Genomic DNA, 57,671 nt, shown 5'->3' with positions numbered 1-57,671 from the left:
TTCGCCGAGCTCGTGGAGCGGGTGGAGGAGGTCAAGGGCAAGGCCGGGCAGAACCTGCGCGACCACCTGGAGGCGGTGAAGCTCAACCGCCGGCTGACCGAGATGGTCCGCGACGTCGAGCTGTCCACCGGCCCCGTGGGCCTGCTGCGCGCGGCGTACGACCGGCCGGCGCTGGTGGCGTTCCTGGAGCGGCTGGAGATCCGCAACGTCGGCCTGCGCGACCGGCTGCTGGCCGCCGACCCGGGCGGGGAGTCCGCCGAGGAGGCGGCCCCGGAGGCGGGTGCCGAGGTCGACGGTGTGGTGCTGGGCACGGGTGAGCTGGCGCCGTGGCTGGCCGAGCACGGCGGCGCCCCGCTGGGTGTGGCCGTGGTCGACAGCTGGTCGCGGGGCAGCGGCCGGGTCGCCGAGATCGCCCTGGCGACGGGCGAGGGCCCGGCGGTGTGGTTCGACCCCACCGAGCTGGACGAGGCCGACGAGCGGGCGTTCGCCGCGTGGAGCGCGGACGCCTCCCGGCCCAAGGTGATGCACGACGCGAAGGCCGCCATGCGGGTCTTCGCCGAGCACGGCTGGTCGGTCGCGGGCGTGGGCATGGACACCGCCCTGGCCGCCTACCTGGTGAAGCCCGGCCGGCGTTCCTTCGCCCTCGACGCGCTGTCGGTGGAGTACCTGGGCCGTGAGCTGGCGACGGCGGCCGCGGGCGACGGCCAGCTGGCCTTCGGCGCGGACGAGCAGGCGGAGGCGGACGCCCTCATGGGCCGTGCCCGCACGGTGCTGGATCTGGGCGGTGCGTTCGCCGGCCGGCTCAAGGACGTCGGTGCCGCCGGGCTGCTGACCGACGTGGAGCTGCCGACCAGCGCGATGCTGGCGGGCCTGGAGCGGGCCGGCATCGCCGCCGACCGCGGCTGGCTGGAGCGCATGGAGCAGCAGTTCGCGGCCGCCGTGCAGCAGGCGGTGCAGGAGGCGCACGCGGCGGCGGGCCGCGAGTTCAACCTGGGCTCGCCCAAGCAGCTGCAGGAGGTGCTCTTCGGGGAGCTGGGCCTGCCGAAGACGAAGAAGACCAAGACCGGGTACACCACGGACGCCGACGCCCTGGCCTGGCTCGCCGCGCAGACGGAGAACGAGCTCCCGGTGATCATGCTGCGGCACCGTGAGCAGTCCAAGCTGCGCTCCACGGTCGAGGGCCTGATCAAGGCCATCGCCCCCGACGGCCGGATCCACACCACCTTCAACCAGACGGTGGCCGCCACGGGCCGGCTGTCCTCCACCGACCCGAACCTGCAGAACATCCCGGTGCGCACCGACGAGGGCCGGGCCATCCGCCGCGGCTTCGTCGTCGGTGAGGGCTTCGAGAGCCTGATGACCGCCGACTACAGCCAGATCGAGCTGCGCGTCATGGCCCACCTCTCCGAGGACGAGGGGTTGATCGAGGCGTTCGCCTCCGGTGAGGACCTGCACACGACCGTCGCCTCCCAGGTGTTCGGCGTCGCCAAGAGCGACGTCGACCCGGAGATGCGCCGCAAGATCAAGGCCATGTCGTACGGCCTGGCGTACGGCCTGTCGGCGTTCGGTCTCTCCCAGCAGCTGAACATCGCCCCCGACGAGGCGCGCCGTCTGATGGACACGTTCTTCGAGCGGTTCGGCGGGGTGCGCGACTATCTGCAGCGCGTCGTGGAGGAGGCCCGGGCCACGGGCTACACCGAGACGATGCTGGGCCGCCGCCGTTACCTGCCGGACCTCAACAGCGACAACCGCCAGCGCCGCGAGATGGCCGAGCGGATGGCGCTGAACGCCCCGATCCAGGGCACCGCCGCCGACATCGTCAAGGTCGCGATGCTGCGGGTCGCCGAGGCCCTGGCGGCCGAGACGCTCGGCTCCCGGATGCTGCTGCAGGTGCACGACGAAATCGTGCTGGAGATCGCGCCGGGCGAGCGGGAGAAGGTCGAGGCGCTGGTCCGCCGCGAAATGGCCGGTGCCGTCTCGCTGCGCGCCCCGCTGGACGTCTCGGTCGGCGTCGGCCGGGACTGGGAGTCCGCTGCCCACTGACCCGCGGCGCGGCACCGGTCACTGCGGCCCTTCTCCCCGCCGGACGGCGGGGAGAAGGGCCGCGCCGCGTGGTTCTCATCCGTGGCGGGCGTTGCTACCGTGCCCACCTCTGACGCCTTGTCAGGTACGGGGAACCTCGCCAGGAGGCTTCGCATGCGCGCACTGGCCGCCGCGGCCATCGGACTGGCCGCGGCCCTCGCCCTCGTCCTCACCCTCACGGCCGTCGGCCCGCCCGAGGGCGAGACCTCGCCCGAGCCCCTGCTGTCCTCCGTCCCCGCCCACCCGTAGGCGGGCCCGGCCGTGCGCCGCAGAGCAAGCCTGGTCCTGCTGGCCCTCGCGGTGTTCTGCACCGCCCTGTCACCGCTGCTGCGCTGGTATGCCTTCCCCCAGCTGGCCAAGGTCCCGGCCGGGCAGTACCAGACGGCCGTCCTGGAGGCGAAGGACGCCACCCTCATCGACTACGCCACGCTCCAGCCCCGGCAGGTCCCGAAGATCACCATGGTGCAGACCCTCAAGGGCAACGTCGAACAGGCCAGGAAGGTCAAGGACACCACCGGCCGCGACGTCGTCGTCTGGGACACCCTCTCCTACGTCGCCGGACCCGACGGCGCGATGGTCTCGCGGATCCCCGAGCGCTACGTCTTCGACGCCCACACCCAGCAGCCCGTCCACGCCGGCGGCGAACACGTCGACGGCACGCCGGTGCGCCGCGACGGCATCCAGTACAAGTGGCCCTTCCTCGTCGAAAAACGCGACTACCGCTACTTCGACCCGATGACCCGTACCTCCGCACCCATCCACTACCGGGGCACCCGCACCTTCCACGGCCTGAAGGTCTACTACTTCGAGCAGACGATCCCCTGGACGAAGGTCCCCCTGCCCCGGCAGCTCCCGCTCGGTATCACCCCCGACGCCGTCCGGCAGCTCGGCCTGGAGCGCTGGTACGCCACCCGACGCATGTTCTGGGTCGACCCCACCACCGGGGCGCCCGTCAACGGCGAGGAGATCCACCGCGAGGAGATGCGCTGGACCGGCCACCCGGAGAAGCAACCCATCCCCGCCTTCTCCGGCCACGTGAAGATGCGCACCGACTACGTCGACAGCACCGTCGCCCTGGTGACCTCCCAGCGCCGGCTCGTCCTCCTGCTCACCAGCTACCTGCCGTGGGGCTTCTTCACCCTCGGCGGGTGCCTGCTCGCCCTCTCCCTGCTCCTGGAGGCACGAGATCGTCGTGCGCCCGCCGTGGATGTGGCACACGATGGAGGGAAACCCGAACGGCCGACCCCCAGCGCGGGGTCGCTGAGCAGAGGAGGCTCGCCGTGAAGGAGAGTCCCACGGACGCGTCCACCACGTCCGGGCCGCGCCGGCTGTACACCGGCAGCGAGCGGCCCTTCGACCCCGAGGACCTGGTCATGGCGTCCGGGCGCGACGTCACACCCGAACGCGTCGAGGCCGCCAGGCGCCTCATCGAGGAGAAGGGGGCCGCAGCGGTCGAGCGCTACCTCCCCTGACGCCACCTCCCGGCACCCTCTCCCGGACACGGTCTCCCGTACGTCCGGCAGAGGGCCCGGACGTCACGGCCGGCGCGCGTTGGTGCGGCGCGTCGCCACGGCCGCCGACGGGTCCTCCGGCCACGGATGCCGGGGATAACGGCCGCGCAGCTCCGCCCGGACCGCGCGGTAGCCGTCCCGCCAGAACGACGCCAGGTCCGCGGTGACCGCCGCGGGCCGCCCCGCAGGCGACAGCAGGTGCACGAGCACCGGCACGCGCCCGCCCGCCAGCCGCGGCGTCTCCTGCAGGCCGAAGAGCTCCTGCAGCTTCACGGCCAGTACGGGCTGCCCGGCGCCGTAGTCCACCCGGATCCGGGAACCGCTGGGCACCTCGATGCGCTCCGGCGCCAGCTCCGCCAGACGCGCGGCATCGCCGGTCGCCCACGGCAGCAGCCGCTCCAGCGCCTGGCCCGCGTCCACGCGCTCCAGGTCGGCGCGCCGCCGCGCCCGGCCCAGCTCCACCCCCAGCCACTCGTCCGTACGCTCCAGCAGCGCCTCGTCCGACACGTCCGGCCAGGGCTCGCCCAGCTCACGGCGGAGGAACGCCAGCCGCTGCCGCAGAGCGGTCGCCTCCGGTCCCCACCGGAGCAGCCCGAGCCCCTCGCACCGCAGCCCCTCCAGCAGGGCCGCCCGCACCCGCTCGGGGGCCGGCGCGCCGAGCACGGCCGCCGACAGCTCCACCGCGCCCAGCCGCGTCACGCGCCGCGCCACCACGTCGCGCCGCTCGTGCGACCAGTGCACCTCCTCGCCCTCGGCGAACAGCGCTCCGGCCGCCGCCCGGGCCGTGCCCTCGTCGATCACCGCGCCCAGCCGCACCCGCGCCGACGCGGCCGCCACGGGCCGGTCCGCAACGGCCACCGCGAGCCAGGGGGCACTGCGCAGCTGCGAGCCCTCGCCCAGCTCGGCGCCGGTGCCGGACACCATCAGGTAGGAGCGCTCGCCGCGCGCCCGCGCCACCCGCTCGGGAAAGGCCAGCGCGGCGACGAGCCCCGCCACGGCGTCGTCGGTGGGCGCGCTCGCGGCGCGGGACCCTTCCGGCCGGTCCCCGTCGTCCGTGACGGTCCGCAGCGAGCCCTCCAGCCGACGGGCCTCGGCCCGCCAGCGACCGGCGTACGCGTCGCCACCACGCCGGGCCGTGCGCCAGGCCGCCGCCAGATCGTCGCCGTACTCCCGGGGCGGCTCCTCGCTCAACAGCGCCACGACCTCCGCCGCCCGGCGCGCACCGACCTCCTGCGCGCCGTCCAGCAGGGCGCGCGCGAGCCGTGGATGCACCCCGAGCCGGGCCATGCGCCGCCCCCGGTCCGTCGGACGCCCCCCGGCGTCCACCGCACCCGTGGCCGTCAGCACGGCCCGCGCCGCCGCCAGCGCACCGGCCGGCGGCGCGTCGAGGAGTGCGAGCCCGGACGCGTCCGGATCACCCCAGCAGGCCGCCTGCAGCGCGAACGCCGTCAGGTCGGCGACCGTGATCTCCGCGGCCGGGAACGCCGGCAGCCGGATCTCGTCCGCCTCGGCCCAGCAGCGGTACACCGTTCCCGGCGCCTCGCGCCCCGCCCGGCCGGCACGCTGCCGGGCCGCGGCCCGGGACGCCCGTACGGTCGTCAGCGCGCTCAGCCCCCGGGCGTGGTCGGTACGCGGCTCGCGGGCCAGCCCGGCGTCCACCACAATCCGTACGCCCGGCACCGTCAGGCTCGACTCGGCCACCGAGGTCGCCAGGACGACCCGCCGCCTCCCCGAGCCGCCCGCCAGCACCGCGTCCTGCACGGCGGCCGGGGCCCGCCCGTGCACCTGCAGCACCTCCGCACCGCCCGGTGCCCGCTCCCCGCCCAGCAGACCCGCCACCCGGGCGATCTCCCCCACGCCCGGAAGAAAGCACAGCACGTCGCCCTCCCGCTCGCGCAGCGCCCGCCGCACCACGGCCGCCACGTGCTCCAGCAGGGCCGGGTCCACGCGCATCCCGTGCGGCGGCCGCACCGCCCGCTCCGGCGGCGCCCACACCACCTCCACCGGATGCGAGACCCCCTGCGCCTCGACGACGGGCGCGTCGCCGAGCAGCCGCGCCCAGCCCTCCGCGTCCGTCGTGGCGGAGGCCGCCACCAGCTGCAGCTCCGGCCGCAGGGTGGCCCGTACGTCCAGGAGGAACGCCGCGGCGGTGTCGGCGTCCAGATGCCGTTCGTGACACTCGTCGAGCACCACGACGTCCACGCCGGACAGCTCCGGATCGCGCTGCAGGCGCTGCAGCAGCACACCGGTCGTGACCACCTCGACCACCGTCGCGGGCCCGGCCCGCCGCTCCCCGCGCACGGTGAAGCCCACCCGCCCCGTCGCGCCCCCGGCCTCCTCGCCCAGCAGCCACGCCATGCGGCGGGCGGCGGCCCGCGCGGCGATGCGGCGCGGCTCGGCGACGACGACGCGGCGCACCGGCGCGGCGGCCCCCGCCGCGGGCACGAGGCCGGCCAGGACCAGCGGGACCAGCGTCGTCTTGCCCGTGCCGGGCGGCGCGCACAGGACCGCCGCGCCGTGCCCGTCCAGCGCGCGGGCGAGCGCGGGCAGCGCGGTCCGTACGGGCAGTCGTTCGAGGGCGTCGTCAGGGATCACGGGACCAAGTCTCGCCGAGGCCCGGACGGGACCGCCCGGGAGGCCGCTGCCGGCTGATCCCGCCGGCCCGGCCGGTCCCGGTCGAACACCGCCGGACAGGTCCTAGTCCCGCTCGCAGACGAAGATCGCGGTTCCGGGGATGAGGTGGCCGCGCAGCGGGGACCAGCCGCCCCACTCCTGGTGGTTCCAGTCCGGCCATTCCGGCTCCACCAGGTCGATCAGCCGGAAGCCGGCCTTCACCACCTCGCGCACCCGGTCGCCGAGCGTCCGGTGGTGCTCCACATAGACGGCCCGGCCCGACTCGTCCTGCTCGACGTAAGGGGTGCGGTCGAAGTACGAGGCGGCCACGGAGAGCCCCTCCGGCCCCGGCTCGTCGGGGAACGCCCAGCGGATGGGGTGGGTGACGCTGAAGACCCAGCGGCCGCCGGGCCGCAGCACCCTGCGCACCTCGCGCATCACCTGCACCGGGTCGGCGACGAAGGGGATCGCCCCGTAGGCGGAACAGGCCAGATCGAAGGAGCCGTCGGCGAAGGGCAGGGCGCCGGCGTCCGCCTCGACCAGCGGGAAGTCACCGCCGATCCGCAGGGCGTGCTGCAGCTGCCGGTGGGAGAGGTCCAGGGCCACCGGCCGGGCGCCCCGGGCGGCCAGCCAGCGCGAGCACTGGGCCGCGCCCGCACCGATCTCCAGGACGTCGAGGCCGCGCAGGCCGCTCGCCGGGCCGAGCAGCCCGGCCTCCGCCTCGTCCAGGCCCTCCGGGCCCCAGACGAAGCGGTCGTCGCCGAGGAAGCCGCCGTGCTCGTTCTGGTACTCGTCGGCGTTGCGGTCCCACCAGCCGCGGCTGGCCCTGCTGCTCTCCGCCTCGCCGCTGGGGCGGCGGGTGGCTTCCGGCTCGTGCTGTTGGGTCATGTCGACGGTCGCGCCCTTGGCCTCGGCAGTGATACGGCGGTAATAAGTGATACGGCGGTCATACTCGAACGAGCGGCGCCCTCGCGTGCCGGTGCGTTCCGGTCGCTCACGCGCTGTCACCGCGGCGCGCGGCGGAAGGCGCCACGCGCGGCTCTTGATCTTCGCAGGCGGTCGCCGGAGGGCGACGCTGTGGGGTGTTGCGGGGCGCTCGTGGCCTCGCACAACCCGAGTTGTGCCGGATTTCGGGTGTTTCGTCCCGGGTGTGCGCCTTCGCGCATTGACCGTGTCCGGCTGCCCCCGTATGCTACAAGTTGCGCTGCGGGCCTGCGCGCCTCAGACGGAGCAGGCCGCGCTCGCACTTGTTGTATGTCCCCTCGGTTGTCGAGGTGCATTCCGTTTCCGTTCGGGCCTTCGGGCTCCTCACGGAAGCCGCACCTCCAAGGCTGTCCGGCTTCGGCAGTGCGATACGGGCTCTCGGCGTAGCAGTACCTACGACTTCAATGTCCGTACCGGAGCCCTTTCCCACATGACGAGCAGCACCGAGACCACCGCCACCACCCCGCAGGTTGCGGTCAACGACATCGGTAACGAGGAAGCCTTCCTCGCCGCGATCGACGAGACGATCAAGTACTTCAACGACGGCGACATCGTCGACGGCGTCATCGTGAAGGTCGACCGGGACGAGGTCCTGCTCGACATCGGTTACAAGACCGAGGGTGTCATCCCCTCCCGCGAGCTCTCGATCAAGCACGACGTCGACCCGAACGAGGTCGTCAAGGTCGGCGACGAGATCGAGGCCCTTGTTCTCCAGAAGGAGGACAAGGAAGGCCGCCTGATCCTCTCGAAGAAGCGCGCCCAGTACGAGCGTGCCTGGGGCACCATCGAGAAGATCAAGGAAGAGGACGGCATCGTCACCGGTACCGTCATCGAGGTCGTCAAGGGTGGTCTCATCCTCGACATCGGCCTCCGTGGCTTCCTGCCGGCCTCCCTGGTCGAGATGCGTCGCGTCCGCGACCTCCAGCCCTACGTGGGCAAGGAGCTCGAGGCCAAGATCATCGAGCTGGACAAGAACCGCAACAACGTGGTCCTGTCCCGCCGCGCCTGGCTGGAGCAGACCCAGAGCGAGGTCCGCCAGACCTTCCTCACCACCCTCCAGAAGGGTCAGGTGCGCTCCGGCGTCGTCTCCTCCATCGTCAACTTCGGTGCCTTCGTGGACCTGGGTGGCGTCGACGGTCTCGTCCACGTCTCCGAGCTGTCCTGGAAGCACATCGACCACCCGTCCGAGGTTGTCGAGGTCGGCCAGGAGGTCACCGTCGAGGTTCTCGACGTGGACATGGACCGCGAGCGCGTCTCCCTGTCGCTCAAGGCCACCCAGGAAGACCCGTGGCAGCAGTTCGCCCGGACCCACCAGATCGGTCAGGTCGTCCCGGGTAAGGTCACCAAGCTCGTTCCGTTCGGTGCGTTCGTCCGCGTCGACGAGGGCATCGAGGGCCTGGTCCACATCTCCGAGCTGGCCGAGCGCCACGTGGAGATCCCGGAGCAGGTCGTCCAGGTCAACGACGAGATCTTCGTCAAGGTCATCGACATCGACCTCGAGCGTCGTCGCATCAGCCTCTCGCTGAAGCAGGCCAACGAGTCCTTCGGTGCCGACCCGTCCGTGGTCGAGTTCGACCCGACCCTGTACGGCATGGCCGCGTCCTACGACGACCAGGGCAACTACATCTACCCCGAGGGCTTCGACCCCGAGGCCAACGACTGGCTCGAGGGCTACGAGAAGCAGCGCGAGGAGTGGGAGCGCCAGTACGCCGAGGCGCAGCAGCGCTTCGAGCAGCACCAGGCGCAGGTCATCAAGTCCCGCGAGGCCGACGAGCAGGCCGCTGCCGAGGGCGCTGCCGCTCCGGCCGCCGCCTCGGGTGCCGGCAACGTGTCCGGCGGTTCGTACTCCTCGGAGTCGGCCGACAACTCCGGCGCCCTGGCGTCGGACGAGGCGCTCGCCGCGCTCCGCGAGAAGCTCGCCGGCGGCCAGAGCTGAGGCTCTGACCGGCAGCAGCTGACAGCTGACTGAAGTAAGGCCCGCTCTCCTCGGAGAGCGGGCCTTACTCATGCCCGCGTGCCCGCGCGCTTCTCTTCGCACGCCTCGTCCTCGTACGGCCCGGCTGCCGCCCGGGCCGCCTCCCTCTCGTGCGGATCACCCCCGGCGGCGGGAATGACCATGCCCTTCAAGGGCGTTCTCCCCTACGGAACATGAGGAGGAGCGGTCACTGTGTTGGATCCGCAGGGTTTGTACGAATGGGAGCCCAAGGGGCTCGCCGTGGCCGACCTGGCTCTGGCCCAGGACACGGCCGGTCTGGTCATGCTCTACCACTTCGAGGGCTACATCGACGCCGGTGAAACGGGCGAGCAGATCGTCAAGCGGCTGCTGGACGACCTGCCGTACCAGGTCGTGGCCCGCTTCGACCACGACAGGCTCATCGACTACCGGGCCCGGCGCCCTCTGCTGACCTTCGAACGCGACCGGTGGAGCGCGTACGAGACCCCGAAGATCGAGCTGTGCCTGGTGCAGGACGCGACCGGCGCCCCCTTCCTGCTGCTCACCGGCCCGGAGCCGGACGTGGAGTGGGAGCGCTTCGCGGCCGCCGTGGGCGAGCTCGTGGAGCGTCTCGGAGTGCGCCTGGCCGTCAACTTCCATGGCATCCCCATGGGCGTCCCCCACACCCGCCCCGTCGGCATCACCCCGCACGGCAACCGCACGGACCTCATGCCGAGGCACCGCAGCTACTTCGACGAGGCCCAGGTGCCCGGCAGCGCCGAAGCGCTCGTCGAGTACCGCCTGGCCGAAGCCGGCCACGACGTCCTCGGCGTCGCCGCGCACGTCCCCCACTACGTCGCCCGCTCGCCCTACCCGGACGCCGCGCTGACGGCCCTGGAGGCGATCACCGCGGCCACCGGGCTCGTTCTGCCGAACACCGCGCACGCGCTGCGCAGCGCGGCCCTGCGCGCCCAGGAAGAGATCGAGCGCCAGATCGCGGAGGGCGACGAGGAGCTGGTCGCGCTCGTCCGCGGGCTTGAGCACCAGTACGACGCGGTGGCCGGGGCCGAGACCCGGGGCAGCCTCGTCGCCGAGCGCGTCGACCTTCCGTCGGCCGACGAACTGGGCGCGGAATTCGAGCGATTCCTCGCCGACAGGGCCGACCGGGAGGGCGACGGCGGCCGCTGACCGGCCGCCCGATAGCGTGGGCCCATGCTGAAGGTGGGCCTCACGGGCGGAATCGGCGCGGGCAAGAGCGAGGTGTCGCGGCTCCTCGACGCGTACGGAGCGGTGATCGTCGACTCCGACAAGATCGCGCGCGAAGTGGTGGAGCCGGGTACGCCCGGACTGGCGGCCGTGGTGGCCGAGTTCGGCCCGGGCGTCCTCACCCCGGAGGGCGCGCTGGACCGCCCCGGGCTGGGCGCGATCGTCTTCGCGGACCCGGAGCGCCTCGCCGCCCTCAACGCCATCGTGCACCCCCTCGTCCGGGCTCGTTCCGCCGAGCTGGAGTCCGGGGCCGGCCCGGACGCCGTCGTCGTCCACGACGTCCCCCTCCTCGCCGAGAACGGGCTGGCGCCGCTCTACGACCTGGTCGTGGTCGTCGACGCCTCCACGGACACCCGCCTGGACCGTCTGGTCCGGCTGCGCGGCATGACCGCCGACGAGGCCCACGCCCGCATGGCGGCCCAGGCCACCCGCGAGCAGCGGCTGGCCGTGGCCGACCTGGTCATCGACAACGACGGTCCCCTGGAGGAGCTGGAGCCCCGGGTCCGGGCGGTGTGGGAGGAGCTCCGCCGGCGCAGCGGCGGCCGGTGACCTGAGCCGTTCACCGTGCTGTGCCGCACGGGTTCGTCCGATCGGGTGAGACCCGGCCGGGGGAGCACCGGCTCCGTCGGCCTGCGGAGAAACGTTGCGGACAGGCGGTTCCCGGCGCAGGCCGGGACCGGCGCCCCCGGCCCGGCCCGTCGGCGTGCCCTGCCGTCGCTCGCCTGTGCCTAGCGTGGCTGCTCGATCTTTACGTCGAGCTGCCATCAGGAGACCGCACATGGCGATGCCGGAACTTCTCGGCGTGGGCCCCAGCTGCTTCGCGCCCCCGCCCGGACCGCGCTACAAGGAGAGAACCCTGGGCGTGGTCTGGGTGTGCGTCGGCCTGTTATGCGCGTACGTCTTCGTCACCGAGGCGGACAAGGCCGTGGGGAACGTGGCCCACAAGGGAACCCTGACGGTGGAACACTGCTCGGTCAGTGCCGGTTTGGGGCGCGGGTCGCATGAACAGACCGAGTGCACCGGCGCGTTCAGGCCGGACGGCGGCCACGGGGTGGTGCGGGACGAAGCGGTCCTCGACGGCGCCTACGTGCCGGGCGAGCGCGTGCGCGTCCATCGCGAGGGCGGCGACTACGAGGTGATCGGCTGGCGCGCGTTCTGGGGCTGGCTCGCCCTCTTCTTCGCCGGGGCGCTCGGCGTCTGCCGTGGCCTGACGATCCTCATGACCGGCATTCACGCGACGACCGTCGAGGAAATCACAGCTGTCCGGTCCTTGATGCACATGAAACCGGCGTCGGCCTATGTCACGGCGCTGCGCTGGTCGGCGCTCGCGGGCCTGGTGCTCTGCGCTCTGCTGATGCTCGTCTGGCCGTGACGGGCCGGGCGTTTCCCACGAGCCGATTCCCGCAGGCCGATCCACAAGGAGAAGTGAATGGATCTTCGTGTTGACCCCGCTCGGCTGGAGGGCTTCTCCCGGCAGATGCGCAGAGGCACTGATGACGCACGGGAAGTGCTCCACTACGCCCGGAAGTTCACGGATGTCTCCGACGCGCAGGGAGGACTCTTCGGAATGGCGTACGAGGCCCACATCGGGTTACGCGGGAGGGTCCTGGGCGCTCTGAGCCACCTTTCCGACATCCTGGCCGGCTCGTCGGAGGAATTGCGCAACGCCGCTGCCTACTACCGCGGAACGGATCGCTCCGTGGCGGCACAGCTCGACGCGGCCTATCGGCGAGAGGGGAAGTGACCGTTCATGGACTTTCCCGATGCGGCGGAGCCCACGGCGTTCCTGGCGCGGCCGAAAGTGCCGGAGGAGTTCTTCGATCCCCTGATCGCGATCACTGCTGCAGGTGATGTCTTCAGCCCCGGTGGATGGTTCCTCAAACTGGCGGAGCTCATGCTGCCGACGGACCCCGTGGAATGGGCACAGGAACAACTGGTGGGGGACTGGAAGGCATACGCGGCCTGTTCCCAGGCGTGGCGGAACGCGGGGCGGGCGTGCGGGGCCATCGCCCGGAACGTCGAAGCCGGCAGCAAACGCATCGACGCGACCTGGGACGGACACGCCGCCGAGGCGGCCATCGACTATTTCGAGGCCCTGCGGAAGAACCTCGACGACGTCCAGGGCGCGCTGGACACGATGGCCGAGGAATACCGCGTGGTCACGGAGTCCATCGCGCGGACCGGCCAGGCGATCGGCGGCTGCATCAGTGCGATCATCGACGCCCTGGTGAGCATCTCCGTCACGACGGCTGCTTCCACGGCCCTCGGCTGGACGGGAGGCGCCGCTGCCCTGGGCTACGCCCTCGGGGCGATGGAGGTGCAGGTCATCCTGAAGGAGTGGGAGCGGATGAGCCTCCTCGTGAACGCCGCCCAGCTGGCCATGAACACGAGCTACTCGGTCATGGGGCGGACCGGGGGCGAGATCCTGGCGAGGGTGCACGCCCTTCCCGTGCCGCGGGCGAGCTACGACCACCCGGCCGTCTGAGAGGGGGAGACGTGTCCGAACGAGAAGTGGGGTACGAGGAGTTCCTGGCTCCCGGCCGGGACCGGGAACAGGCCCGGGTCGTTCACCAGGCCCTGCAGCACCTGGCGAAGGGTGGTGCAGGGGCCGTGCTGCAGGAAATGGCGCGCGAGGTGCTCTCCGGCCGTGTCGGGCTCCGTGAGGCGGTCCGCGTGGGCGCCTACTCCGACGCACTGGGTGAGCACGCCCACCTCGCGCGCAGGGCCTGGGAGGACATGCCCGAGGAGGAACGCGAGCGCCGCCGGGCGGAGGCCCGCAGTGCGCTCGATGCGGAGGGATACGGAGGCGCCGGTACCGGGCAGCGGTGAGCCCGGACGGGCGCTAGGGCCGGGGCTTGCGCTCCTTGACCGGCTCGTACGGCGGGACGTCGCGCCCCGGCTGGTAGTGCGGCCCCTGCCGTATGTGCCGTATGACCACGACCAGGTCGACGAGGGCCACCAGGGCCAGCACCCCGCACGCGATCGCCCAGCCGGGGTGCCCCGCGGCGGCGAAGAGCCAGGCCCCGCCCGTCGCCCAGACCAGGCCGAAGGCGGCCAGTCCGCACCGGAGCCGCAGGGGGCTCCGCGCGGTGATCGGTTCGTTGCCCGTACGCATGGCGCACCATCTCCCGCTTCCAGGGTCCACCCTGTGGGGCGGTGCGTCACAGCAGGCGCTGGATCTCGCCGCGGACGCGGTAGAAGCCGGAGGCGGCGGGGGAGAGGGCCTCGACGACGTAGCGGGCGCCGGCCTGGCGTATGTGGCGGGGGAACTGCACGTTCCAGCTGGGCTCGTAGCCCTCGGAGACCACGTGGACGCGGAGGCGGCCGGACTCCTGCACGCACTCCACGACGATGCCCGAGGCGGGCGGGGCCGTGACCGTGCGGACGGTGGTGGCCGGGGCGTAGGTGGGCAGGGCGGCGGCGGACTTCACGTCCAGCGGCACGGGGACCGTGCCGGACTGGGCGGCGGCGATGGCGGCCTCCGACGCGTCGACGCACACCAGGGAACCTTCCGTGGTGACCATGTACAGCTTCTCGTCGAGGTACTGCATGGACAGGGCGGAGCCGCTGCCGGTGCCCAGCTTCCACAGGCGGGTGCCGTCGGCGGTGAAGCAGTAGACGGAGGAAGCGCAGTCACCGGCGAAGACGTACCGTCCGCCGGGGGCGGTGGCACAGGAGTAGACCGCCGCGTCGCACCTGTAGGTCGCCTCGACGGCCCCGTCGGTCTTGGACAGGCGCTGGACGACGTGGCGGTTGGTCCCGGCGTAGACGGAGTGGTCCTCCTGCCAGCCGAAGAGCACCGATCCGGTGGTCGCGGTGTGCCACAGCTCGCCGCCGCCGTCCTGGGCGTACGCCGTCACGCCGGCGCCGTGCCCGTGGTAGACGGCGCGGTCGTCCCGTCGCACCATCCAGGCGTGCGATCCGGTGCTCTTGCGCGACCACTGGTACTCGTCCTCGTGGTCGATGACCGTCAGGCCGCCGTTGCGGTCGGCGACGTTCAGGACGCCCTCGTGGATGTCGAGCCAGAAGATGTCGACGTCCGAGGCGATCTCGTAGGCGGCGAACGGGAGCTTGGCGGACAGGTCGTAGACGGTGCCGTCGTCGCAGCCGGCGTAGATCCAGAAGTCGTCGGCCACCAGGCACTTCACGCCGTCGGGCAGCTGGTAGCGGGCGAGGACCTCGCCGTCGTGGCCGAGGGTGTAGACGTCGCCGGCTTCGTTGCCGACCCAGCAGCGGTCCTCGCTGATGTGGATGCCGAACGCCGCAGCTCCCGTCCGGAAGCGCCACAGCACGGGGGCCACGGCGCGGGCCGTCGACGGTGCGGACGTCACCTGGCGGCGCGTCACGGGCCGGGCCGCCCGACCGCCCCGCACGGCGGGGGCGTATCCCTTGCGGACCTTCTCGCCGACCTTCCGGGCCGCCGCGGCGCGCGCCTTCTCCACCGTGGGGAACGCCGATGTCTGCACCTGGCCCGCCGCGCCGATCCGGCCGTAGCGCACCGTCACGTTCAGGCCGTCGACGGTGACTTCGTAGAACTTGTGCGCCCCGCCGCCGTCCTGCGACAGCTCCAGGTACGTGGTGTTTCCGGACATGGCGAACCCCTCTCCCCGCCGGCCGCGACGACCGGTCTTCGATGAGAGGAACGCTAGGGCCGGGCACTGACAATCGGCCGCGGACGAGACGTCAGGCGGGCGCGGCCGTCAGAACAGCGGTTGCGGAAGTATCCCTTCGAGGGCCAGGAGGGTCCGTTTGGCCTCCAGGCCGGGGCCGAAGCCACCGAGGCCGCCGTTGCTCTCGACGACGCGGTGACACGGCACCACGACCGGAAGCGGATTGCTGCCCATGGCCACCCCCACGGCACGGGCGGCGCCGGGCTCCCCGACGCGGTCGGCCAGGTCCTGGTAGGCGACGACGGTGCCGTAGGGGACGTGGTCGAGCAGTTCGTGCAGGGTGCGGCGGTTGAAGCCGGAGGTGAGGGACCAGTCCAGGGGGAGCGAGAAGACGCGCAGGCGGGCGTCGAAGTAGGCGCGCAGCTGCGCAGACGCCTCGGCCAGCAGCTCGTGGCAGGCGGAGGGCTCGGTGCCGGGCGCGGAGCCCAGGTGGCGCGTCAGGAGGTCGACGGTGCGGGCGGCCGTCCGGTCGTCGGCGTGGAAGACCACGTTGACCAGGCCGGACGAGGTCGCGGCCAGGCCAAGGGGGCCGACCGGCGTGCCGACGGTCGTCCAGGCCCACGTCCGGGGGCCGGCCGGCAGGGGGCGTTCGCTGTCCGTCACGCGACCAGCGTAAGCGCCCCCTGCCCCTGCCGGGGCCCGGGCCGGGCATGAGTCCGGTCAGAGGGCGGAGTCCAGGGCGGCGGTGGTTCCGGACAGGCGGGCGAAGCCGGACAGGTCCGAGGGGTCCGACAGGAACGACGCGTCATCGGCGTCCTCCGCCAGGGCGTCGGCGATCACGTGCGGGGCGTTGCTGATGATGCCGTCCACCCCCATGCGGGCGAGGGAGACGGCCCGGTCGCCGTCGTCCACGGTCCACGCCGACACTTCCAGCCGCCGCCCGTGCGGGCCCTTGAGCGCGTGGACGGAACGGACCCAGGCGGCGGTGACGCTCTTGTGGCTGGGGTTGATCTGATCGGCGAACTCGGCGTACGAGCGGAGCTCGGCGGCCTTCGGCGCGCCCAGGAAGCCCTTCTTGATGTCCGGGCGGAGCCGGTGCAGCGCCTTCAGGGACGTCGCGTTGAAGCTCTGGACGACCAGCCTGCTCCTGACGTGCCGGCCGTCCAGCCAGCCGGCCCGCCGCAGCTCCGTCACCATCTGCCGTTCGATGCCCGGGTACAGCTCCGGCGCCTTCACCTCCAGCAGCAGCTTCTGGCCGTTGTGGTCGACCCGCTGCAGGTAGCGGCTCAGGGTCGGCACCCGCTCGCCGGCGAAGCGGCGGCCGTACCAGCTGCCCGCGTCCAGCTTCCCGATCTCGGCGAGCGTGAAGTCCGCGACCTTCCAGGGCGCGCGGTGCGGATAGCGCCGCTTCACGTCGGTCGTGCGCTCCAGGGTGGTGTCGTGCATGACGATCAGGGCGCCGTCCTTGGTGCGCTGGACGTCGTTCTCCACCCACTCGACCCCCAGCTTGGCCGCTCTGTCGATCGACGCCAGGGTGTTCTCCGGGGCCTGGGCCGGCACCCCCCGGTGGCCGATGGCGACCGGCACGGGGCCGTCGCCGGTGGCGTGCGCGGGCGTGGCGGCCAGGCCGACGGTGGAGACGGAGGCCAGCGCCGTGAGGGACAGACCGAGAAGTGCGCTGGTGACGGCGGAGACGGTGCGGATGCGCATGAAAGCTCCTCGCGGCGTCCGGGCCCGGGCGGCCGTCGCCGGCGGGCCTCGTGTACGGAACGTCGTACGGCGTGTACGCAAAGTCGTACACGACACACGTACGCGACCGCGACGGCCGGAGCACCCGGAGCGGGCAGCCTTTGCCGACTTTTCGCCGGCCGTTCGCCCGGAAAACAGGGGCGGAACCCGGGGGACGAGGCTGTTGTCAGTGGTGGGCCGTACGGTGGTTCCATGCGGCCCGTATCGAAGATCGAACGCAAGGTGGCGCCTTTCGAGGTCGTCAGCTCCTTCCAGCCCAGCGGTGACCAGCCCACGGCCATCGCCGAGCTGGAGCAGCGCATCCGCGCAGGTGAGAAGGACGTCGTCCTCCTCGGTGCGACCGGCACCGGAAAGTCGGCCACCACGGCGTGGATGATCGAGAAGCTGCAGCGGCCGACGCTCGTCATGGCGCCCAACAAGACCCTCGCGGCTCAGCTCGCCAACGAATTCCGCGAGCTCCTGCCCCACAACGCCGTCGAGTACTTCGTCTCGTACTACGACTACTACCAGCCCGAGGCGTACGTCCCCCAGTCGGACACGTACATCGAGAAGGACTCCTCGATCAACGAGGAGGTCGAGCGGCTGCGCCACTCGGCGACGAACTCGCTGCTCACCCGGCGTGACGTCGTCGTGGTGGCGTCCGTGTCCTGCATCTACGGCCTGGGCACCCCGCAGGAGTACGTGGACCGCATGGTGCCGCTGAAGGTCGGTCAGGAGATCGACCGGGACCAGCTCCTGCGCCGCTTCGTGGAGATCCAGTACGCGCGCAACGACCTGGCCTTCACCCGGGGCACCTTCCGGGTGCGCGGGGACACCATCGAGATCTTCCCGGTCTACGAGGAGCTCGCCGTCCGCATCGAGATGTTCGGCGACGAGATCGAGGCCCTCTCCACGCTCCACCCGCTCACCGGCGAGGTCATCTCCGACGACCAGGAGCTGTACGTCTTCCCCGCCAGCCACTACATCGCCGGCGCCGAGCGGATGGAGAAGGCCATCGCGGGCATCGAGGCCGAGCTGGAGGAGACCCTCGCCCGCATGGAGAAGCAGGGCAAGCTGCTGGAGGCCCAGCGGCTGCGCATGCGCACCACCTACGACATCGAGATGATGCGCCAGGTCGGCTCCTGCTCCGGCATCGAGAACTACTCCCTCCACATGGACGACCGCGAGCCGGGATCCCCGCCGAACACCCTGCTGGACTACTTCCCCGAGGACTTCCTCCTCGTCATCGACGAGTCGCACGTCACCGTCCCGCAGATCGGCGCCATGTACGAGGGCGACGCCTCCCGCAAGCGCACGCTCGTCGAGCACGGCTTCCGCCTGCCGTCGGCCATGGACAACCGCCCCCTGAAGTGGGAGGAGTTCACCGAGCGCATCGGCCAGACCGTCTACCTCTCGGCCACCCCCGGGAAGTACGAGCTCTCGCGCGGCGACGGCTTCGTCGAGCAGATCATCCGGCCCACCGGCCTCGTCGACCCCGAGGTCGTCGTCAAGCCGACCGAGGGACAGATCGACGACCTGGTGCACGAGATCCGTACGCGCACCGAGCGCGACGAGCGCGTCCTGGTCACCACCCTCACCAAGAAGATGGCCGAGGACCTCACGGAGTACTTCCTGGAGCTGGGCATCCAGGTGCGCTACCTGCACAGCGACGTCGACACGCTGCGCCGCGTCGAGCTGCTGCGCGAGCTGCGGGCCGGCGAGTTCGACGTCCTGGTGGGCATCAACCTGCTCCGCGAGGGCCTCGACCTGCCCGAGGTCTCCCTGGTGGCCATCCTCGACGCCGACAAGGAGGGCTTCCTGCGCTCCGGGACGTCCCTCATCCAGACCATCGGCCGTGCGGCGCGCAACGTCTCCGGCCAGGTGCACATGTACGCCGACAAGATCACTCCTGCGATGGAGAAGGCCATCGAGGAGACCAACCGTCGCCGCGAGAAGCAGATCGCGTACAACAAGGAGCGGGGGATCGACCCCCAGCCGCTGCGCAAGAAGATCGGTGACATCGTCGCCACGCTCGCCCGCGAGGAGATCGACACCCAGGAGCTCCTGGGATCGGGCTACCGCCAGACCGGCAAGGAGAAGGGCAAGGCTCCGGTGCCCACCGGCGCCGGGGCGGGCGCCAAGGGCAAGGCCAAGGGCAGGGGCAAGGCGAAGGAAGCGGTGCCCACGGACCGGCCCGCGACGGAACTCGCCCAGGACATCGAGGAGCTGACCGACCGCATGCGGGCCGCCGCCGCGGAGCTGCAGTTCGAGGTCGCGGCACGGCTGCGCGACGAGGTGAGCGAGCTGAAGAAGGAACTGCGGCAGATGCGGGAGGCGGGCCTGGCCTGACGGCCGCAGCGGGGCTGCCCTGCCGCAGGGTGCGCGGTGGGGCAGAATACGCGAGACCGGACGGGGGATGTTGCAAGACCGCCACAAACCCCCCTCGGGTGAATACGCCCTCCTCAGCAGTGCATAGGGTCGTTCAGGAAGGCCGCGCGCACGCGCGGCCGCGGGGACGAATGAACGAGAGAGGGACTGCGCGTGACGGTCAATTTGTCCAAGGGCCAGGGCATCAGCCTGCAGAAGGCCGACGGGGGCACCCTGACCGCGGTGCGGATGGGGCTGGGCTGGCAGGCGGCCCCTCGCCGCGGGCTGTTCGGAACGCGGACGAAGGAGATCGACCTCGACGCCTCGGCGGTGCTCTTCGCCGACAAGCAGCCGGTCGACGTCGCCTTCTTCCAGCAGCTGGTGAGCAAGGACGGCTCGGTGCGCCACACCGGCGACAACCTGGTCGGCGGCGCCGGCCAGGGCGGTGACGACGAGTCGATCCTGGTCGACCTGCAGCGCGTCCCCGTGCACGTCAACCAGATCGTCTTCACGGTGAACTCCTTCACCGGCCAGACCTTCGCCGAGGTGCGCAACGCCTTCTGCCGCCTGGTCGACGAGTCCACCGGCCAGGAGCTGGCGCGCTACACCCTGGACGGCGGTGGCCCGTACACCGCGCAGATCATGGCGAAGGTGCACCGGGTGGGCAACGGCTGGCAGATGACGGCGATCGGCACCCCGGCCAACGGCCGGACGTTCCAGGACCTGCTGGCGGAGATCCAGGCCGTCCTCTGAGCACGGCCTTCTGAGCACGGCGCGGGCCGGTCCGGCAGTGGTACGGACGGGCCCGTCGGCGCACCCGCCGGGTGCGCCTCGGCAGTACGGGGCCCGTGGCGGTACGGGCCGGGCCCGGTGGAGCGGCATCCGCCGGGCCCGCTGCACGGTGAGCACGACACAACAAGGGGGAAGCGGCGATGACGGCCGAGCTGGTGCGGGGGCAGAACCACCCGCTGTCCGTGGCCCGACTGGAGATCCGGGTCTCGGCGAGCCACCCGGTGGTGGCCGGGGCGACGCTCGCGGACGCGGACGGAAGGATCCCCGGCGCCGAGTGGGTCGCCCACCCCGCCTCGCCGCGGGTGCCGGGCCTGGAGGTGTCCCGGCAGGCCGCCGCAGGCCACCGGCTGGCCGTCGACCTGGACGCCCTCCCGGAGGCCGTCCACCGGGTCAACGTGCTGCTGGCCCTGCCCTCCGGCGGGAGCGGCCCGGCCTGCTTCGGCGCGATGGCCGCACCCTTCCTGGCGGTCACCGGCACCGACGGCGCGGAGATCGCCAGCTACACCGTGACCGACCTGGACGCCGAGTCGGCGGTCGTCGCCCTGGAGCTGTACCGCAGGCAGGGCGCGTGGAAGGTGCGCGCGGTCGGCCAGGGGTACGCGGGCGGCCTGACGGCGATGCTGCACGACCAGGGGCTTTCCGGGGCCGCCGAGCTGGCGGCGAACATCGACGAGGCGGTGGCCCAGGGCGTCGCCCGGGCGGTCTCCGCGCCGCCCGCGCAGCGCGCCGGAGGCGGAACGGGCACCCTGCGGACCGCCCCGGCGGGCGGCGCCGCGACGGACGGCCGGGACACCGCAGCCGCAGCCCCCGCAGGCCCGGCCGCCGGGCAGGGGCCCGGAACGGGCGCCTCCGGGGCGGGTGCGGCCGCGTCGCAGCCGCCGGCCGGCAGCGGCCCGATCAGCTACCGCCACCCCGGTCGCAGCACCTCCACACCGCCCGACCCCGCTCCGGCCGCCCCGCCCGCCGAGCCCGGACAGCCGTCCCGCCCGGTCGCCGGCGACGCCACCGGCTGGAGCATGGAGGAGCGGCTCTACAACCAGGTCTGGGGCATGTTCGAGGACCTGGCCCGCACGACCGCCGCGTACCGCAGCGCGGTCGACTTCGCGGAGTCGCGCCTGGAGCAGGAGCTGGACCGGGTGCTCTCCGACCCCCGCACCCGGGTCGGCCCGGCCGCCGACGCGGCCCGGGAGGAGGCGCGCGCCAAGCAGGCGCAGCTCGTCGAGCAGGCACGGGCGGTGCTCGACCGCGACCTGACCCAGCTGGTCGCCGAGGCCGAGGTCGTCGAACACGCCCTGCCGGCGGCCTTCGCGCGCTGGGACAGCCCCGTCTGGCAGGGCTACCAGGTGCCGCTGGAGCGCCCCCTGGCGCTGCGGCTGGGCGACCTGTACCTGCCCGAGCGCAGGGACCTGCGCATCCCGATGCTGGTGCGGCTGCCGCTGCAGCGGGGGCTGTGGGTGGACAGCGGCCGGGCGCAGGGCGGTCCCGAGGCCGGCCTGCTGGATTCGGCGGAAATGCGCCGCCTCGCCGTGGACTGCGCGGTCGCCCACGCGGTGCGGCTCCTGGCCGTCCATCCCGTCGGCGACTATGCGGTGCACGTCATCGACCCTGCGGGGGCCGCCGGGGCCGCGCTGGCCCCGTTGCTGGAGCAGGGAGCGCTGCGGGAGCCTCCGGCGGCCGGGGCGCAGGGGGTGTCGGACGTGCTGGCGCGGCTGACGCGCCGCGTCGACCTGGTGCAGATGGCGGTGCGCAGCGGCGCCGTGGAGTCGCTGCCGCCGGACCTGGACACCGGTGAGCACCTGCTGATCGTCAACGACTTCCCGCACGGCTTCGACGACCGTGCCGTCACCCAGCTGCGCTACCTCGCGGACGAGGGGCCGTCCGTGGGCGTGCATCTGATGATGGTCGCCGACCGGGAGGACGCCCGGGCGTACGGGCCGGTCCTGGACCCGCTGTGGCGCTCGCTGCTGAGGATCACGCCGGTGCCGGACGATCACCTCGCCGATCCATGGGTGGGGCACGCCTGGACGTACGAGCCCTCTCTGGTGCCGGTGGGCAGCGATGTGATGCGGCAGGTGTTGTGGCAGGTCGGCCAGGCGAGGAAGGCGTACGGCATCTGACGGAGCGACGCCTGGCCTGAACAGGCATTTTGGGTTTCTCTTTACTATTCCTTGGGTCTTCCTGTACCGTCGTGGGAAGTGCCGTACATCCGTACGACGTGCCGGAGGAACAGTGGACGTCTCCCTGACCCTGTGGGTGCTGACCATTCTTGGTCTGTGCGCCCTCATCGCAGCCGACTTCTTCATAGGGGGCCGCAAGCCGCACGAGGTCTCCCTCAAGGAGGCCGGCGTCTGGACGGTCGTCTGGGTCGCCCTGGCCGGGCTCTTCGGGCTGGGGCTCCTGGTCTTCGGCGGCGGGCAGCCCGCCGGCGAGTTCTTCGCGGGCTTCATCACGGAGAAGTCGCTCAGCGTCGACAACCTCTTCGTGTTCGTCCTGATCATGGCGAAGTTCGCGGTGCCGTCGGTGTACCAGCAGCGGGTGCTCATGGTCGGCGTGCTCATAGCCCTGGTCCTGCGGGCCGGCTTCATCGGTGCGGGCGCGGCGATCATCGCCAACTTCTCCTGGGTCTTCTACGTCTTCGGCGCCTTCCTCATCTGGACGGCGTGGAAGCTCATCCAGGAGGCGCGGGGCGACGAGGAGGACGAGGAGTTCGAGGAGAACCGCTTTCTCAAGCTCGTGGAGCGGCGCTTCCCCTCGACCGACCGGTACCACGGCACCAAGCTGTTCGTCGTCGAGAACGGCAAGCGGCTGATGACCCCGATGCTGATCGTCATGCTGGCGATCGGTACGACGGACGTGCTGTTCGCGCTCGACTCCATACCGGCGATCTTCGGCCTCACCCAGGACCCGTACATCGTCTTCACCGCCAACGCCTTCGCCCTCATGGGCCTGCGGCAGCTGTACTTCCTGATAGGCGGCCTGCTGAAGAAGCTGGTCCACCTCTCGTACGGCCTGTCGGTCATCCTCGGCTTCATCGGCGTCAAGCTGGTGCTGCACGCCCTGCACGAGAACGGCGTCGCGGTCCCGGAGATCAGCATCCCGGTCTCGCTCGGCGTCATCTGTGCGGTGCTGGTCGTCACCACCGTCACCAGCCTGCGGGCCTCCGCCCGGCAGGCGCGGGCCGAGGAGGCCGAGGCGGCGGTCGCGGCCGGCGACGAGGCGGAGGCCGGTACGGCCCGGGAGAGCGTCCGCGCCTGACGGCCGGACGCCCGCGGGCCGCGGTCAGGCGGGGGCCGGATCGGCCGCAGCGCCCGTGGCGGGTGCTGGGCGGGTCTCGGGGAGCATCAGGAAGCAGCCCAGGCTGAGCAGGGCGATGCCGGTCAGGTAGACGGCCACGCCCCAGGGCGGGCCGTCGCCCCGGGCCGCCGCGGTCGCCACCAGCGGGGTGGTGGCACCGCCCAGCACCCCGGCCAGGTTGTACCCGACGGCCGCGCCCGTGCAGCGCACCCTGGCGTCGTACAGCTCGGGAAGGTACGCGCCGACGACGCCGAAGGCGGTGGTGAAGGCGAGCATGGCGATGACGAAGCCCAGCAGCATCAGCGGGGGGCGGCCGGTGCGCAGCAGGCCGACCAGCGGGAACATCCACAGCGCGACGGCGGTGCAGCCGAACAGGCACAGGGGGCGGCGCCCGTAACGGTCGCCGAAGAGGGCGATGAAGGGGGTGGCGAGGCCCGAGGCGGCGACCGAGGCCATGATGCAGCCGAGCATCACCGTGCGGTCGACGCCCAGGCGCTCGGTGCCGTAGGACAGGGACCAGGTGGTGACCGTGTAGAAGACGGCGTAACCGATGGACAGCCCGCCGGCGGTGAGCAGGACCAGCCGCCAGTGTCCGCGGACGACCTCGGCGAACGGCTGTGCGGCGCGGGTGCGGCTGGTGGTCAGCTCACGGAAGTCCGGGGTCTCGGTGAGCTGGGCGCGCAGCAGCAGGCCCACGGCGGCCAGGACGCCGGCCGCCCAGAAGGGCACGCGCCAGCCCCAGGAGAGGAACTGGGCGTCGCTGAGGAGGGCCGACAGGGTCAGGGTGATGCCGTTGGCCAGCAGGAAGCCCACGGAGGGGCCGGCCTGGGGGAAGCTCGACCACAGCACGCGGCGGTGGGCGGGGGCGTGCTCGGCGGTCAGCAGGACGGCGCCGCCCCATTCCCCGCCGAGCCCCAGGCCCTGCAGGAAGCGCAGGGCGAGCAGCAGGACGGGCGCGGCGATGCCGATGTCGCGGTAGGTGGGCGCGAAGCCGACCGCGACGGTCGCGAGGCCCGTCAGCAGCAGGGAGGAGATGAGCACCGGACGGCGGCCCAGGCGGTCGCCGATGTGGCCGAAGAGCACGGACCCCACGGGCCGGGCGATGAAGCCGATGCCGAACGTGCCGAAGGCGGCGAGGGTGGCGACGAGGGGGGAGACGGTGGGGAAGAACAGCGGGCCCAGGACGAGGGCGGCCGCGGTGCCGTAGGCGAAGAAGTCGTAGAACTCGATGGCGGTGCCGGCCATGGAGGCGGCCGCCAGGCGGAGCATGGCCGGGGGCGCCGGGGAGCGGTCGCGGTGCATGTACTGCCCAACTTCCCTGCCGGGTGCAGGAAACGGGGCGTGCGGAAGTGTTCCCGGGGGCGCGTGGGGAGGGCGCCGTCCGCCCGCTGTGCGGACGGCGCGCTCCCCCTGGCGCCCCGGGGGGACTCACCAGCCGCGCTCGCGCCACTCCGCGAGGTGCGGGCGCTCGGTGCCCAGGGTGGTGTCGTTGCCGTGGCCCGGGTAGACCCAGGTCTCGTCGGAGAGCTCGCCGAAGATCTTGGTCTCGACGTCGTCGATGAGGCTGGCGAACGCCTTGGGGTCGTCGTGCGTGTTGCCCACGCCGCCGGGGAAGAGGCAGTCGCCGGTGAACACGTGGGCGTGGCCGTGCGGGTCGTCGTAGACCAGCGCGATGCTGCCCGGGGTGTGGCCGACCAGGTGGCGGGCCGTCAGCTCCACCCGGCCGACGCGGATGGTGTCGCCGTCGTCGACGAGCACGTCGGTGGGCACCGGAATGCCCTCGGCGTCCTCGCGGCCCGCGTAGGTGCGGGCGCCGGTGGCGTCCACCACCTCGCGCAGCGCGCCCCAGTGGTCGGCGTGCTGATGGGTCGTCACGACCGAGGTGATGCCGCTGTCGCCGATCAGGGCGAGCAGCGTGTGGGGCTCGGCGGCGGCGTCGATCAGCAGCTGCTCGTCCGTTGCGCGGCAACGCAGCAGATAGGCATTGTTGTTCATCGGCCCGACCGCGACCTTGGAGATCATCAGATCGGCCAACTCGTGTACGTCCGCAGGTCCGCCGACCTCTACTGCTCCGCTGTACGTCATGGGGGCAGCCTATAGCGGAGGCAGAACGGGGAGCGGAGCGCCACCTGCTTCGGGTGCGGGGGCCGTGTCGTCCCGGCGCCCGGCGAGCCAGCACATCAGGGCGGGGGCCGTGCCGGTCACGGTGAGTGGCTCGCCCTCCGCACGGCCGGTGCGCCATGCTCCCCCGTCGGCCGCCTCCAGCCGGAGGGCGGGGACGTCGGGGTGGCCCGTGAAGCGCTCGGCGAGGAAGGCGATCTCCCGGGCGGTGAATTCGGCGGGCAGGTCGGCCGGTTCGTAGCCGATGCCGAGGTCGACGTGGTGCAGCTCGACCTCGATGAGGCGGCGGAAGGGGACGCGGGCGGCGGAGTCGGTCACGCCGTTGCGCAGGGTGACCGTGCGGCCCCAGTCGGCGGGGGCGTCGGTGGTGCGCCGGAAGCGGGCCGCGCTCTCGCGCAGGTCGGCGAGGTGGGTGGCCGCCGGCCGGGCGGCGTCGCGCTCGATGTCGGCGTCGCGCGCCTCGGCGCTCGCGTACATGGGGCGGCCCTCCAGAACGTTCACGAGGGCGTCGGCGTTGCGGGCGAGGTGGGCCAGGACGTGGCCACGGCTCCAGCCGGGAAGCCGTGACGGCCCCGCCACCGCCGCGTTGTCCAGGGTGCCGACCGCGGAGAGCAGCCGGTCGGTCGCTTCGCGTACGGCGTTCAGGTCGTGCACGTGATCGATCATGCGGCCGACGATAGTCCGGTGACCCCTTCGGGTGAAGGAGGTGGATCCCGCCCGTAAATCGAATGCGCGTGCTATATGGTCGGGAGAGGCATTGCTTACGGCATCCGAGTGAACCGAGCTTTGTCAGAGGCCCCCCGTACTCTGGATCGAAGGGGCACGGCGCACCCCGCAGCTCCCCCCAGAGCCGACTCTCAAGAAAGGTGCCGACCGGCGTGGCAGACCGTCTCATCGTCCGTGGCGCTCGCGAGCACAACCTCAAGAACGTCTCGCTCGACCTCCCGCGTGACTCCCTCATCGTGTTCACCGGGCTCTCCGGGTCGGGCAAGTCCTCCCTCGCGTTCGACACGATCTTCGCCGAGGGGCAGCGCCGCTACGTCGAGTCGCTCTCCTCCTACGCACGGCAGTTCCTCGGGCAGATGGACAAGCCCGACGTGGACTTCATCGAGGGCCTGTCCCCGGCCGTCTCCATCGACCAGAAGTCGACCTCGCGCAACCCGCGCTCGACGGTCGGCACCATCACGGAGGTCTACGACTACCTCCGCCTCCTCTTCGCCCGCATCGGCAAGCCGCACTGCCCCGAGTGCGCGCGCCCGATCTCCCGGCAGTCGCCGCAGGCGATCGTCGACCGCGTGCTGGAGCTGCCCGAGGGCAGCCGCTTCCAGGTGCTCTCCCCGCTGGTGCGCGAGCGCAAGGGCGAGTTCGTCGATCTCTTCTCCGACCTGCAGACCAAGGGCTACAGCCGGGCCCGGGTCGACGGCGAGACGATCCAGCTCTCCGACCCGCCCAAGCTGAAGAAGCAGGAGAAGCACACCATCGAGGTGGTCGTCGACCGCCTCACCGTCAAGGACAGCGCCAAGCGCCGGCTGACCGACTCGGTCGAGACCGCGCTGGGCCTGTCCGGCGGCATGGTCATCCTCGACTTCGTCGACCTCGCCGAGGACGACCCCGAGCGCGAGCGGATGTTCTCCGAGCACCTCTACTGCCCGTACGACGACCTCTCCTTCGAGGAGCTGGAGCCGCGCTCCTTCTCCTTCAACTCGCCCTTCGGCGCCTGCCCCGACTGCACCGGCATCGGCACGCGCATGGAGGTCGACCCCGAGCTGATCGTCCCCGACCCGGACAAGAGCCTCGACGAGGGCGCCATCAGCCCCTGGTCGCACGGCCACACCAAGGACTACTTCAGCCGTCTGGTCGGCGCCCTCGCCGGCGAGCTGGGCTTCCGCACGGACATCCCCTGGGCCGGCCTGCCGCAGCGCGCCAAGAAGGCGCTCCTGAACGGCCACCGCACGCAGATCGAGGTCCGCTACCGCAACCGCTACGGGCGCGAGCGCGCGTACACCACGGCCTTCGAGGGCGCGGTCCCGTTCGTCAAGCGGCGCCACTCCGAGGCCGAGAGCGACGCGAGCCGCGAGCGCTTCGAGGGGTACATGCGCGAGGTGCACTGCCCGACCTGTGAGGGCACGCGGCTCAAGCCGATCGTCCTCGCGGTCACCGTGCAGGGCCGCTCCATCGCGGAGGTCTCCGCGATGTCGATCAGCGACTGTGCCGACTTCCTGCGCGACATGAAGCTCACCGGCCGCGAGAAGAAGATCGCCGAGCGGGTGCTCAAGGAGGTCAACGAGCGGCTGAAGTTCCTCGTCGACGTCGGCCTGGACTACCTCTCGCTCAACCGCGCCGCGGGCACCCTCTCCGGCGGCGAGGCGCAGCGCATCCGGCTCGCCACGCAGATCGGCTCCGGGCTGGTGGGCGTGCTCTACGTCCTGGACGAGCCCTCCATCGGCCTGCACCAGCGGGACAACCACCGCCTCATCGAGACCCTCGTCCGCCTGCGCGACATGGGCAACACCCTCATCGTCGTCGAGCACGACGAGGACACCATCAAGGTCGCCGACTGGGTCGTCGACATCGGCCCGGGCGCCGGCGAGCACGGCGGCAAGGTCGTCCACAGCGGTCCCCTCAAGGAGCTGCTGAGCAGCGAGGCGTCGATGACCGGGCAGTACCTGTCCGGCAAGCGGTCGATCCCCACCCCGGACATCCGCCGGCCCGTCGACGGCTCGCGGCGGCTGACGGTGCGCGGCGCGCGCGAGAACAACCTGCGCGACATCGACGTGTCCTTCCCGCTCGGGGTGCTCACGGCCGTCACCGGCGTCTCCGGTTCCGGTAAGTCGACGCTGGTCAACGACATCCTGTACACCCACCTGGCGCGCGAGCTCCAGGGCGCCCGGGCGGTCCCCGGCCGGCACACGCGCGTGGACGGCGACGACCTGGTCGACAAGGTCGTGCACGTCGACCAGTCGCCCATCGGCCGGACGCCCCGCTCCAACCCGGCGACGTACACCGGCGTCTTCGACCACGTCCGCAAGCTGTTCGCCGAGACGATGGAGGCGAAGGTGCGCGGCTACCTGCCGGGCCGCTTCTCCTTCAACGTCAAGGGCGGCCGCTGCGAGAACTGCTCCGGCGACGGCACGATCAAGATCGAGATGAACTTCCTGCCGGACGTGTACGTGCCGTGCGAGGTCTGCCACGGGGCGCGCTACAACCGGGAGACCCTGGAGGTCCACTACAAGGGCAAGTCCATCGCCGAGGTGCTGGACATGCCGATCGAGGAGGCGCTGAGCTTCTTCGAGGCCGTGCCGACCATCGCCCGGCACCTGCGCACCCTCCACGACGTGGGCCTGGGCTACGTACGACTGGGCCAGTCCGCGCCGACGCTCTCCGGCGGCGAGGCACAGCGCGTGAAGCTCGCGAGCGAGCTGCAGAAGCGGTCGACGGGGCGGACGGTGTACGTCCTGGACGAGCCGACCACCGGTCTGCACTTCGAGGACATCAGCAAGCTGATCTCCGTGCTGTCCGGTCTCGTCGACAAGGGCAACACCGTGATCGTCATCGAGCACAACCTCGATGTGATCAAGACGGCCGACTGGGTCGTCGACATGGGCCCGGAGGGCGGTGCGGGCGGCGGCCTCGTGGTCGCGGAGGGCACGCCGGAGGAGGTCGCCGCGATCCCGGCCAGCCACACCGGAAAGTTCCTGCGGGAGATGCTCGGCGACCGCGTCAGCGACGCGTCCTCGTCCCCGGCGCCGGCGAAGAAGGCCGCTGCGAAGCGGGCGCCGGCGAAGAAGACGGTGGCGGCGAAGGCCGGTACGGCGAAGAAGACGGTCTCGGCGCGGACCACGGCCGCGCAGAAGGCCACGGCCGCGAAGAAGACGGTCGCCGCGAAGAAGGCGCCCGCCGCCAAGAAGGCGACGACGCGGTCCCGCAAGGCGTAGCGGACCGTCGCCCGGCCGCGCCCGGCCCGGCAACTACCGGGCCCCCGCCGCCGGGCCCCGGCCACTGGCCCCGGACCTCGCGGGCGCCGGCGCCACCGGGCCGGCCGCTGCGGTGGCCGCGGACGCGTGACGCCGTACCAGTGGCCGGCCGGGGATTGTCCCGGCCGGCCGCAGACGCGTTTCGGACCGCGGCCGCCGGCGGCGCCCTGACGCGCCTGCGTCGGTGGCCGGTCCTGTCCGGCCGCGGCGGTGCTGCTCGTGCCGGTGGGCGGTCCGCTACCGCAGTCGTGGCGTCCTGGCGCGCCTGCGGCATGTGGCTGCTCCCCGTCGGCCGCGGCAGTGCTGTTCGCCCCGGTGGGCGGTCCGCTACCGTCGTGGCGCCCTGGCGCGCCTGCGGCTGTGGCTGCCCCGTCGGCCGCGGTCCCCGTCGGCCGCGGCGGTGCTGCTCGCGCCGACGGGCTTACCGGCCCCCGTCACCCAGTTCCGTCGCGTACGGAGGTTCCGCCCCCGCCCGTGAGCAGGTGACGGCGGCCGCCCGGGCGGCGAAGTCCAGGACCGCCTGCCAGGTGGCTCCGTCCAGGGTGGCGAGGGCCTCGGGGGAGAGGGCGCTCAGGCCCGCCAGCCGGTGCAGCAGCGCCGCGTTCACGGTGTCGCCCGCGCTGATCGTGTCCGCGACGTCCACCCGGTGCGCCGGGACCTCGTACGCGCCGCCCGACCGCGTGTGGACGCTCACGCCCTCACCGCCCCGCGTCACCACCACCGCCGCAGGCCCCGCAGCGAGCCAGCCGGTGACGTCCCCGCCCAGCCACGCCGCGTCCTCCGCCGACACCTTCAGCAGGGACACGTACGGCAGCCACGAGTGGAAGCGGGCGCGGTAGGCGTCGGCGTCCGGGATGAGGCCGGCGCGGATGTTGGGGTCGAGCAGGGTGAACACCCCGCGCCGGGACTCGCGCCGCAGCAGCGCCTCGTACGCGCTCGCCCCGGGCTCCAGGACCAGCGAGCACGTTCCCAGGCACAGCGCCCGCGTTCCGTCGGGGAGCGCGTCGGGCAGGGCGAAGAGCCGGTCCGCGGTGCCGTCGGCGTAGAAGCCGTAGCCCGCCGAGCCGTCCGCGCCGACGGCCGCCACCGCCAGCGTCGTCGGCTCCGGGCCGCGCTGGACCAGCGACAGGTCGACGCCCGCCACCCGCAGCCCGCCCAGCAGCGCCTCGCCGAAGGCGTCCACCGACACCCGTGAGCAGAAGGCGGTGGCCGTGCCCAGCCGGCCCAGGGCGAGGGCGGTGTTGTACGGGCCGCCGCCGCACCGCGGCAGCAGGGCCGGCAGGCCACCGTCGCCCCCGGGACCGTCCGGCACGAGGTCGATCAGGGCTTCTCCGGCGACGACGATCACGGGGCTGGTCCTCTCGGTAAGCGGAGCAACTTCTGCCGGTATTGTCGCTACGTCGTATCGCCGCATCACCGTTTCCCCGTTGGAGCTCCCATGTCCGGCCCCTCTGCTTCCTCGGCGTCCCGCCGCACCGTGCTCCGCGGAGCCGCTCTGGCCGGCGCTGCCGGGCTCGGGGCCGCGGCCTGCTCCGGCGCCGCGGGCGGCACCCGGGGACCCGCCGTGCCCACCGCGCCGGTGGACCTGGGGGCGGCGGGCGAGGTGCCCGTGGGCGGGGCCCGGCTCTTCCGCGAGCAGAAGCTGGTCGTCTCGCAGCCCGCCGCGGGGGAGTACAAGGCGTTCAGCGCCGTGTGCACGCACGCCGGCTGCGTCGTGGACAAGGTCGAGGACGGCAAGGTCAGCTGCCCCTGCCACGGCAGCACGTTCGACGCCACCACCGGCAAGGTGCTCCAGGGCCCCGCCGGCGCACCCCTGCCCACCGTCCCCGTCAAGGCGGACGGCGGCAAGCTCATCGCGGGCCCGGACGCCTGACCGCGCGGAACGGGGCGGCTACGACCAGTCCCAGGCGATCCCCAGGATGCCCGGCCGCACGCCCTGTTCCACCAGGTGCACCCCCCGGTGCCGCCCCGTGAGCGTCAGCTCCTGCTGCCCGCAGCGCGGCGCCCCCGCCGAGGTCTGGCTGAAGCGGCGGCAGCGCACCGGCAGGGCCGCGTCGTCGAAGCGCACCTGCAGGACGTACTGTCCGCCCGCGAAGCTGAACCCGCGGACGTACTCGCTGCTCGCACCGCCTGTGCCGTCCTCGAAGCCGTAGCCGAAGACATGGGTGTCACCGGCCCGCAGCCGGGTGTCGAAGAGCAGCTCGGCGACGAGCACTCCGGTCGCCTCGTCCCAGCGGAGGCGGCCCACCCGGCAGTTCTCGGTGGCCCGCACGGCCACCCGCCCCGGATCGCAGCCCTCGTCGCCGTGGTGGATGGCCACGTAGCGGTCCACGCCGTCGCGGTGCGCCCGCACCACGTGCTGCGACGTACGGCTGCGCAGCTCGCGCCGCGCACCGACGAGCACCCGCTCCAGCTGGCAGACGGTGTGCAGCCCGCCGTCCTCCGGCGACTCCAGGTCCGTCAGCAACCGGTGCACGGTCCGGGACTCCTCCACCAGCGAGCGGTAGGAGCGGGCCGCCGGCCGTTCCGCGGCGGGCCGCCCGGCGGGCTCCAGCAGCAGCCGGGTCAGGGCCTGCGCGGGCAGTTCCAGCACCTCCTCCAGCATCCGCACGGCCCGCAGGGATTCGGGGCGGCGGGGCCGGCGGGCACCCTGCTGCCAGTAACTCAGGCTCGTCACGCCGACCTTCACGCCGCGCTGCGCCAGCCGGTGCTGGACGCGGTGCAGGGCGAGCCCGCGCGCCGACAGCGCCGTGCGCAGGGCCAGGTGGAACGGGCCCGTGCGCAGCGCCTGCGCCAGTTCGGCCTCGGCAGCGCGTGTGCCGCTGGGTGCCATTCGCTCGCTCCTTCGTGAGGCTTCGTGGCGAAGCTCCTCCGCTGCGGACGCCGCGGCACGTGCCGCACGGCCCTTTTATGCAACGGTCCTCTGTAAATCCCCCTGTAAAGCCCCGTGTTGCCCGTGAATGTTCACGAACGGCGAGATGGACGCCGGGGGCCGGGAGCGTTGCATTCCTCCTGGGCGGGCATCGGCCGTTCACATGCACGCCGCCCCGTTCACACCACGTCCCTGCGCGGTATTGAAGCCGGTTGACCAGTCCCCGACAACACCCGATGCTCCTCACACGCGTCCGGACGCGCTCCTCCACCACAACCCCCCGCCACGGGAGGAACGCACATGACCCGTGCCCCGGCATCGGCGAACGAAGGAAAGACCCGCATACGCGGCAGACGGCTGTCCCTGGCGGCTCTCGTCGCCTCCGCCCTGCTCGTCGTCCCCACAACGGCGACCGCGGCGGCCGGCGAACAGCACGCCCTGCACGCGGCCAACAGACTCAACATCTCGATGCAGGCGCAGCAGCAGACGAACTGGTGCTGGGCCGCGTCCGGCAACACCATCACCACCTGGATGGGCCGCACCTACAGCCAGAACCAGTTCTGCAACGCCGCGTTCAACCGCACCCAGGGCACGACGTGCCCCAACAACCAGGCCACCCTCGGCAACGTCCAGAACGCCCTCGCCTGGGCCGGCATCAACCGGGGCTCGTACGTCAGCGGCTGGCTGCGCTACGCGACCGTGAAGGCGGAGATCGACGCGGGCCGCCCCGTCGAGACCCGCATCGGATGGCAGTCCGGCGGCGGCCACATGCACGTCCTCTACGGGTATGACGACGCGGGCAGCCTCGTCTACTGGGGCGACCCCTGGCCCTCCAGCAACCGCTACAACTGGGCGTCCCACGACTGGTACGTCAGCAACAGCCAGTTCGCCTGGACCCACTCCCTCTACCGGATCGGGGCGTGAGGACCATGACGAACCGCGACCACTCCCGGCGCAACGCGGCCCGTGCGGCGGCCGCAGGCGCCCTGACCGCCGCGCTGCTCGGCCTCGCCCCCCTGGCGCACGCCGCGCCGCCGTCCACCCCCGCCCCGCCCCCGGCCGCAGGACTCGCCGAGGCCCACGACGCGGCGGCGGCACCCGCGAACCTGGAGACCCTCTCGCGCTTCTTCGCCCGCGACGGTGCCATCGCCCCGGGCCGGGCGAAGCCGCGGATCGAGGGCGCGACGGTGCCCGTGTACACGCTCGCGCCGGAGTTCGTGGCCGGCCGGGACGGGGCCGCCATCGCCTCGCTCGACTTCCTCGCCAGCACGGCGGTGGCGGCCGACGGGCAGCGGGCCTCGGTGTGGACCGTCCGTACCGGGGGCGGCTGGAAGGTCGTCAACATCGCCACCGGTGACGACGAGACACGCTACGCAGCCGAGGGCGCCCGCAGGCTCGGCGGCGGCACCGTCTTCCGCGAGCCCCAGATCAACGCCTGGTACGTGCAGCGCGGCGACCGCGTCCTGCCGCTCGACGAGGACGCCGTCCGCGCGATCGGCGACGGGGGCACCACCGTCGAGGCGTACCGGGCCCGCGTGCACGAGCAGTACGGCGACAAGCTGCCCGGCTCCGCCTATGCGAAGAAGGGCGTGGCCGGCGGCTTCGAGGAGCACGCCGGAAGCACCGAGAACACGAAGAAGTCCGTCGCATCGGTGGCCGATGCGGACCGGCCGGCGACCGCGGCGCCCCAGGGCGACGACGGACCGCCGGCCGCGGCCACCCTCGCGGCGGCCGGAGGGGCGGCGGCCCTGGCCCTCGGCCTGGGAACCGTCGCGGTGCGCAGGTTCCGGCGCCGCTGACGGGCCCGGACCCCCCAGGGCCCCCGCGGCCCCTGAGGGCCACCCCCGCCCCGTCCCCCGCTCCGGCCCCGGCAGCCACCACTGCCGGGGCCGGAGCAGCTCCGTCCGCGGCCCCGCCCCCGGCCGCCCACGGGGCGACGGATTGTCACTGCCCGCAAGTAGGGTGTGTGACATGGCCGACCCCAGCAGCTACCGACCCAAGCCGGGACAGATCCCCGACTCGCCCGGGGTCTACAGATTCCGCGACGAGCACGGGCGCGTGATCTACGTCGGGAAGGCGAAGAGCCTGCGCCAGAGGCTCTCCTCGTACTTCCAGGACCTCGCCGGCCTGCACCCGCGCACCCGCACCATGGTCACCACGGCCGCCTCCGTGGAGTGGACCGTGGTCTCCACCGAGGTCGAGGCGCTCCAGCTCGAATACTCCTGGATCAAGGAGTACGACCCGCGGTTCAACGTGAAGTACCGCGACGACAAGAGCTACCCCTCCCTCGCGGTCACCATGGGCGAGGAGTTCCCCCGCGTCCAGGTCATGCGCGGCCCCAAGAAGAAGGGTGTGCGCTACTTCGGCCCGTACGCCCACGCCTGGGCCATCCGCGAGACCGTCGACCTGATGCTGCGCGTCTTCCCCGTACGCACCTGCTCGGCGGGGGTGTTCAAGCGCTCCGCCCAGATCGGCCGCCCCTGTCTGCTCGGCTACATCGGCAAGTGCTCGGCCCCCTGCGTCGGCCGCGTCACCGCCGAGGAGCACCGCGAACTGGCCGAGGAGTTCTGCGACTTCATGGCCGGCCGTACGGGCGCGTACATCCGTCGTTTGGAACGGCAGATGCAGGATGCCGCCGAGGAGATGGAGTACGAGAAGGCGGCCCGGCTGCGGGACGACATAGAGGCGCTCCGCCGCGCCCTGGAGAAGAACGCCGTCGTCCTGGCCGACGCCACCGACGCCGACCTGATCGCGGTCGCCGAGGACGAACTCGAAGCCGCCGTGCAGATCTTCCACGTCCGCGGCGGCCGGGTGCGTGGCCAGCGCGGCTGGGTCACCGACAAGGTCGAGGCCGTCGACACCGCCGGGCTCGTCGAGCACGCCCTGCAGCAGCTCTACGGCGAGGAGAGCGGCGACGCGGTCCCCAAGGAGGTGCTGGTGCCCGCCCTGCCCGAGCCGTCCGGGCCCGTCGTCCAGTGGCTGACCGAGCGCCGCGGCGCCCGCGTGGACCTGCGCATCCCCCAGCGCGGCGACAAGAAGGACCTGATGGCCACCGTCCAGCGCAACGCCCAGCAGGCGCTCGTGCTGCACAAGACCAAGCGCGCCTCCGACCTCACCACCCGCTCCCGGGCCCTGGAGGAGATCGCCGAGGCCCTCGGCCTGGACTCCGCGCCGCTGCGCATCGAGTGCTTCGACATCTCCCACCTGCAGGGGCAGGACGTGGTGGCGTCCATGGTCGTCTTCGAGGACGGCCTGGCCCGCAAGAGCGAGTACCGCCGCTTCCAGATCAAAGGCTTCGCCGGACAGGACGACGTGCGGTCCATGCACGAGGTCGTCGGCCGGCGCTTCCGCCGCTACCTCGCGGAGAGCCTGAAGACGGGGGAGCTGACGCACGAGACGGACGGCGAGGTGCCGGCCGAGGCCGACGACCGGCCCAAGCGCTTCGCCTACCCGCCCCAGCTCGTCGTCGTCGACGGCGGCAAGCCGCAGGTCGCCGCCGCCCAGCGGGCGCTCGACGAGCTCGGCGTCACCGACGTGGCCGTCTGCGGCCTGGCCAAGCGGCTGGAGGAGGTCTGGCTGCCGGACGACGACGACCCGGTCGTCCTGCCGCGCACCAGCGAGGGCCTCTACCTCCTGCAGCGCGTCCGCGACGAGGCGCACCGCTTCGCCATCTCCTACCAGCGCAGCAAGCGCACCAAGACCCTCAGGGCCGGTCCGCTCGACACGGTGCCCGGCCTCGGCAGCACCCGCAAGCAGGCCCTGCTGAAACACTTCGGCTCGGTCAAGCGGCTGCGGGCCGCGACCATCGAGCAGATCTGCGAGACACCCGGCATCGGCCGCAAGACGGCCGAGACGATCGCCGCGGCGCTCGCTGCGGCAGCCCCGCCCGCCCCTGCCGTCAACACGGCGACGGGCGAGATCATGGACGACGCGGAGGAATGATGGACCTGGCCGCACAGGACGGCTCCCGCGGACGGCGCGCCGACCGGCGCCGCCCGCGGTCCGGGCCGTCGGCCCGGGAAAGCCGCAGTATGGAAGAGAGGACGGCGCCGGCGGCGCCGTCGGCAGAACGGGGGAAGACAGCATGAACGTGACCGACCGGGACGGAGCAAAGGTGAGTACGGGCACGACGGCGGATGCGACCGGCGAGGCAGCGGGCATCCCGGAGCTGGTGATCATCTCCGGCATGTCGGGGGCGGGGCGCAGCACCGCCGCCAAGTGTCTGGAGGACCTGGGCTGGTTCGTGGTGGACAACCTGCCGCCCGCACTGATCCCCACCATGGTGGACCTCGGCGCCCGCTCGCAGGGCAACGTGGCCCGCATCGCCGTGGTCGTGGACGTGCGCGGCCGCCGCTTCTTCGACAACCTCCGCGAGTCCCTGGCGGACCTCGCGGCGAAGAAGGTCAAGCGCCGGGTGATCTTCCTGGAGGCGTCCGACGACGCCCTGGTGCGCCGCTTCGAGTCGGTGCGCCGCCCGCACCCGCTGCAGGGTTCCGGCCGCATCGTCGACGGCATCGCCGCCGAGCGCGACCTGCTGCGCGAGCTGCGGGGCGACGCCGACCTGGTCATCGACACCTCCAGCCTCAACGTCCACGAGCTGCGCGCCAAGATGGACGCCCAGTTCGCCGGCGAGGAGGAGCCGGAGCTGCGCGCCACCGTCATGTCGTTCGGCTTCAAGTACGGCCTGCCCGTCGACGCCGACCTCGTGGTCGACTGCCGCTTCCTGCCGAACCCGCACTGGGTCCCGGAGCTGCGGCCCTTCACCGGCCTCAACGAGGAGGTCTCGGGCTACGTCTTCAACCAGCCCGGCGCCAAGGAGTTCCTCGACCGCTACACCGAGCTCCTGCAGCTCATCGCCGCCGGCTACCGCCGCGAGGGCAAGCGGTACGTGACGATCGCGGTCGGCTGCACCGGCGGCAAGCACCGCTCCGTCGCCATGTCCGAGAAGCTCGCCCACCGACTCGTCTCGGAGGGTGTCGAGACCGTCGTCGTCCACCGGGACATGGGGCGCGAGTGACCGGCCGCACCTCCCGGATGCGCCGCGTCGGCAGACTGGTCCCCGGCCGCCGGCGCGGCGCCGAGGGCCGCCCGGGCCGTGGCGCGCAGCCCAAGGTCGTCGCCCTCGGCGGCGGCCACGGGCTGTCCGCCTCCCTCGCCGCGCTCCGCCGGATCACCGGCGACCTCACGGCCGTCGTCACCGTCGCCGACGACGGCGGCTCCAGCGGCCGGCTCCGCCAGGAGCTGGGTGTGCTGCCCCCGGGCGACCTGCGCAAGGCCCTCGCGGCGCTGTGCGGCGACGACGACTGGGGCCAGACGTGGGCCCGCGTGATCAAGCACCGCTTCGAGAGCCAGGGGGAGCTGCACGGCCACGCCGTCGGCAACCTCCTCATCGTCGCCCTCTGGGAGCAGCTGGGCGACCACGTGCAGGCCCTGGACCTGGTCGGCAAGCTGCTCGGCGCGCACGGCCGGGTGCTGCCCATGTCGGCGGTCCCGCTGGAGCTCCAGGCGCTCGTCCGCGGCCACGACCCGGCCGCGCCCGACGCGGTCACCACCGTGCGCGGCCAGGCCACCGTGGCCCTCACCCCCGGCGAGGTGCAGTCCGTGCACGTCGTCCCCGAGGACCCGCCGGCGGTCCCCGAGGCCGTCGAGGCGGTGCTGGACGCGGACTGGGTGGTGCTCGGCCCGGGCTCCTGGTTCTCCTCCGTCATCCCGCACCTGCTGGTGCCCGAGCTGCTGCAGGCCCTGCAGGAGACCAAGGCCCGCCGCGTGCTGTCGTTGAACCTCGCACCGCAGCCCGGGGAAACCGATGGCTTCTCCCCGCAGCGTCATTTGGAGGTTTTGGCCCGACACGCCCCTAAACTCGCCCTGGACGTGGTGCTGGCCGACGAGGCCGCCGTGCCCGACCGGGACAGCCTCACGGACGCCGCCAAGCGCCTGGGGGCGACGGTCGAGCTGGCGCCGGTCGCCTCCCCCGACGGCTGCCCGACGCACGACCCGGAGCTGTTGGCCGCCGCGTACGACCGTATTTTTCGGATGCATGGAAGGATCGGCCCATGGCGATGACGGCAGCGGTGAAGGACGAAATCTCCCGGCTTCCCGTCACCCGGACCTGCTGCCGGAAAGCGGAGGTCTCGGCGATCCTGCGGTTCGCGGGCGGGCTGCACCTGGTCAGCGGACGCATCGTGATCGAGGCGGAGCTGGACACCGGGATCGCGGCCCGGCGGCTGCGCAAGGACATCCTGGAGATCTTCGGACACGCCTCCGACCTGGTGGTGATGGCCCCCGGCGGGCTGCGCCGCGGCAGCCGGTACGTGGTGCGGGTGGTGGCGGGCGGTGACCAGCTGGCGCGCCAGACCGGACTGGTCGACGGCCGCGGCCGGCCGATCCGCGGACTGCCTCCGCAGGTCGTCTCCGGTGCCACCTGTGACGCGGAGGCCGCCTGGCGGGGCGCCTTCCTCGCCCACGGTTCGCTCACCGAGCCCGGTCGTTCCTCCTCCCTGGAGGTGACGTGCCCGGGCCCGGAGGCGGCGCTGGCGCTCGTCGGGGCGGCCCGCAGACTGCAGATCGCCGCCAAGGCCCGCGAGGTGCGCGGCGTGGACCGCGTCGTCGTCCGGGACGGTGATGCGATCGGCGCGCTGCTGACGCGGCTCGGCGCCCACGAGTCCGTGCTGGCCTGGGAGGAGCGGCGGATGCGCCGCGAGGTGCGGGCCACCGCCAACCGCCTGGCCAACTTCGACGACGCCAACCTGCGCCGCTCGGCGCGGGCCGCCGTCGCCGCGGGCGCGCGCGTCCAGCGGGCCCTGGAGATCCTCGGCGAGGAGGTGCCCGAGCACCTCGCCGCCGCCGGCCGGCTGCGCATGGAGCACAAGCAGGCATCGCTGGAGGAGCTCGGCGCCCTCGCCGACCCGCCGCTGACCAAGGACGCCGTCGCCGGCCGGATCCGCCGCCTGCTGGCCATGGCCGACAAGCGCGCGCAGGACCTGGGCATCCCCGGCACGGAGTCGAACCTCTCCGACCTGTCCGACCTGTCCGAGGAGATGGCCGAGGGCATGGTCGGCTGACGCCCGGGCCGCCTTCCGGCCGCCGGGGCGCCCCGTCACCGCCCCGTAAACGCCCCCGTCATCCCTGAGGAGACGGGGGCGCCGTGGTGCGGGGTCCGGCGCGAATCGCACCGTTGACATGATCATGAAGGGGCTACAGCCTGACCTCCGTGCACCGACGTGGCAGTCGACAGCAAGGGGGGCTCATGAGACGCAGAAGAACGGGATCGGCGGTCGCGGTCGTCTCGCTGTTACTCGGCGGACCGGCCGTGGCGTCCGCCGCCCAGGCACAGCCGGCCGCGAACACCGCCGCCGCGCCGCAGCCCGGCGCCGACGCACTGGCGGTATGGACCGCCGAGGTCACCAGCGCCCAGGTCCCGATCCTGCTCAGGGCCGGCACCGACGGCCACGAACTGGGCGAACGCATCACCGACGGCAAGAAGGCGGCCGTCGAGCTCCACCTCACCGCCCCGCAGGCCGAGGAGCTGCGCCGGCAGGGCATCGCCCTCACCGAGAAGCGCCCGGCCCGCCCCCAGGGCCTCGGGCCCCAGGGCGACGGGGTCTTCCGCCCGTACAGCGGCGCCCACGGGCTCCGGCAGGAGCTCCTCGACACCTCCGCCGCACACCGCTCCCTCACCAAGCTCGTCAGCCTCGGCCGGACCACGCGCGGGCAGGACATCCTCGCCCTCAAGGTCTCCAAGGACGCCGGTGCCCGGGCCGACGGCGCCAAGCCCGCCGTGCTCTACATGTCCAACCAGCACGCCCGCGAGTGGATCACCCCCGAGATGACCCGGCGGCTGATGCACCACTACCTCGACGGCTACGGCAAGGACGACCGCATCACGAAGATCGTCGACAGCACCGAGCTGTGGTTCGTCCTCTCCGCCAACCCCGACGGCTACGACTTCACCTTCGAAAGCCCCGCCAACCGGCTCTGGCGCAAGAACCTCCGCGACAACAACGGCGACGGGAAGATCACCCCCGGCGACGGCGTCGACCTCAACCGCAATTTCTCCTACAAGTGGGGCTACGACAACGAGGGTTCGTCCCCGCGCCCCGCCTCCGAGACCTACCGTGGCCCCGCCGCCGGATCCGAACCCGAGACCAAGGCCCTGGATGCCTTCCAGAAGAGCCACCGCTTCACCTACGCGGTCAACTACCACTCGGCCGCCGAACTGCTCCTCTACGGCGTCGGCTGGCAGGTGGCCACCCCCACCCCCGACGACGTCCTCTACAAGGCGCTGGCCGGCACCCCGGAGAAGTCCGCGATCCCCGGCTACCACCCCCAGCTCTCCTCCGAGCTGTACACCACCAACGGCGAGGCCGACGGCCACGCGGCCAACGTCAACGGCACGATGATGTTCACCCCCGAGATGGCGACCTGTCAGACGGCCTCCCGGGTGGACCCGGCCGACCGCTGGGACCCGGCCGCCTGCTCTTCCGTCTTCACCTTCCCCGACGACGAGAAGCTGATCCAGCAGGAGTTCACCAAGAACATCCCCTTCGCCCTCTCCGTCGCCGAGACCGCGGCCCACCCCGACCGTCCTTCCTCCGCGGTCGGCCTCGCGGCAGCCGACTTCACCCCGCACGCCTTCACCACCTCCTACGCCCGCGGCAAGGCCCAGACCGTCGCCGTCACCGCCCGCAAGAGCCTGCGCGACAAGCACCTGAACTACCGCATCGACGGCGGCCGCACGCACACCGAGGAGCTACGGGCCTGGGACGGCGGCGACCGTTACGGCGGCGAGGACAACATCCGCTTCGACCAGTACCGCGCCGCGGTCGAAGGGGCCCGGCCCGGCTCCACCGTCAGCGTCTGGTTCACCGGCCGCACCAGCGAGGGCCGGGCGACCGCCAGCGAACCCTTCACCTACACCGTGGCGGAGCACGCCGTGGCCGGGCCTTCCCGCGCCGACACCCTGGTCATTGCCGACGAGGGCGGCTCCGGCGCCGCCCGCCACACCGCCGCCTACGTCAAGGCCCTCGCCGACAACGGCCGCAAGGCCGCCGTCTGGGACGTCGCCCGGCAGGGCGCACCCGACGCCCTGGGCGTCCTCGGGGCCTTCGACACCGTCCTGTGGTACTCCGGCGCCGCCCGCCCCGACGGCGCCACCCTGCTCGCCGTCCGGGACTTCGTCAACGAGGGCGGCAAGCTGATCACCGCCGGAGTCCGGGCGGGCGGCAGCTCCAAGGTCGGTCCCGCCGACACCGACGACTTCAGCCAGTACTACCTGGGCGCGGGCACGCGGACCTCGCACCCCGCCCCGCCCCGCTTCACCGGCACCGGCGAGCTCACCGGCACCACGGCGTCGCTGGCCGGGGCCGGTGGCGGAGCGCTGGAGGCGGGCGGTGCCTACCGGCCCGTCTCCGAGGAGCTGCCGCCCGACGCCTTCCCGCAGTTCCGCAGCGCGGCCGCGGGCCATTACGGCGCGTCACCGGCCGACGCTCCCCGGAGGGTCACCCTCGGTGACGACCGGACCGGTGCCGGGCCGGTGGCGGCCGTCACTACGCGTGACACCGCCCTCCTCGGCTTCGGCCTGGAGAACGTCCCGGACCCCCGCGAGCGCGCCGGGCTCATCGGTGCCGCACTGCGCGCAATTGGCGGCTGACAAACCGCCCCATTCCGGACGGCGTCCTCGCTCGTTCGGGCCCCCGACCGCTCGTTCGATCCCAGGCGCCCCATGGGCGGCGGAGCAGCGCCGCCAATGTCACGTACCTCCCTTGTTAGAGGTAGGGTCGGTGGTGGTCGGGGACATCCCATTACAGCCGCCGGCGGACAGCCCGGCACACCAACGAGGAGATCGGTTCGTGACGATCCGCGTAGGCATCAACGGCTTTGGCCGTATCGGTCGTAACTACTTCCGCGCGCTCCTGGAGCAGGGTGCGGACATCGAGATCGTCGGTGTCAACGACCTGACCGACAACGCCACCCTGGTGCACCTCCTGAAGTACGACACCATCCTGGGTCGCCTCAAGCAGGAAGTCAGCCACACCGACGACTCGATCACCGTCGGCAACCAGACCTTCAAGACGATGGCCGAGCGTGACCCGGCCGCCCTCCCGTGGGGCGAGCTCGGCGCCGACATCGTCATCGAGTCGACCGGCATCTTCACCAAGCGCGAGGACGCGGCCAAGCACCTGGCCGCCGGCGCGAAGAAGGTCCTCATCTCGGCCCCGGCCAAGAACGAGGACATCACCATCGTGATGGGCGTCAACCACGAGAAGTACGACGCGGCCAACCACCACGTCATCTCCAACGCCTCCTGCACCACCAACTGCGTGGCGCCGATGGCCAAGGTGCTCGACGAGAGCTTCGGCATCGTCAAGGGCATGATGACCACGGTCCACGCGTACACCAACGACCAGCGCATCCTGGACTTCCCGCACTCCGACCTGCGTCGCGCCCGCGCCGCGGCGGAGAACATCATCCCGACCTCGACGGGTGCCGCCAAGGCCACCGCCCTGGTCCTCCCGCAGCTGAAGGGCAAGCTGGACGGCATCGCCATGCGCGTCCCGGTCCCCACCGGCTCGGTCACCGACCTCGTCCTGGAGCTGGACCGCGAGGTCAGCAAGGAAGAGATCAACGCCGCCTTCCAGAAGGCCGCCGACGGTCCGCTCAAGGGCGTCCTGGAGTACACCGAGGACGCGATCGTCTCCTCGGACATCGTCAACTGGCCGGCCTCCTGCACCTTCGACTCCTCCCTGACCATGGTCCAGGGCAAGCAGGTCAAGGTCGTCGGCTGGTACGACAACGAGTGGGGCTACTCCAACCGCCTGGTGGACCTGACCGTCTTCGTCGGCGGCCAGCTCTGACCACCCCCTGACGCGACTGCCACAGGCAACGGGATGTAGATGTAGGGGACGGGGCTCGTACGACGCGATGGTGCGCCGTACGGGCCCCGTCCCATGACTGACCCTCATGGATCCCCCAGCGACCGCTGGGAGGTGCCCCCAACCGGAGTCACTGCATGAAGACGATCGACGAACTGATCCAGGACGGCGTCACGGGCAAGCGGGTGTTCGTCCGCGCCGACCTGAACGTCCCCCTCGACGGCACCACCATCACGGACGACGGCCGCATCCGCGCCGTCGCGCCGACCATCGCCAAGCTCGCCGAGGCGGGCGCGAAGGTGATCGTCGCCTCCCACCTGGGCCGTCCCAAGGGCGCCCCGGACCCCCAGTTCTCCCTGGCCCCCGCCGCCGTGCGGCTGGGCGAGATCCTGGGCAAGAACGTCTCGTTCGCCACCGACACGGTCGGTGACAGCGCGAAGGCCACCGTTGCCGCTCTGGGCGACGGCGAGGTCACGCTGCTGGAGAACCTCCGTTTCAACGCGGGCGAGACCAGCAAGGACGACGCGGAGCGCGGCGCCTTCGCCGACGCCCTCGCGTCGCTGGCCGACCTCTACGTGGGCGACGGCTTCGGTGCGGTGCACCGCAAGCACGCCTCGGTCTACGACCTCCCGGCGCGCCTGCCCCAGGCCGCCGGCGATCTGATCGCCACCGAGGTCGGCGTCCTGAAGAAGCTCACCGACGACGTCCAGCGCCCCTACGTGGTGGTCCTGGGCGGCGCCAAGGTCTCCGACAAGCTGGGCGTCATCGACAACCTGCTGGAGAAGGCCGACCGGATCCTCATCGGCGGCGGCATGTCGTACACCTTCCTCAAGGCCAAGGGCCACGAGGTCGGCATCTCGCTGCTGCAGGAGGACCAGATCCCGGTCTGCCTGGAGTACCTGGCCCGCGCCGAGAAGCGCGGCGTGGAGTTCGTCCTCCCCGTGGACGTCCTGGTCTCGGCCGACTTCCCGGACCTGAAGACCAAGGCTCCGGCCAACCCGGAGCTCGTCGCCTCGGACGCCATCCCGGCGGACAAGGAGGGCCTGGACATCGGCCCGAAGACGCGCGAGCTCTACGCCTCGAAGCTCGCCGACGCGGGCACGGTGTTCTGGAACGGCCCGATGGGCGTCTTCGAACACCCCGACTACGCGAACGGCACCCGCGCCGTCGCCCAGGCACTGCTCGACTCGGCCGGCTTCACCGTCGTCGGTGGTGGCGACTCGGCCGCGGCCGTGCGCATCCTGGGCTTCGACGAGAACGCCTTCGGCCACATCTCGACCGGCGGCGGCGCCAGCCTCGAATACCTCGAAGGCAAGACGCTCCCCGGCCTCGCCGCACTGGAGGACTGAACCACTGTGAGTGCACGCACCCCGCTGATGGCGGGCAACTGGAAGATGAACCTCAACCACCTTGAGGCCATCGCGCACGTCCAGAAGCTCGCCTTCGCCCTCGCGGACAAGGACTACGAGGCCACCGAGGTCGCCGTCCTGCCGCCCTTCATCGACCTGCGCTCGGTGCAGACCCTGGTCGACGGCGACAAGCTGAAGATCAAGTACGGCGCCCAGGACCTCTCGGCGTACGACTCCGGCGCGTACACCGGCGAGATCTCCGGCTCGATGCTCGCCAAGCTCAAGTGCTCCTACGTGGCCGTCGGCCACTCCGAGCGCCGCCAGTACCACGGCGAGACGGACGAGCTCTGCAACGCCAAGGTGAAGGCCGCCTTCCGCCACGGCATCACCCCGATCCTGTGCGTCGGCGAGGGCCTGGACGTCCGCAAGGCCGGCCAGCAGGTCCCGCACACCCTCGCGCAGGTCGACGGCGCCCTGAAGGACATCCCGGCCGAGCAGGCCGAGACGATCGTCATCGCCTACGAGCCGGTGTGGGCCATCGGCACCGGCGAGGTCGCCACCCCCGAGGACGCCCAGGAGGTCTGCGGGGCGATCCGCGCCCGCCTGGTCGAGCTCTACAGCCAGGAGCTGGCCGAGAAGGTCCGCATCCAGTACGGCGGCTCGGTCAAGTCCGGCAACATCGCGGCGATCATGGCGCAGCCCGACGTGGACGGCGCACTGATCGGCGGCGCCTCGCTGGACGCCGAGGAGTTCGTGAAGATCGTCCGCTTCCGCGACCAGTAGCAACTATGACGACGGAGGCTCTCCGTCGTACCCTGTCGGGGCCGGGACCGGCGCAAACGCGCCCCCCGGCCCCGCAGCATTGTCCATCCGAGTCAGTCCGAGAGAGTTGGTCCAGCCGTGGTCATCGGGTTCTCGATCGCCCTCATCGTCTTCAGCCTGCTGATGATGATGCTGGTGCTCATGCACAAGGGGAAGGGCGGCGGTCTGTCCGACATGTTCGGCGGCGGCATGCAGTCCTCCGTCGGCGGCTCCTCGGTCGCCGAGCGCAACCTCGACCGGATCACCATCGTGATCGGTCTGCTGTGGTTCGCCTGCATCGTGGTGCTGGGCCTGCTGATGAAGCTCGACAGCTGACGTACTGTCGTATCAGCGGCCTATGATGGAGCTCGCGTTCTTATGGGCGGGCTGTAACTCCTGCCACTGGACGCGCGTTGGGCCTTACGTAGACTGGGGCGCCCGCAGCGGAGCCGACTGTCCGCCCCGCGGCGCAGCCGCTCAATCCGGCACAGTGCAGCACCATCACGCAGGGAGTTACGACCGTGGCAAGTGGCAACGCGATCCGAGGAAGCCGGGTCGGGGCGGGGCCGATGGGGGAGGCCGAGCGGGGCGAATCAGCCCCACGCCTCCGCATCTCCTTCTGGTGCTCGAACGGGCACGAGACGCAGCCGAGCTTCGCCAGCGACGCACAGGTGCCGGACACCTGGGACTGCCCGCGTTGCGGCTTCCCGGCCGGTCAGGACCGGGACAACCCGCCGGACCCGCCCCGCACCGAGCCCTACAAGACGCACCTCGCCTACGTCCGTGAGCGGCGCAGCGACGCCGACGGCGAGGCCATCCTCGCCGAGGCGCTCGCCAAGCTCCGCGGGGAGATCTGAGCAGCGGTACCGAATCCGAAGCGGCCCGGCCGCACACCACACCAGGTGTGCGGCCGGGCCGCTTCGATCATTTAGGTTTGGTTGTGCGAGGCAGCTACCAAGGAGAAAAGGGCTGATGTCCGAGATGAACGCAGAAGGCCGCAACCGGCTCGACCGGACTCCCGAGTGGAACGCCCTGGCCAAGCACCGCGACGAACTGGGGGAGGTGCACCTGCGCGAGCTCTTCGCCGACGACCCCGACCGGGCCGGGAAGTACGCCCTGACCGTGGGCGACCTGCACCTCGACTACTCCAAGCACCTCGTCACCGACGAGACCCTGCGCCTGCTGCGCGAACTGGCCACCGCGGCCGGTGTCGCCGGGCTGCGGGACGCGATGTTCCGGGGCGAGAAGATCAACACCACCGAGGGCCGTGCGGTGCTGCACACCGCCCTGCGCGCCCCGGAGTCGGCCGTCGTCGAGGTGGACGGGGAGAACGTCGTCCCCGCCGTGCACGCCGTTCTGATGAAGATGCAGGTCTTCTGCGACCGCATCCGTTCGGGTGACTGGAAGGGTCACACCGGAAAGCCCATCAAGAACGTCGTCAACATCGGCATCGGCGGCTCCGACCTCGGCCCCGCCATGGCCTACGAGGTGCTGCGCGCCTACACCGCCCGTGACCTGACGTTCCGTTTCGTCTCCAACGTGGACGGCGCGGACCTGCACGAGGCGCTGCGCGACCTGGACGCCGAGGAGACGCTGTTCATCGTCGCCTCGAAGACGTTCACCACCATCGAGACCATCACCAACGCCACCTCCGCCCGCAACTGGCTCCTGACGGAGCTGCGGGCCGGCGAGGAGGCCGTGGCCAAGCACTTCGTGGCGCTGTCCACCAACGAGGAGAAGGTCTCCGAGTTCGGCATCGACACCGCCAACATGTTCGAGTTCTGGGACTGGGTCGGCGGCCGCTACTCCTTCGACTCGGCCATCGGCCTCTCCCTGATGCTCGCCATCGGCCCGGACGGCTTCCGCGAGATGCTGGCCGGCTTCCACCTCGTCGACGAGCACTTCCGCACCGCGCCCTTCGAGGAGAACGCGCCGGTGCTGCTCGGACTGCTGGGCATCTGGTACGGCAACTTCCACGGCGCGCAGTCGCACGCGGTGCTGCCCTACAGCCACTACCTGTCGAAGTTCACCGCCTACCTGCAGCAGCTGGACATGGAGTCCAACGGCAAGTCCGTGGACCGCGAGGGACGGCCCGTCGGCTGGGAGACCGGTCCGGTGGTGTGGGGCACGCCCGGCACCAACGGGCAGCACGCGTACTACCAGTTGATCCACCAGGGCACGAAGCTGATCCCCGCGGACCTGCTGGGCTTCGCGCGACCCGTCGCGGACCTGCTGCCCGGGCTGCAGGGCCAGCACGACCTGCTGATGGCGAACCTCTTCGCCCAGGGGCAGGCGCTGGCCTTCGGCAAGACCCCGGAGGAGGTCGCGGCGGAGGGCGTCCCGGCGGAGCTCGTCCCGCACAAGACGTTCCGGGGGAACCACCCGACGACGACGATCCTCGCCAGTGAGCTGACGCCGTCGGTGCTCGGTCAGCTGATCGCGCTGTACGAGCACAAGGTGTTCGTGCAGGGGGCGATCTGGAACATCGACTCCTTCGACCAGTGGGGGGTCGAGCTGGGGAAGGTCCTGGCGAAGCGGGTGGAGCCGGCGCTGACGGAGGGTGCGGACGTGCCGGGTCTCGACGCGTCGACCGCTGCGCTCGTTGCGCGGTACCGCGAGCTGCGGGGGCGCTAGCCGCGCGCCGGGGCGGTGGGCTTTCCCCTACCCGCCCCTTCCCGAAACCGGGGGGCAAGCCCCGGACCCCCGACCGCGCTTCGCGCGGTGTCCTCAAACTCCCCCAGCTACCGCTGGGAGGTGCCCCCAGACGGGCTGGAAATCCAGCCCGTCCGGCGTTTGAGGACCGGGGTCCGGGGCAGAGCCCCGGGAAACGGCGAAAGGGCGGGGCGGGGAAGAATCCCCGCCCCATGCGTATGGCTTGCCGTCAGGGCGAAGCCGGCGGATACAGGTCCCGCGGCAGGCGGGCCGCCGCGGACTGGTCCAGGAGCCACAGCGTGCGGCTGCGGCCGTACGCGCCCGCCGCCGGGGCCTGCACCTCACCCGCACCGCTCAGCGCGAGCGCCACGGCGTTGGCCTTGTCCTCGCCGGCCGCCAGCAGCCACACCTCGCGCGCCGCCCGGATCGCCGGCAGGGTCAGGGAGACCCTGGTCGGCGGCGGCTTCGGGGCGCCATGGACGCCGACGACCGTGCGCTCGGTCTCGCGGACGCCCGGGAGCTCCGGGAAGAGCGAGGCGACGTGCGTGTCGGGGCCGACGCCCAGCAGCAGGACGTCGAAGGACGGCACCGGGCCGTGGTCCTCAGGACGGGCCGCGGCGGCCAGTTCGGCCGCGTAGGACTCCGCCGCCGCGTCCGCGTCGTCGTGCGTGCCGTCGGCCGCGGGCATGTAGTGCACCCGGGCCGGGTCCAGGTCGACCGCGTCGAGCAACGCCTCGCGGGCCTGCGTGGCGTTGCGCTCGGGGTCGCCCTCGGGGAGGAACCGCTCGTCGCCCCACCACAGGTCGAGGCGAGACCAGTCCACCGCGTCCCGGGCGGGCGCCGCGGCGAGGGCCGCGAGCAGCCCGTTGCCGTTGCGGCCGCCGGTGAGGACGACGGAGGCCGAGCCGCGTGCGGTCTGGGCGTCCACGATCTTCGTGATGAGCCGGGCCGCCGCGGCCCGGGCCATCAGCTCCTTGTCCCGGTGGACGACGATCTGAGGCGTGCTCACTTCGACGCCGCCTTCTTGCCGGAGGGCTTCTTCGCCGGGGCCTCCTTGGCGGGGGCCTCGGCGACGGGCTCCTCGGTGACGGGCTCCTCGGCGGGGGCCTCCGCAGGGGCCTTCGTCCCGCCGGCGGCCGGCGCCGCCGGCACCGGCTCGCCCAGTCGCTCCACGCCGTACTTCAGCGCGGACTCGTAGATGAGGTCCGGGTCCAGCCGGCGCAGCTCCTCCGCGAGGAGCTCGGAGGTGTCGCGTCGCTTGAGCGCCACCGCGCGGTCCGGCTGGCCGCGCATGGAGAGCGTGGCCAGGGAGCCGTCGGGGCGGTCGAGGGTGATGACGCCGGACGTGGTCTCCAGGCGGACGGCCGTCAGGCCGGGGCCGTCGGAGACCGAGCGCCGGGCCGTGACCCCCAGGCGGTCGGCGAGCCACATGGCGAGCAGCTCGGCGCTGGGGTTGTACGCCTCGCCCTCGACCTCGGCCGCGGTGACCTCGATGCCCGGCTGCTGGTCCAGGGCGGCCGCCAGCATCGAGCGCCACGGGGTGATCCGGGCCCAGGCCAGGTCGGTGTCGCCCGGGGTGTAGCTGGCGGCGCGGGCCGAGAGCTCGGTGACCGGGTCCTCGGCGGCGTAGGTGTCGGTGACGCGGCGCTGGCCGAGCGCACCGAGCGGGTCCTTCTCCGGGTCGATGGGGGAGGCCACCGGCCACCACACGACCACGGGGGCGTCCGGCAGCAGCAGCGGCAGCACCACCGACTGGGCGTGGTCTATGACCTCGCCGTACAGCCGCAGGACGACCGTCTCGCCGGCGCCGGCGTCGGCGCCCACCCGGACCTCGGCGTCGAGCCGGGCCTGGGCGCGGTCGCGCGGCGAGCGGCTGACCCGCTTGATGACGACGAGCTTGCGCGAGGGGTGCTCGCGGGACGCCTCGTTGGCGGCCTTGAGCGCGTCGTAGGCGTGCTCCTCGTCGGTGACGATGACCAGCGTGAGCACCATGCCGACGGCGGGGGCGCCCAGTGCGCGGCGCCCTTCGACCAGGGCATTGTTGATCTTGCTGGCCGTGGTGTCCGTGAGATCGATCTTCATGGCCGACGCCAGCTCCGTCCGTCTCGTGCGAGCATCTCGTCCGCCTCTGCCGGACCCCAGGTGCCGGCCGTGTACTGTGCGGGCTTGCCGTGCTTGTCCCAGTACTCCTCGATCGGGTCGAGGATCTCCCAGGAGAGCTCCACCTCCCGCAGCCGCGGGAAGAGGTTGGCGTCACCGAGCAGCACGTCGAGGATGAGCCGCTCGTACGCCTCGGGGCTGGACTCGGTGAACGACTCGCCGTAGGCGAAGTCCATCGAGACGTCCCGGACCTCCATCGAGGTGCCCGGCACCTTCGAGCCGAACCGCATGGTGACGCCCTCGTCCGGCTGCACCCGGATGACCAGGGCGTTCTGCCCCAGCTCCTCGGTGGCGGTGTGGTCGAAGGGCGAGTGCGGGGCGCGCTGGAAGACGACCGCGATCTCGGTGACGCGGCGGCCGAGGCGCTTGCCGGTGCGCAGGTAGAAGGGGACGCCCGCCCAGCGGCGGTTGTCGATCTCCAGCTTGATCGCGGCGTAGGTGTCGGTCTTGGAGTGGGGGTCGATGCCCTCTTCCTCCAGGTAGCCGACGACCTGCTCGCCACCCTGCCAGCCGTGCGCGTACTGGGCGCGCACGGTCTCCTTGCCGAGGTCCTTGGGCAGCCGGACGGCGCCCAGCACCTTGGTCTTCTCGGCGACGAGCGCGTCCGCGTCGAAGGAGGCGGGCTCCTCCATGGCGGTCAGCGCCAGCAGCTGCAGCAGGTGGTTCTGGATGACGTCACGGGCGGCGCCGATGCCGTCGTAGTAACCGGCGCGGCCGCCGATGCCGATGTCCTCGGCCATGGTGATCTGCACGTGGTCGACGTAGGACCGGTTCCAGATCGGCTCGAAGAGGGTGTTGGCGAAGCGCAGCGCCAGGATGTTCTGGACCGTCTCCTTGCCGAGGTAGTGGTCGATGCGGAAGACCGCCTCGGCCGGGAAGACCTCGTGGACGATCCGGTTGAGCTCCTGGGCGCTCTTCAGGTCGTGGCCGAAGGGCTTCTCGATGACGGCACGCCGCCAGGAGTCCTCCTTCTGCTCGGCCAGCCCGTGCTTCTTGAGCTGCTGGACCACCGTGGGGAAGAACTTGGGCGGCACCGACAGGTAGAAGGCGAAGTTGCCGCCCGTGCCCTGTGCCTTGTCCAGCTCCTCGATGGTCTTCTTGAGCGTGTCGAAGGCTTCGTCGTCGTCGAAGTCGCCCTCGACGAAGCGGCAGCCCTGGACCAGCTGCTGCCAGACCTCCTCGCGGAACGGGGTGCGCGCGTGCTGCTTGACCGCGGTGTACACCTCGTGCGCGAAGTCCTCGTCGGCCCACGAGCGCCGCGCGAAGCCGATCAGGGAGAAGCCCGGCGGCAGCAGACCCCGGTTGGCCAGGTCGTACACCGCCGGCATCAGCTTTTTCCTGGACAAATCGCCCGTGACGCCAAAGATGACCAGGCCCGACGGCCCCGCGATGCGCGGGAGCCGTCGGTCCAGAGCGTCACGCAGCGGATTGCTGCTGCTCAATTCACGCCTCCGGGGCGAGGCGCTTGAGCTCCGCCTCAGTGGACTTCAGAAGGTCGTTCCACGACTGCTCGAACTTGTCCACGCCCTCGTCCTCCAGCAGCTGGACGACCTCGTCGTAGGAGACGCCCAGCTTGGCGAGCGCGTCGAGCTCGGCCTTGGCCTGCTCGTAGGTACCGCGCACCGTGTCACCGGTGATCTGCCCGTGGTCGGCGGTGGCCTCCAGGGTGGCCTCGGGCATGGTGTTGACCGTGTTCGGGGCGACCAGGTCGTCCACGTACAGGGTGTCCTTGTAGGCCGGGTCCTTGACGCCGGTCGAGGCCCACAGCGCACGCTGCTTGTTGGCGCCGGCCTTCTCCAGGGCGGCCCAGCGGTCCGAGGAGAAGACCTCCTCGTACGCCTGGTAGGCCAGACGGGCGTTGGCGAGGGCGGCCTTGCCGCGCAGCGCCTTGGCCTCGTCGGTGCCCAGCGCGTCCAGGCGCTTGTCGATCTCGGTGTCCACGCGGGACACGAAGAAGGACGCGACCGAGTGGATCAGCGAGAGGTCCAGGCCCGCGGCCTTGGCCTGCTCCAGACCGGTCAGGTAGGCGTCCATGACCGCGCGGTAGCGCTCAAGGGAGAAGATCAGCGTGACGTTGACGCTGATGCCCCGGCCGATGACGTCGGCGATGGCCGGCAGGCCCGCCTTGGTCGCCGGGATCTTGATGAGGGTGTTCGGGCGGTCCACCAGCCAGGCCAGCTGCTTGGCCTCGGCGACCGTGGCCCGGGTGTCGTGCGCCAGGCGCGGGTCGACCTCGATGGAGACCCGGCCGTCCTGGCCGTCGGTCGCATCGAAGACCGGGCGCAGGATGTCGGCGGCGTCGCGGACGTCCGCCGTGGTGATCATGCGGATGGCCTCGTCGACGGTGACCTTGCGGGCGGCGAGGTCGGCGAGCTGCTGCTCGTAGCCCTCACCGCTGGAGATCGCCTTCTGGAAGATCGACGGGTTGGTCGTGACGCCCACGACGTGGCTCTGGTCGATGAGCTCGGCCAGGTTGCCCGACGTGATGCGCTTGCGGGACAGGTCGTCCAGCCAGATCGCGACGCCTTCGTCGGAGAGGCGCTTGAGTGCGTCTGTCATGGGGTTTGCATCTCCTACTGGTTGTATGCGGGGCGTCAGCGGCGGCCGGCGTCGGCGATCGACTCGCGCGCGGCCTCGACCACGGCGTCGGTGGTCAGGCCGAACTCGCGGTAGAGCACCTTGTAGTCGGCGGAGGCGCCGAAGTGCTCCAGCGAGACGATGCGGCCGGCCTCGCCGACGTAGCGGTGCCAGGTCAGGCCGATGCCCGCCTCGACGGCCACACGGGCCTTGACGTCCGGCAGCAGCACGCCGTCGCGGTACGCCTGGTCCTGCTCCTCGAACCACTCCACGGACGGCATCGAGACCACGCGGGTCGGGATGCCCTCGGCCTGGAGCGCGTCGCGGGCCTCGACGGCCAGCTGGACCTCGGAGCCGGTGCCGATCAGGATCACCTGCGGGCGGCCGCCCTCGGCCTCGAACAGCACGTAGCCGCCCTTGGCCACGCCCTCGTTGGCCTCGTACGTCGGGACGTTCTGGCGGGTGAGTGCCAGACCGTGCGGCGCCGGGTTGGTGGTGTGGCGCTTGGTGATCTCGCGCCAGGCGATCGCCGTCTCGTTGGCGTCGGCCGGGCGGACCATGTTCAGGCCCGGGATGGCGCGCAGCGCGGCCATGTGCTCGACCGGCTGGTGGGTCGGGCCGTCCTCGCCGAGACCGATGGAGTCGTGCGTCCACACGTAGGTGACCGGCAGCTTCATCAGCGCGGCCAGGCGCACGGCCGGGCGCATGTAGTCGGAGAACACCAGGAAGGTGCCGCCGTAGATGCGGGTGTTGCCGTGCAGCGCGATGCCGTTCATGGTCGAACCCATGGCGTGCTCGCGGATGCCGAAGTGGACCGTACGGCCGTACGGGTTCGCCTCCGGCAGCGGGTTGCCCTCCGGGAGGAAGGACGACGACGCGTCGATGGTGGTGTTGTTCGAGCCGGCGAGGTCGGCGGAGCCGCCCCACAGCTCGGGGATCACGCCGCCCAGCGCCTTGAGGACCTCGCCGGACGCCTTGCGGGTCGCGACGTCCTTGCCGGCCGGGAAGACCGGGACGGCCTTCTCCCAGCCGTCGGGCAGCTCGCCCGCGGCGATGCGGTCGAACTCGGCGGCGCGCTCCGGGTTGGCCTCGCGCCACTCCTGGATGCGCTTGTCCCAGGCGGCGTGCGCCTCGCGGCCGCGGTCGACGACCTTGCGGACGTGGGTGAAGACCTCGTCCTCGACCTGGAAGTGCTGCTCGGGGTCGAAGCCCATCACGCGCTTGGTGGCGGCGACCTCGGCCTCGCCGAGCGCCGAGCCGTGCGAAGCCTCGGTGTTCTGCGCGTTCGGGGCCGGCCAGGCGATGATCGTGCGGGCCGCGATGATCGAGGGGCGCTCGGTCTCGGCCTTGGCGGCCTGGAACGCCGCGTGCAGCGCCTGGACGTCGAAGTCGCCGTTGGCGGCCTGCTCGATGCGCTGGACGTGCCAGCCGTACGCCTCGTAGCGCTTGAGGACGTCCTCGGAGAAGGCGGTCTCGGTGTCGCCCTCGATCGAGATGTGGTTGTCGTCGTACAGGGCGACGATGTTGCCGAGCTTCTGGTGGCCGGCCAGCGAGGACGCCTCGGCCGAGATGCCCTCCTCCAGGTCGCCGTCGGAGACGATCGCCCAGATGGTGTGGTCGAACGGCGACTCGCCCTTCGGGGCCTCCGGGTCGAACAGGCCGCGCTCGTAGCGGGCGGCCATCGCCATGCCCACGGCGTTGGCGATGCCCTGGCCCAGCGGGCCGGTGGTGGTCTCCACGCCGCGGGTGTGACCGTGCTCCGGGTGGCCCGGGGTCTTGCTGTCCCAGGTGCGGAACGCCTTCAGGTCCGACAGCTCCAGGCCGTAGCCGGCCATGAAGAGCTGGACGTAGAGGGTCAGGCTCGTGTGACCGGGGGAGAGGACGAACCGGTCGCGGCCGGTCCAGTCGGCGTCACTGGGGTCGTGCCGCATCAGCTTCTGGAACAGCAGGTAGGCGGCGGGCGCCAGGCTCATGGCCGTGCCCGGATGGCCGTTGCCGACCTTCTGCACGGAGTCCATGGCCAGGACGCGGGCGGTATCGACGGCCCGCTGGTCCAGTTCGGTCCATTCGAGGTCTGTGGTGGTCGGCTTGGTGCTCACCCTCGGATCAGGGCTCCTCTCCACATGTTCAATCTGCCGGGGGCGGTATTGCCCGCCACGACGCGGCGCGGTCGAGCCTACCCCCGCTGGGACGCGCATTTTTTCGACGTACAGTCGGGCTCCATGCCTCTCATTTGAGTGGGCGGCCCCGGCAACCTCATCCGTATATAAAAGATTCCCGCCACGGCGTGACGGCCATGACTCCAGCCTGCCGGGCGACGGGCCCGGGCGCCTCTCGAACGCGACCGTTCTGTCGGGTTACGCGCCGTACGATCCGGCGGCGCCGGGCCCTCAACACGACCCCACCCCGGCGGAGGCCGAGCTCACCCCTGCGTCTAGAGTGGCGTGGTACGCGCAAGCCTTTACCCGGGATTCCCGCCCGGATGCGCTTGCTGGCCTTATCTCTGTCAGGGGTGTGCGTGACGGCCGTCGAATCCCGTCCTGCGGGGGTGCTCACCGAGAGCCCGGTCCCGGGTCACCGGCCGCTCGGGGCCCGTGTCAAGGCGTTCGTGGCGCTGACCAAGCCGCGCGTCATCGAGCTGCTGCTGATGACGACGGTGCCGGTGATGTTCCTCGCGGCCGAGGGCGTCCCCGACCTGTGGCTGGTGCTGGCCACCTGCATCGGCGGTTACCTCTCCGCCGGTGGTGCGGGTGCGTTCAACATGTACTACGACCGTGACATCGACGCGATGATGGACCGTACGTCCCAGCGTCCACTGGTGACGGGCATGGTCTCCCCGGCCGAGTGCCTGGTCTTCGCCAGCGTGCTGACCGTCGGCTCGACCGTCTGGTTCTGGTATCTGGTCAACCCCCTGTCGGCGATGCTGTCGCTCGGTGCGTCGGTGTTCTACACCGTCGTCTACACGATGATCCTCAAGCGCCGTACCGCCCAGAACATCGTCTGGGGCGGCATCGCCGGCTGCCTGCCGGTCATCATCGGCTGGTCCGCGGTGAAGAACGAGGTCTCCTGGGCCTCCCTGATCCTCTTCCTCGTCATCTTCTTCTGGACGCCGCCGCACTACTGGCCGCTGTCGATGAAGGTCAAGGACGACTACGAGCGCGTGGGCGTGCCCATGCTGCCCGTCGTGGCCGGCAACAAGGCCGTGGCCAAGCAGATCGTCCTCTACAGCTGGGTGATGGTCGCCGTCTCGCTGCTGCTCACGCCGCTGGGCTACACGGGCTGGTTCTACACGCTCGTCGCCGTGGTGTGCGGCGCACTGTGGCTGAAGGAGGCGCACGCCCTGCAGGCCCGCGCCAAGGCCGGCATCACGGGCGCCAAGCTCAAGGAGATGCGCCTGTTCCACTGGTCGATCACCTACGTCTCGCTGCTGTTCACCGCCGTCGCGATCGACCCGTTCCTGCGCTGACGCACACGCCGTCGGATGGGCGGTGCAGGTGGCCAAAGCCACCCGCACCGCCCATCGCCGTTTCGGCTACTCGTCGGTAGCATCCTGGCCATGGCAGACGCAGACAACAAGCAGGCAGCGGCCGACCCCAAGCAGGCGGCCCGGCTGGCCAAGCAGATCACCGCCTTCGCCAAGAGCCACGGCGGCAGCGCGGAGGGCCAGCTCGCCCACATCGGCCGCGGCACCACCCGCATCGCCCTCGTCGGCGCCAACGGCGAGTGGGGCAACCTCGTGGCCCGCTCCCACGCGACCGCGCAGCAGGCCGCCGAGCTCGCCGGCATCACCCTCCAGGAAGACTTCGACGGCGAAATGGCCGCCAAGGTCCGCACGGGCCCCTACGAGTGGTCCCGCATGGCCGGCCTGCAGCTCGGCGGCCCCGCCAACCCCGCCGATAACTGACGGCCCCCTCGCCCGTTAGAACCACCGGGAGCGGCGCCACGGCGCCGCGCGGTGGGGACCGGCGAGGGAGGGACGCATGGACGGCCTGATCGATGACATACCGCCGCTCGTCGACCAGTACAGCCACGGCGCCGTCCACGGCGACCTCGGGCTCGGGGAGTTCGAGACGCACCTCGCCGAGGCCGCCGGGTCCACCGGGCCCGCACCGCCCGGCACCACCTTCTTCGACAGCCGCGCGGGCCTGGCGGTGCGCCGCTGGTGCCCGCCCCTGCTCGGCCTCGAACCGCTCTGCGCCCCCGTCCGCTACCTGGCCAGGCGCCGCGAGCTGGGCGCCTACCGCGCGGGACACCTGCTGCTGCGGGGCGCCGGCATCGGCACCTTCCTGCTGGAGGCGGGCGCACCCGGAGACCTCACCTCACCGGCCGAGCTGGCCCGCGCCGCCGACGGCCGCGCCCACGAGGTCGTACGGCTCGAACCGCTCGCCGCACGGATCGCCGACACCTCCGCCGGCCCGGACGCCTTCCTCGCCTGCGCGGCCGAAGCGCTCTACACGGCCGCCCGCACCGCCACGGCCTTCGCCTCCGGCGCCACCTCCTGCGACGACACCCCGCCCGCGGCCGCCGAGGTACGCGAGGCGGCGGGACGCTGGCTGCGATTGCGCCGCCCGGGTGAAGGGCCGGCCGATCCGCTGCTCGCCCAGCACCTGGCGTGGAGCGCGGTCGCCACGGGCCTGCCCGTCCAGTTGCACTGCCCCGACCCGCAGCGGCTGACGGGCTTCCTGCGGGCCACCGCGAGCAGCGGCGTGGACCTGGTGCTGCTGCCCGACCCCTGGCACCGCCGGCAGGCGGCCCAGCTGGCCGCCGCCTTCCCGCACGTCTACGCGGACGTCGGCGCCCGGCCGGAGGAGACGCTGCGCGAGGCACCGTTCGGCAAGCTGCTGTTCTCCACGGGCGCCCGCGGGCTGGCGGAGCTCTACGTGGTGGCCGCCCGGCTGTTCGTACGGGCCATGGAACGGCTCATGGGCGACTGGGTCGCCGACGGCTGGTGCCGGGCCGCCGAGGCGGGGCGGATCGCCTCGCTGGTGGCCGCCGGCACCGCCCGCAGGGTCTACCGGCTCGACGCCGCCGCGGGCTGATCGGCCGCGGGCGCCTCGTGCCCGGCCGAGGGGGCGGGCACGGTCGCCGCCTCGCCCCGCTCGCGCAGCGCCAGG

49 protein-coding genes and 1 pseudogene (2 of these 50 cut by a window edge) are annotated in these 57,671 nt (G+C 72.0%); 33 read left to right on the top strand and 17 right to left on the bottom strand.

Features of this window, described 5'->3' with window-relative positions:
- The 4 genes from polA to LE181_RS06140 all read left to right on the top strand — a co-directional run.
- Positions 1 to 2,043, top strand: partial view of a DNA polymerase I gene (gene polA, locus LE181_RS06155; RefSeq protein WP_225660115.1) — the 3' portion only. 705 nt of this gene lie to the left of the window's left edge; only the last 2,043 of its 2,748 coding nucleotides appear in the window; its start codon lies off the left edge, out of view; it ends in the stop codon at positions 2,041 to 2,043.
- 153 nt (positions 2,044 to 2,196) lie between these two features.
- A complete protein-coding gene (locus LE181_RS06150) occupies positions 2,197 to 2,331 on the top strand; it encodes an SPW_0924 family protein (protein ID WP_225660114.1) in 135 nt (44 codons plus the stop codon).
- A gap of 12 nt (positions 2,332 to 2,343) precedes the next feature.
- Positions 2,344 to 3,366, top strand: a complete 1,023-nt coding sequence (gene pgfA / locus LE181_RS06145; protein WP_225660113.1) for a cell envelope lipid trafficking protein PgfA — start codon at positions 2,344 to 2,346, stop codon at positions 3,364 to 3,366.
- Entirely contained in the window at positions 3,363 to 3,554 is a 192-nt protein-coding gene (locus tag LE181_RS06140) for a hypothetical protein (RefSeq protein WP_225660112.1), read from the top strand. Before pgfA ends, LE181_RS06140 begins: the two co-directional genes overlap by 4 nt.
- Before the next feature lie 63 nt (positions 3,555 to 3,617).
- Here the strand turns inward: LE181_RS06140 and hrpB are convergent, their stop codons facing one another.
- Together hrpB and LE181_RS06130 are read right to left on the bottom strand one after the other, a co-directional pair.
- The gene (gene hrpB, locus LE181_RS06135) at positions 3,618 to 6,188 is read right to left on the bottom strand and encodes an ATP-dependent helicase HrpB (RefSeq protein WP_225660111.1); all 2,571 of its coding nucleotides are present in this window, start codon (positions 6,186 to 6,188) and stop codon (positions 3,618 to 3,620) included.
- Between the two features lie 102 nt (positions 6,189 to 6,290).
- A complete protein-coding gene (locus LE181_RS06130) occupies positions 6,291 to 7,094 on the bottom strand; it encodes a class I SAM-dependent methyltransferase (RefSeq protein ID WP_225660110.1) in 804 nt (267 codons plus the stop codon).
- A gap of 526 nt (positions 7,095 to 7,620) precedes the next feature.
- Here LE181_RS06130 and rpsA point away from each other — a divergent pair.
- The 7 genes from rpsA to LE181_RS06095 all read left to right on the top strand — a co-directional run bounded on the left by rpsA (position 7,621) and on the right by LE181_RS06095 (position 13,218).
- A complete protein-coding gene (gene rpsA / locus LE181_RS06125) occupies positions 7,621 to 9,126 on the top strand; it encodes a 30S ribosomal protein S1 (RefSeq protein WP_225660109.1) in 1,506 nt (501 codons plus the stop codon).
- Positions 9,127 to 9,357: 231 nt separating this feature from the next.
- On the top strand, positions 9,358 to 10,311 hold the full coding sequence (locus LE181_RS06120; RefSeq protein ID WP_225660108.1) for a proteasome assembly chaperone family protein: 954 nt from the start codon (positions 9,358 to 9,360) through the stop codon (positions 10,309 to 10,311).
- A gap of 24 nt (positions 10,312 to 10,335) precedes the next feature.
- Entirely contained in the window at positions 10,336 to 10,938 is a 603-nt protein-coding gene (coaE, locus tag LE181_RS06115) for a dephospho-CoA kinase (protein WP_225660107.1), read from the top strand.
- Between the two features lie 229 nt (positions 10,939 to 11,167).
- Entirely contained in the window at positions 11,168 to 11,761 is a 594-nt protein-coding gene (locus LE181_RS06110; protein ID WP_225660106.1) for a hypothetical protein, read from the top strand.
- A 57-nt stretch (positions 11,762 to 11,818) separates the two neighbouring features.
- Positions 11,819 to 12,133: a WXG100 family type VII secretion target gene (locus LE181_RS06105; protein ID WP_225660105.1), complete on the top strand. Its 315-nt coding sequence runs from the start codon at positions 11,819 to 11,821 to the stop codon at positions 12,131 to 12,133.
- Positions 12,134 to 12,139: 6 nt separating this feature from the next.
- On the top strand, positions 12,140 to 12,874 hold the full coding sequence (locus LE181_RS06100; protein WP_225660104.1) for a WXG100 family type VII secretion target: 735 nt from the start codon (positions 12,140 to 12,142) through the stop codon (positions 12,872 to 12,874).
- 11 nt (positions 12,875 to 12,885) lie between these two features.
- The gene (locus LE181_RS06095) at positions 12,886 to 13,218 is read left to right on the top strand and encodes a hypothetical protein (RefSeq protein ID WP_225660103.1); all 333 of its coding nucleotides are present in this window, start codon (positions 12,886 to 12,888) and stop codon (positions 13,216 to 13,218) included.
- A gap of 13 nt (positions 13,219 to 13,231) precedes the next feature.
- Here LE181_RS06095 and LE181_RS06090 read toward each other — a convergent pair whose 3' ends face one another.
- From LE181_RS06090 to LE181_RS06075, 4 genes are all read right to left on the bottom strand, one after another.
- The gene (locus LE181_RS06090) at positions 13,232 to 13,504 is read right to left on the bottom strand and encodes a DUF6343 family protein (RefSeq protein ID WP_225660102.1); all 273 of its coding nucleotides are present in this window, start codon (positions 13,502 to 13,504) and stop codon (positions 13,232 to 13,234) included.
- Positions 13,505 to 13,550: 46 nt separating this feature from the next.
- Positions 13,551 to 14,981, bottom strand: coding sequence for a WGR domain-containing protein (locus LE181_RS06085; RefSeq protein WP_225660101.1), 1,431 nt, complete (start codon positions 14,979 to 14,981; stop codon positions 13,551 to 13,553).
- Between the two features lie 108 nt (positions 14,982 to 15,089).
- Positions 15,090 to 15,662, bottom strand: a complete 573-nt coding sequence (locus LE181_RS06080; RefSeq protein ID WP_225660100.1) for a methylated-DNA--[protein]-cysteine S-methyltransferase — start codon at positions 15,660 to 15,662, stop codon at positions 15,090 to 15,092.
- Between the two features lie 57 nt (positions 15,663 to 15,719).
- Entirely contained in the window at positions 15,720 to 16,709 is a 990-nt protein-coding gene (locus LE181_RS06075) for a glycerophosphodiester phosphodiesterase (RefSeq protein WP_225660099.1), read from the bottom strand.
- A 231-nt stretch (positions 16,710 to 16,940) separates the two neighbouring features.
- On the opposite strand from LE181_RS06075, the gene uvrB reads away from it, so the two are divergent.
- The 4 genes from uvrB to LE181_RS06055 all read left to right on the top strand — a co-directional run bounded on the left by uvrB (position 16,941) and on the right by LE181_RS06055 (position 23,141).
- Entirely contained in the window at positions 16,941 to 19,076 is a 2,136-nt protein-coding gene (uvrB, locus tag LE181_RS06070) for an excinuclease ABC subunit UvrB (protein ID WP_263868496.1), read from the top strand.
- A 192-nt stretch (positions 19,077 to 19,268) separates the two neighbouring features.
- Entirely contained in the window at positions 19,269 to 19,847 is a 579-nt protein-coding gene (locus LE181_RS06065; RefSeq protein WP_225660098.1) for a TerD family protein, read from the top strand.
- A 179-nt stretch (positions 19,848 to 20,026) separates the two neighbouring features.
- Positions 20,027 to 22,003, top strand: coding sequence for a TerD family protein (locus tag LE181_RS06060; RefSeq protein WP_225660097.1), 1,977 nt, complete (start codon positions 20,027 to 20,029; stop codon positions 22,001 to 22,003).
- Positions 22,004 to 22,115: 112 nt separating this feature from the next.
- Positions 22,116 to 23,141, top strand: coding sequence for a TerC family protein (locus LE181_RS06055; protein WP_225660096.1), 1,026 nt, complete (start codon positions 22,116 to 22,118; stop codon positions 23,139 to 23,141).
- A gap of 24 nt (positions 23,142 to 23,165) precedes the next feature.
- Here LE181_RS06055 and LE181_RS06050 read toward each other — a convergent pair whose 3' ends face one another.
- From LE181_RS06050 to LE181_RS06040, 3 genes are all read right to left on the bottom strand, one after another.
- Positions 23,166 to 24,482: an MFS transporter gene (locus LE181_RS06050; protein ID WP_372458256.1), complete on the bottom strand. Its 1,317-nt coding sequence runs from the start codon at positions 24,480 to 24,482 to the stop codon at positions 23,166 to 23,168.
- Positions 24,483 to 24,608: 126 nt separating this feature from the next.
- Entirely contained in the window at positions 24,609 to 25,265 is a 657-nt protein-coding gene (locus LE181_RS06045; protein ID WP_225660095.1) for an MBL fold metallo-hydrolase, read from the bottom strand.
- A 9-nt stretch (positions 25,266 to 25,274) separates the two neighbouring features.
- A complete protein-coding gene (locus tag LE181_RS06040; protein ID WP_225660094.1) occupies positions 25,275 to 25,967 on the bottom strand; it encodes a maleylpyruvate isomerase family mycothiol-dependent enzyme in 693 nt (230 codons plus the stop codon).
- A 212-nt stretch (positions 25,968 to 26,179) separates the two neighbouring features.
- On the opposite strand from LE181_RS06040, the gene uvrA reads away from it, so the two are divergent.
- The gene (gene uvrA, locus LE181_RS06035; protein WP_225660093.1) at positions 26,180 to 29,236 is read left to right on the top strand and encodes an excinuclease ABC subunit UvrA; all 3,057 of its coding nucleotides are present in this window, start codon (positions 26,180 to 26,182) and stop codon (positions 29,234 to 29,236) included.
- 460 nt (positions 29,237 to 29,696) lie between these two features.
- On the opposite strand, the gene LE181_RS06030 is transcribed toward uvrA, so the two are convergent.
- Positions 29,697 to 30,623, bottom strand: coding sequence for a carbohydrate kinase family protein (locus LE181_RS06030; protein ID WP_225660092.1), 927 nt, complete (start codon positions 30,621 to 30,623; stop codon positions 29,697 to 29,699).
- A 90-nt stretch (positions 30,624 to 30,713) separates the two neighbouring features.
- Between LE181_RS06030 and LE181_RS06025 the strand changes: the two genes are divergently transcribed.
- Positions 30,714 to 31,148, top strand: coding sequence for a Rieske (2Fe-2S) protein (locus LE181_RS06025; protein WP_225660091.1), 435 nt, complete (start codon positions 30,714 to 30,716; stop codon positions 31,146 to 31,148).
- A gap of 18 nt (positions 31,149 to 31,166) precedes the next feature.
- Here LE181_RS06025 and LE181_RS06020 read toward each other — a convergent pair whose 3' ends face one another.
- A complete protein-coding gene (locus LE181_RS06020; protein ID WP_225660090.1) occupies positions 31,167 to 32,108 on the bottom strand; it encodes a hypothetical protein in 942 nt (313 codons plus the stop codon).
- A gap of 339 nt (positions 32,109 to 32,447) precedes the next feature.
- Here LE181_RS06020 and LE181_RS06015 point away from each other — a divergent pair, with 339 nt between their 5' ends.
- The 13 genes and pseudogenes from LE181_RS06015 (at position 32,448) to pgi (ending at position 47,802) form a co-directional block, all read left to right on the top strand.
- Complete coding sequence (locus LE181_RS06015; protein ID WP_225660089.1) at positions 32,448 to 33,071, top strand: papain-like cysteine protease family protein; 624 nt, start codon at positions 32,448 to 32,450, stop codon at positions 33,069 to 33,071.
- Between the two features lie 5 nt (positions 33,072 to 33,076).
- A complete protein-coding gene (locus tag LE181_RS06010) occupies positions 33,077 to 33,946 on the top strand; it encodes a hypothetical protein (RefSeq protein WP_225660138.1) in 870 nt (289 codons plus the stop codon).
- A 172-nt stretch (positions 33,947 to 34,118) separates the two neighbouring features.
- Positions 34,119 to 36,089: an excinuclease ABC subunit UvrC gene (gene uvrC / locus LE181_RS06005; RefSeq protein WP_225660088.1), complete on the top strand. Its 1,971-nt coding sequence runs from the start codon at positions 34,119 to 34,121 to the stop codon at positions 36,087 to 36,089.
- A 172-nt stretch (positions 36,090 to 36,261) separates the two neighbouring features.
- A complete protein-coding gene (gene rapZ / locus LE181_RS06000; protein ID WP_190110952.1) occupies positions 36,262 to 37,164 on the top strand; it encodes an RNase adapter RapZ in 903 nt (300 codons plus the stop codon).
- On the top strand, positions 37,161 to 38,210 hold the full coding sequence (locus tag LE181_RS05995) for a gluconeogenesis factor YvcK family protein (RefSeq protein ID WP_225660086.1): 1,050 nt from the start codon (positions 37,161 to 37,163) through the stop codon (positions 38,208 to 38,210). Before rapZ ends, LE181_RS05995 begins: the two co-directional genes overlap by 4 nt.
- Positions 38,201 to 39,208 (top strand): DNA-binding protein WhiA, encoded by a 1,008-nt coding sequence (whiA, locus tag LE181_RS05990; RefSeq protein WP_071964484.1) that lies wholly within the window; start codon positions 38,201 to 38,203, stop codon positions 39,206 to 39,208. The genes LE181_RS05995 and whiA overlap by 10 nt, the downstream gene beginning before the upstream one ends.
- 185 nt (positions 39,209 to 39,393) lie before the next feature.
- Positions 39,394 to 41,622, top strand: a pseudogene (locus LE181_RS05985) (M14 family metallopeptidase); the annotation flags it as partial.
- 373 nt (positions 41,623 to 41,995) lie between these two features.
- Entirely contained in the window at positions 41,996 to 43,000 is a 1,005-nt protein-coding gene (gap, locus tag LE181_RS05980) for a type I glyceraldehyde-3-phosphate dehydrogenase (protein ID WP_190110853.1), read from the top strand.
- Positions 43,001 to 43,155: 155 nt separating this feature from the next.
- The gene (locus LE181_RS05975) at positions 43,156 to 44,367 is read left to right on the top strand and encodes a phosphoglycerate kinase (protein WP_225660084.1); all 1,212 of its coding nucleotides are present in this window, start codon (positions 43,156 to 43,158) and stop codon (positions 44,365 to 44,367) included.
- 6 nt (positions 44,368 to 44,373) lie between these two features.
- Positions 44,374 to 45,150, top strand: coding sequence for a triose-phosphate isomerase (gene tpiA / locus LE181_RS05970; protein ID WP_225660083.1), 777 nt, complete (start codon positions 44,374 to 44,376; stop codon positions 45,148 to 45,150).
- Positions 45,151 to 45,267: 117 nt separating this feature from the next.
- Positions 45,268 to 45,504, top strand: coding sequence for a preprotein translocase subunit SecG (gene secG / locus LE181_RS05965; RefSeq protein WP_225660082.1), 237 nt, complete (start codon positions 45,268 to 45,270; stop codon positions 45,502 to 45,504).
- 233 nt (positions 45,505 to 45,737) lie between these two features.
- Positions 45,738 to 46,025 (top strand): RNA polymerase-binding protein RbpA, encoded by a 288-nt coding sequence (locus tag LE181_RS05960; RefSeq protein WP_004002138.1) that lies wholly within the window; start codon positions 45,738 to 45,740, stop codon positions 46,023 to 46,025.
- A 124-nt stretch (positions 46,026 to 46,149) separates the two neighbouring features.
- Positions 46,150 to 47,802: a glucose-6-phosphate isomerase gene (pgi, locus tag LE181_RS05955; protein WP_225660137.1), complete on the top strand. Its 1,653-nt coding sequence runs from the start codon at positions 46,150 to 46,152 to the stop codon at positions 47,800 to 47,802.
- Positions 47,803 to 48,049: 247 nt separating this feature from the next.
- Here the strand turns inward: pgi and pgl are convergent, their stop codons facing one another.
- Genes pgl through tkt form a run of 5 tightly spaced genes read right to left on the bottom strand, consistent with a single transcriptional unit; the run spans position 48,050 to position 54,656 of the window.
- Positions 48,050 to 48,829: a 6-phosphogluconolactonase gene (pgl, locus tag LE181_RS05950; protein ID WP_225660081.1), complete on the bottom strand. Its 780-nt coding sequence runs from the start codon at positions 48,827 to 48,829 to the stop codon at positions 48,050 to 48,052.
- The gene (opcA, locus tag LE181_RS05945) at positions 48,826 to 49,902 is read right to left on the bottom strand and encodes a glucose-6-phosphate dehydrogenase assembly protein OpcA (RefSeq protein ID WP_225660080.1); all 1,077 of its coding nucleotides are present in this window, start codon (positions 49,900 to 49,902) and stop codon (positions 48,826 to 48,828) included. The genes pgl and opcA overlap by 4 nt, the downstream gene beginning before the upstream one ends.
- A complete protein-coding gene (gene zwf / locus LE181_RS05940; protein ID WP_225660079.1) occupies positions 49,899 to 51,422 on the bottom strand; it encodes a glucose-6-phosphate dehydrogenase in 1,524 nt (507 codons plus the stop codon). The genes opcA and zwf overlap by 4 nt, the downstream gene beginning before the upstream one ends.
- Before the next feature lies 1 nt (position 51,423).
- On the bottom strand, positions 51,424 to 52,539 hold the full coding sequence (gene tal, locus LE181_RS05935) for a transaldolase (protein WP_225660078.1): 1,116 nt from the start codon (positions 52,537 to 52,539) through the stop codon (positions 51,424 to 51,426).
- A 35-nt stretch (positions 52,540 to 52,574) separates the two neighbouring features.
- Positions 52,575 to 54,656 (bottom strand): transketolase, encoded by a 2,082-nt coding sequence (gene tkt / locus LE181_RS05930; RefSeq protein ID WP_225660077.1) that lies wholly within the window; start codon positions 54,654 to 54,656, stop codon positions 52,575 to 52,577.
- Positions 54,657 to 55,075: 419 nt separating this feature from the next.
- On the opposite strand from tkt, the gene LE181_RS05925 reads away from it, so the two are divergent.
- From LE181_RS05925 to LE181_RS05915, 3 genes are all read left to right on the top strand, one after another.
- Complete coding sequence (locus tag LE181_RS05925; protein WP_225660076.1) at positions 55,076 to 56,023, top strand: heme o synthase; 948 nt, start codon at positions 55,076 to 55,078, stop codon at positions 56,021 to 56,023.
- Between the two features lie 90 nt (positions 56,024 to 56,113).
- On the top strand, positions 56,114 to 56,461 hold the full coding sequence (locus tag LE181_RS05920) for a hypothetical protein (RefSeq protein WP_225660075.1): 348 nt from the start codon (positions 56,114 to 56,116) through the stop codon (positions 56,459 to 56,461).
- A gap of 76 nt (positions 56,462 to 56,537) precedes the next feature.
- Positions 56,538 to 57,596 carry an amidohydrolase gene (locus LE181_RS05915; protein WP_263868494.1) on the top strand — a complete coding sequence of 353 codons (1,059 nt, stop codon included), beginning with the start codon at positions 56,538 to 56,540 and terminating at the stop codon, positions 57,594 to 57,596.
- Here LE181_RS05915 and LE181_RS05910 read toward each other — a convergent pair.
- On the bottom strand, positions 57,569 to 57,671 hold the 3' portion of the coding sequence (locus LE181_RS05910) for a COX15/CtaA family protein (protein WP_225660074.1). Its footprint extends 896 nt past the window's final position; only the last 103 of its 999 coding nucleotides appear in the window; its start codon lies off the right edge, out of view; it ends in the stop codon at positions 57,569 to 57,571. The two genes, LE181_RS05915 and LE181_RS05910, sit on opposite strands and share 28 nt — an antisense overlap.

Origin of the sequence: Streptomyces sichuanensis (genome assembly GCF_020328095.1) — a bacterium.
In the GTDB taxonomy this organism is placed as follows: Bacteria; Actinomycetota; Actinomycetes; order Streptomycetales; family Streptomycetaceae; genus Streptomyces; species Streptomyces cinnamoneus.
Note: the sequence above shows the minus strand (reverse complement) of the source record. Positions and strands in the feature narration are given on the sequence as shown.

What these genes read in the sequence shown, in the direction of transcription:
- LE181_RS06150 (WP_225660114.1), top strand. Translation starts at nt 2,197, where the DNA reads ATGCGCGCACTGGCCGCCGCGGCCATCGGACTGGCCGCGGCCCTCGCC.
- LE181_RS06015 (WP_225660089.1), top strand. Translation starts at nt 32,448, where the DNA reads ATGACCCGTGCCCCGGCATCGGCGAACGAAGGAAAGACCCGCATACGC.
- LE181_RS06105 (WP_225660105.1), top strand. Translation starts at nt 11,819, where the DNA reads ATGGATCTTCGTGTTGACCCCGCTCGGCTGGAGGGCTTCTCCCGGCAG.
- whiA (WP_071964484.1), top strand. Translation starts at nt 38,201, where the DNA reads ATGGCGATGACGGCAGCGGTGAAGGACGAAATCTCCCGGCTTCCCGTC.
- pgi (WP_225660137.1), top strand. Translation starts at nt 46,150, where the DNA reads ATGAACGCAGAAGGCCGCAACCGGCTCGACCGGACTCCCGAGTGGAAC.
- LE181_RS05920 (WP_225660075.1), top strand. Translation starts at nt 56,114, where the DNA reads ATGGCAGACGCAGACAACAAGCAGGCAGCGGCCGACCCCAAGCAGGCG.
- LE181_RS06050 (WP_372458256.1), bottom strand. Translation starts at nt 24,482, where the DNA reads ATGCACCGCGACCGCTCCCCGGCGCCCCCGGCCATGCTCCGCCTGGCG.
- LE181_RS06040 (WP_225660094.1), bottom strand. Translation starts at nt 25,967, where the DNA reads ATGATCGATCACGTGCACGACCTGAACGCCGTACGCGAAGCGACCGAC.
- LE181_RS06010 (WP_225660138.1), top strand. Translation starts at nt 33,077, where the DNA reads ATGACGAACCGCGACCACTCCCGGCGCAACGCGGCCCGTGCGGCGGCC.
- LE181_RS06085 (WP_225660101.1), bottom strand. Translation starts at nt 14,981, where the DNA reads ATGTCCGGAAACACCACGTACCTGGAGCTGTCGCAGGACGGCGGCGGG.
- LE181_RS06130 (WP_225660110.1), bottom strand. Translation starts at nt 7,094, where the DNA reads ATGACCCAACAGCACGAGCCGGAAGCCACCCGCCGCCCCAGCGGCGAG.
- LE181_RS06100 (WP_225660104.1), top strand. Translation starts at nt 12,140, where the DNA reads ATGGACTTTCCCGATGCGGCGGAGCCCACGGCGTTCCTGGCGCGGCCG.
- LE181_RS05975 (WP_225660084.1), top strand. Translation starts at nt 43,156, where the DNA reads ATGAAGACGATCGACGAACTGATCCAGGACGGCGTCACGGGCAAGCGG.
- LE181_RS06060 (WP_225660097.1), top strand. Translation starts at nt 20,027, where the DNA reads ATGACGGCCGAGCTGGTGCGGGGGCAGAACCACCCGCTGTCCGTGGCC.
- LE181_RS06110 (WP_225660106.1), top strand. Translation starts at nt 11,168, where the DNA reads ATGGCGATGCCGGAACTTCTCGGCGTGGGCCCCAGCTGCTTCGCGCCC.
- LE181_RS06090 (WP_225660102.1), bottom strand. Translation starts at nt 13,504, where the DNA reads ATGCGTACGGGCAACGAACCGATCACCGCGCGGAGCCCCCTGCGGCTC.
- LE181_RS06025 (WP_225660091.1), top strand. Translation starts at nt 30,714, where the DNA reads ATGTCCGGCCCCTCTGCTTCCTCGGCGTCCCGCCGCACCGTGCTCCGC.
- uvrC (WP_225660088.1), top strand. Translation starts at nt 34,119, where the DNA reads ATGGCCGACCCCAGCAGCTACCGACCCAAGCCGGGACAGATCCCCGAC.
- LE181_RS06045 (WP_225660095.1), bottom strand. Translation starts at nt 25,265, where the DNA reads ATGACGTACAGCGGAGCAGTAGAGGTCGGCGGACCTGCGGACGTACAC.
- tal (WP_225660078.1), bottom strand. Translation starts at nt 52,539, where the DNA reads ATGACAGACGCACTCAAGCGCCTCTCCGACGAAGGCGTCGCGATCTGG.
- LE181_RS06020 (WP_225660090.1), bottom strand. Translation starts at nt 32,108, where the DNA reads ATGGCACCCAGCGGCACACGCGCTGCCGAGGCCGAACTGGCGCAGGCG.
- LE181_RS05960 (WP_004002138.1), top strand. Translation starts at nt 45,738, where the DNA reads ATGGGGGAGGCCGAGCGGGGCGAATCAGCCCCACGCCTCCGCATCTCC.
- rpsA (WP_225660109.1), top strand. Translation starts at nt 7,621, where the DNA reads ATGACGAGCAGCACCGAGACCACCGCCACCACCCCGCAGGTTGCGGTC.
- coaE (WP_225660107.1), top strand. Translation starts at nt 10,336, where the DNA reads ATGCTGAAGGTGGGCCTCACGGGCGGAATCGGCGCGGGCAAGAGCGAG.
- opcA (WP_225660080.1), bottom strand. Translation starts at nt 49,902, where the DNA reads ATGAAGATCGATCTCACGGACACCACGGCCAGCAAGATCAACAATGCC.
- LE181_RS06075 (WP_225660099.1), bottom strand. Translation starts at nt 16,709, where the DNA reads ATGCGCATCCGCACCGTCTCCGCCGTCACCAGCGCACTTCTCGGTCTG.
- uvrB (WP_263868496.1), top strand. Translation starts at nt 16,941, where the DNA reads ATGCGGCCCGTATCGAAGATCGAACGCAAGGTGGCGCCTTTCGAGGTC.
- LE181_RS05915 (WP_263868494.1), top strand. Translation starts at nt 56,538, where the DNA reads ATGGACGGCCTGATCGATGACATACCGCCGCTCGTCGACCAGTACAGC.